Origin of the sequence: Streptomyces sp. CB02980, assembly GCF_014451325.2 — a bacterium.
Classification (GTDB): domain Bacteria; phylum Actinomycetota; class Actinomycetes; order Streptomycetales; family Streptomycetaceae; genus Streptomyces.
Genome location: NZ_JACSCH020000032.1, coordinates 1 through 52,377, shown reverse-complemented (window position 1 = coordinate 52,377; position 52,377 = coordinate 1). Strand labels below are relative to the sequence as shown.

General features: G+C 69.0%; 25 protein-coding genes and 8 pseudogenes. 15 read left to right on the top strand and 18 right to left on the bottom strand.

What is annotated here, in order from left to right; genetic code table 11:
- Positions 1–264 (top strand): hypothetical protein (locus E0F75_RS38610; RefSeq protein WP_229315688.1); only part of this gene is annotated, 264 nt, incomplete at its 5' end.
- Positions 265–763: 499 nt separating this feature from the next.
- Here the strand turns inward: E0F75_RS38610 and E0F75_RS38605 are convergent.
- From E0F75_RS38605 to E0F75_RS38590, 4 genes are all read right to left on the bottom strand, one after another.
- The gene (locus tag E0F75_RS38605; protein ID WP_229315687.1) at positions 764–9,583 is read right to left on the bottom strand and encodes a SpvB/TcaC N-terminal domain-containing protein; all 8,820 of its coding nucleotides are present in this window, start codon (positions 9,581–9,583) and stop codon (positions 764–766) included.
- Positions 9,584–10,858: 1,275 nt separating this feature from the next.
- Entirely contained in the window at positions 10,859–14,326 is a 3,468-nt protein-coding gene (locus E0F75_RS38600; protein ID WP_229315686.1) for a serine/threonine-protein kinase, read from the bottom strand.
- A 13-nt stretch (positions 14,327–14,339) separates the two neighbouring features.
- Complete coding sequence (locus tag E0F75_RS38595) at positions 14,340–15,215, bottom strand: serine/threonine-protein kinase (protein WP_229315690.1); 876 nt, start codon at positions 15,213–15,215, stop codon at positions 14,340–14,342.
- Positions 15,216–16,651: 1,436 nt separating this feature from the next.
- Positions 16,652–17,341 (bottom strand): hypothetical protein, encoded by a 690-nt coding sequence (locus tag E0F75_RS38590; RefSeq protein ID WP_229315685.1) that lies wholly within the window; start codon positions 17,339–17,341, stop codon positions 16,652–16,654.
- A gap of 107 nt (positions 17,342–17,448) precedes the next feature.
- Here E0F75_RS38590 and E0F75_RS38585 point away from each other — a divergent pair.
- Together E0F75_RS38585 and E0F75_RS38580 are read left to right on the top strand one after the other, a co-directional pair.
- Positions 17,449–17,640 (top strand): annotated as a pseudogene (locus tag E0F75_RS38585) (IS5/IS1182 family transposase); the annotation flags it as partial.
- Positions 17,641–18,156: 516 nt separating this feature from the next.
- Positions 18,157–18,771, top strand: a complete 615-nt coding sequence (locus E0F75_RS38580) for a DNA-binding response regulator (protein WP_267500054.1) — start codon at positions 18,157–18,159, stop codon at positions 18,769–18,771.
- 34 nt (positions 18,772–18,805) lie between these two features.
- Here the strand turns inward: E0F75_RS38580 and E0F75_RS38575 are convergent, their stop codons facing one another.
- From E0F75_RS38575 to E0F75_RS38555, 5 genes are all read right to left on the bottom strand, one after another.
- On the bottom strand, positions 18,806–20,656 hold the full coding sequence (locus tag E0F75_RS38575) for an ATP-binding cassette domain-containing protein (protein WP_374115515.1): 1,851 nt from the start codon (positions 20,654–20,656) through the stop codon (positions 18,806–18,808).
- A 95-nt stretch (positions 20,657–20,751) separates the two neighbouring features.
- Positions 20,752–22,578: an ABC transporter ATP-binding protein gene (locus tag E0F75_RS38570; RefSeq protein WP_229315679.1), complete on the bottom strand. Its 1,827-nt coding sequence runs from the start codon at positions 22,576–22,578 to the stop codon at positions 20,752–20,754.
- Positions 22,579–22,726: 148 nt separating this feature from the next.
- Entirely contained in the window at positions 22,727–22,855 is a 129-nt protein-coding gene (locus E0F75_RS38565) for a SapB/AmfS family lanthipeptide (protein WP_015037662.1), read from the bottom strand.
- 43 nt (positions 22,856–22,898) lie between these two features.
- A complete protein-coding gene (gene lanKC / locus E0F75_RS38560) occupies positions 22,899–25,553 on the bottom strand; it encodes a class III lanthionine synthetase LanKC (RefSeq protein WP_229315678.1) in 2,655 nt (884 codons plus the stop codon).
- A gap of 211 nt (positions 25,554–25,764) precedes the next feature.
- Entirely contained in the window at positions 25,765–26,601 is an 837-nt protein-coding gene (locus E0F75_RS38555) for an SDR family oxidoreductase (RefSeq protein WP_267500053.1), read from the bottom strand.
- Positions 26,602–27,126: 525 nt separating this feature from the next.
- Between E0F75_RS38555 and E0F75_RS38550 the strand changes: the two genes are divergently transcribed.
- The 4 genes and pseudogenes from E0F75_RS38550 (at position 27,127) to E0F75_RS38535 (ending at position 29,783) form a co-directional block, all read left to right on the top strand.
- The gene (locus E0F75_RS38550; RefSeq protein WP_229315676.1) at positions 27,127–28,320 is read left to right on the top strand and encodes a serine/threonine-protein kinase; all 1,194 of its coding nucleotides are present in this window, start codon (positions 27,127–27,129) and stop codon (positions 28,318–28,320) included.
- An 89-nt stretch (positions 28,321–28,409) separates the two neighbouring features.
- Positions 28,410–28,763: a PRC-barrel domain containing protein gene (locus E0F75_RS38545; RefSeq protein WP_229315675.1), complete on the top strand. Its 354-nt coding sequence runs from the start codon at positions 28,410–28,412 to the stop codon at positions 28,761–28,763.
- Positions 28,764–28,962: 199 nt separating this feature from the next.
- Positions 28,963–29,124 (top strand): annotated as a pseudogene (locus E0F75_RS38540) (ADP-ribosylglycohydrolase family protein); the annotation flags it as partial.
- A 155-nt stretch (positions 29,125–29,279) separates the two neighbouring features.
- Positions 29,280–29,783 carry a TspO/MBR family protein gene (locus E0F75_RS38535; RefSeq protein WP_229315673.1) on the top strand — a complete coding sequence of 168 codons (504 nt, stop codon included), beginning with the start codon at positions 29,280–29,282 and terminating at the stop codon, positions 29,781–29,783.
- 411 nt (positions 29,784–30,194) lie between these two features.
- Here the strand turns inward: E0F75_RS38535 and E0F75_RS38530 are convergent, their stop codons facing one another.
- Positions 30,195–31,280, bottom strand: coding sequence for a helix-turn-helix domain-containing protein (locus E0F75_RS38530; RefSeq protein ID WP_229315672.1), 1,086 nt, complete (start codon positions 31,278–31,280; stop codon positions 30,195–30,197).
- A gap of 99 nt (positions 31,281–31,379) precedes the next feature.
- On the opposite strand from E0F75_RS38530, the gene E0F75_RS38525 reads away from it, so the two are divergent.
- Positions 31,380–32,579 carry an MFS transporter gene (locus tag E0F75_RS38525; protein ID WP_229315670.1) on the top strand — a complete coding sequence of 400 codons (1,200 nt, stop codon included), beginning with the start codon at positions 31,380–31,382 and terminating at the stop codon, positions 32,577–32,579.
- Positions 32,580–32,728: 149 nt separating this feature from the next.
- Here E0F75_RS38525 and E0F75_RS38520 read toward each other — a convergent pair whose 3' ends face one another.
- Together E0F75_RS38520 and E0F75_RS38515 are read right to left on the bottom strand one after the other, a co-directional pair.
- Positions 32,729–33,334, bottom strand: coding sequence for a dihydrofolate reductase family protein (locus E0F75_RS38520; RefSeq protein WP_229315669.1), 606 nt, complete (start codon positions 33,332–33,334; stop codon positions 32,729–32,731).
- A 465-nt stretch (positions 33,335–33,799) separates the two neighbouring features.
- A pseudogene (locus E0F75_RS38515) lies at positions 33,800–34,069 on the bottom strand (TetR/AcrR family transcriptional regulator); the annotation flags it as partial.
- A 2,082-nt stretch (positions 34,070–36,151) separates the two neighbouring features.
- Here E0F75_RS38515 and E0F75_RS40545 point away from each other — a divergent pair.
- The 3 genes and pseudogenes from E0F75_RS40545 (at position 36,152) to E0F75_RS38495 (ending at position 38,499) form a co-directional block, all read left to right on the top strand.
- Positions 36,152–37,009: a site-specific integrase gene (locus E0F75_RS40545; RefSeq protein ID WP_374115514.1), complete on the top strand. Its 858-nt coding sequence runs from the start codon at positions 36,152–36,154 to the stop codon at positions 37,007–37,009.
- Positions 36,993–37,172, top strand: a pseudogene (locus E0F75_RS38500) (IS630 family transposase); the annotation flags it as partial. The gene E0F75_RS40545 and the pseudogene E0F75_RS38500, both read left to right, overlap by 17 nt.
- 862 nt (positions 37,173–38,034) lie before the next feature.
- On the top strand, positions 38,035–38,499 hold the full coding sequence (locus tag E0F75_RS38495) for a hypothetical protein (RefSeq protein ID WP_229315668.1): 465 nt from the start codon (positions 38,035–38,037) through the stop codon (positions 38,497–38,499).
- 389 nt (positions 38,500–38,888) lie between these two features.
- Here E0F75_RS38495 and E0F75_RS38490 read toward each other — a convergent pair whose 3' ends face one another.
- The 4 genes and pseudogenes from E0F75_RS38490 to E0F75_RS40835 all read right to left on the bottom strand — a co-directional run.
- On the bottom strand, positions 38,889–40,418 hold the full coding sequence (locus tag E0F75_RS38490) for an FG-GAP-like repeat-containing protein (protein WP_229315666.1): 1,530 nt from the start codon (positions 40,416–40,418) through the stop codon (positions 38,889–38,891).
- Positions 40,419–40,763: 345 nt separating this feature from the next.
- Positions 40,764–41,324 carry an SUKH-4 family immunity protein gene (locus E0F75_RS38485; RefSeq protein WP_229315689.1) on the bottom strand — a complete coding sequence of 187 codons (561 nt, stop codon included), beginning with the start codon at positions 41,322–41,324 and terminating at the stop codon, positions 40,764–40,766.
- Positions 41,324–45,103: a polymorphic toxin-type HINT domain-containing protein gene (locus E0F75_RS38480; protein WP_229315665.1), complete on the bottom strand. Its 3,780-nt coding sequence runs from the start codon at positions 45,101–45,103 to the stop codon at positions 41,324–41,326. Before E0F75_RS38480 ends, E0F75_RS38485 begins: the two co-directional genes overlap by 1 nt.
- Positions 45,104–45,211, bottom strand: a pseudogene (locus tag E0F75_RS40835) (ALF repeat-containing protein); the annotation flags it as partial. It lies immediately after the preceding gene.
- A 484-nt stretch (positions 45,212–45,695) separates the two neighbouring features.
- Between E0F75_RS40835 and E0F75_RS38475 the strand changes: the two are divergent.
- Complete coding sequence (locus tag E0F75_RS38475) at positions 45,696–46,166, top strand: hypothetical protein (RefSeq protein ID WP_229315663.1); 471 nt, start codon at positions 45,696–45,698, stop codon at positions 46,164–46,166.
- Between the two features lie 166 nt (positions 46,167–46,332).
- Entirely contained in the window at positions 46,333–47,919 is a 1,587-nt protein-coding gene (locus E0F75_RS38470) for a trypsin-like serine protease (protein WP_229315661.1), read from the top strand.
- A 507-nt stretch (positions 47,920–48,426) separates the two neighbouring features.
- Here E0F75_RS38470 and E0F75_RS38465 read toward each other — a convergent pair.
- Positions 48,427–49,612 (bottom strand): annotated as a pseudogene (locus E0F75_RS38465) (IS701 family transposase).
- A gap of 264 nt (positions 49,613–49,876) precedes the next feature.
- Here E0F75_RS38465 and E0F75_RS38460 point away from each other — a divergent pair.
- Positions 49,877–50,395, top strand: coding sequence for a hypothetical protein (locus tag E0F75_RS38460; RefSeq protein ID WP_229315659.1), 519 nt, complete (start codon positions 49,877–49,879; stop codon positions 50,393–50,395).
- 1,029 nt (positions 50,396–51,424) lie between these two features.
- Here E0F75_RS38460 and E0F75_RS38455 read toward each other — a convergent pair.
- Positions 51,425–51,968, bottom strand: a pseudogene (locus E0F75_RS38455) (GNAT family N-acetyltransferase).
- 41 nt (positions 51,969–52,009) lie between these two features.
- Between E0F75_RS38455 and E0F75_RS38450 the strand changes: the two are divergent.
- Positions 52,010–52,279 (top strand): annotated as a pseudogene (locus E0F75_RS38450) (transposase); the annotation flags it as partial.
- Positions 52,280–52,377 lie beyond the last annotated feature (98 nt).

The window sequence follows — 52,377 nt, the reverse complement described above, 5'->3', positions numbered from 1 at the left end:
TCCTCCCTGCCGGGCGCGGGCACGGGCGTGCGGGGCGCGCGCCGGGTCGCGGGGAGTATGCCCGTTCGAGGCACCGGCATCACACGGCGACTGGGCAAGGAAATCCTCGGCACCGCGCTCGGAAGCAGCCCGACCCAAGCCGAGTCAGGCGCTGGCGACGGCTACGGGCCACCATCACCAACGATCTACGTCGCCGTCAACTCCTGTGGTCAAACGCCCCTGAAGCCCCACCAGTCGCATCTGGTGGGGCTTCAGATCTTCTGATGAAGCAATGGCTTCGAGACGCGTTCAGGGATGATCAATCCCGTTTTGGTGGCCCTTCGGGTTCCGGTCCGCTCACCTGCCAGCGCCCCGAGCTTGATCCCGCAGTTCTGGCGGCAGCGCCTCCGAATCAGCTATGTCAAGGAGGAGTGTCCGAACGGCCTCTTGGTCAAAATCCCGTCGCTGAGCCATCTCGGTAGCCCACATTGCGGCTAGCTCCATCCAGTATGGCCGGCCGGACTTCCACGCCGTCTCCACTGTCATTTCGATGAGCTTCTCAGGGGTTGGAACGCCACCCTGACCGAGATGATCCCACGATCGGGAAAAATCGGCCAAGCACGCAGAGAGGTCACGCTCCAAATACGGCCACATGGGAACGAATCCTGATCCCTCAAGCGAGGACCGACCTTCTGACTCCACGCCTACGCCGATCCGGCCATCGGGCATGACCCCAATCCACGCCCCGTCCCCCCGGTACACCACTGGAGTCCAGTTTCCCATCTCAACCCCATGGCCTGTAGTCGAATTCAATCCCGTGATCGCCCATGAACTTCTGGAACTGCTGGCGTGCAGCATCCGTCCATCTGTGACCATAGTGACCACTGTTTTCCGTGAACACCAGGAGGCCGTTATCTCGGAAGAGTGTGCCACCCAGCACTGTCCCTCTGTCCATCCCCGCGTGTTCTGCCAGTTGCTCGTGGGGACTGAGGCCTCCGGGAATTCGTTCACGATCTCCCGCCAGAAACCTTCCGGCGTCGGAGTCGAAGACGAACTCAGTCTCCGGCTTCGGTGAGGTGAAAGACTTCAAGGCGTCAGCAGATCCTTCGCCCGACCCCAGACCGACGTCGCCACAGCTGCTGTTGTGAACCAGGACCTGGGTAGCCCCCGCCAGCACGTAGTAGGTGTGCAGGTCGTCGACCGTGAGGTTGTGGACCCGCTTGTGCTGGGTCCACGCACGCACGGCGCTCACCTGGGTGTAGGAGCCGTTGCCGGTCTGTAGGAGTGTGCCGGGGAGTATTTCCTTGGCGTAGAGCCATTTGCCGAGTTCGGGTGCCCAGAACGGGTGGTTGTCCGTCGCGACGACCTTGCCCGGATGTCTGCCGGGGTTGGTGACGGTGATCTCGACCAGATTCTTCTCGCCCTCACCGGTGATGAGCGCGGTGACCGTGCGCGGCCCGGTTTCGCCGGTCACCGGGTCGGTGGCGGTGACCTTGTCGCCGACGCGCACCTGTTCTATGGCCTTGTGGTTGCCGTCGGCCATCATGACCCCGGTGCCCGGGGTGAAGCTGTTGCCGGTGCCGCAGCTCCCCGCCCCGTTGTCGGCGGCCTTGGGGGCGGGTCCGCTGTCGGCCGGTTTTGGTGCGGGAGGGCTGTCTGCCGCCTTCGGTACGGGTGCGGTGTCGGCCGCTTTGGCCGTCGTTGCCGCATCGGCGGCGTTGTTGGCGGTCTTGGCGGCCTGTGTGGCGTCGAGTGCCTTGTTGCCGTACTTGGCGGCGTTCGCCGCGTAGCCCGCGCCCGGGATGGCCGAGGCGGCTGAGAGGCCGGCGTTGACGTAGTCGCCTTCCGCGGCGTACCAGCCCGCATTGCCCAGGTCGGCGACCTCACCGACGACCGGGACCATGCCGACGACGTCGAGGGTGGTGTGGCCGATCGTCTTCCAGGACGGCATCTTCGGCCACTTGCCGGTCGGGTCGGTGAGCTTGACCGGATTGTTGTGGGTGTAGGTGTAGGCGGCGAGGTTGCGCGGCTCGGCGATGCCGCCCGCCATGCCCCCGTCGAGGTAGTCGGGAAGCGCCGGGTCGGTGCTCGCCCAGAGCTGGGTCCGTGGGTTGTAGTAGCGGGCTCCGTAGTAGTAGAGCCCGGTCTCTACGTCGAGTTCCTTGCCGGTGAACTGGTAGGGCGTGTCCGCCTGTCCGGTCCGTTCCTCCACCCAGGTCTCCCCGTACGGGAAGTACTCCAGGTGCTCGGTGACCTTGCCCTGCCTGTCGGTGACGTAGCCGGAGGAGCCGATGTGGTCGGCGTGGAAGAACTGCTGAGTGTCCTCGGCACCGGTGGTCGCGACGGTCTTGGTCGTCACCCGGCTGTCGCCGACGAAGACGTGCTTGTAGCCGGTGGTGTCGCGTTCGCTGTAGTACCGGTTCGGGTAGAGCGAGAGCCCGTCGTCGCTCCGCTTGACGAGGCGGTCGCCCTTGTCGTCGTAGACGTAGGAGACGGTGGCGCCGGCGCAGCCGCTCGGATCCTGAGTGAGGGTGCCGGTCGCTGTGTCCTGGTTGCAGACGAGGCGGTTCTCCTCGTCCCACACGTACTGCCGGCGCTTGTCGGCGACGGCCGTGTTGACCGTGCTCGTCAGGTTGCCGTTGGCGTCGTAGGCATGGTCGATCGGACCGACCTTGGTCGGGGCATGCGGCCTGGCTCCGTCATAGGCGTATGTGTAGTCGTACGTCGTCCGGTCCTGGACGTCGCCCGGGTTGGACGGGTCCTCGACCGGTTCGATCGGCCCGGCTCCGCCGCCTCCGACCGGGAAGGCCGGAGTGCCGCCGGTGACCTCGTGGGTCTGCGACTTGCTCGTGGTGTTGTGGATCGAGTCGTAGCCCAGGCTCAGCGTGTACGTGTTGACCGCGTTGTTCTTGTCCGTGTACTGGCCGGATGCGGAGGTGAGCCGGTACTGGTCGTCGTATCCGTAGGTCTGGCTGCTCGGACCGCCGATGTCCCCGCCTTGCGGCGCGTTGTTGGCCAGCGAGGTGATGTTGCCGATCTTGTCGTACGTGTAGCCCAGGTTCTGGAACGCGGTTCCGCCCGGGGCCACGGACTTCAGTGCTCCGAGTCGGCGGTCCTCGGTGTCGTAGCTGTAGGTGGTGCGGACCCCGTTCCCGGTCTGCTGGAGAATCTTCTGCCCGAATTTGTCGTAGTCGAGCCGGTCCAGGTACGTGTAGCTGGTGCCGTTTTTGGATCCGGTGGCCCGGCTGACCTGGCCGCCCGAGTCGTAGTCGTAGGTCAGGACCTCGCCGTCGGGATAGGTCATCTGCAGCGCGCGGTTGAAGGCGTCGTAGCGCCATGCGGTGGTGTAGGTGCGCGGGGCGTCGCGGACCGCAGTGATCGTGCGGGTCTCCTTGATCACCTCGCCCAGCGCCCCGTACGCGCGCTGCACCGTTCCCGCCGCGTCGTGGACCTCGGTGACGCGCGAGGCCGCGTTGTCCGGCGCGCCGGGGGCTCCGTACTCATAGGAGATGTTGTTGTCCGGGAATGTCGGGTAGCGGATGGCCTTCAGCCGCGAGTACTCGTAGTCGTACTCGACGGCCTTGTCCGCTGCCCGCAGGTTCGCGGTGATCTTCGACGTGACGTTCCCAGCGAGGTCGTAGCGGGTCTCGGAACGCCCGGCGTCCGGGCTGTCGAACGAAATGCGGCGTCCCAGTGCGTCGTAGCCGGCGCGCGTGACGTTGTTCTTGTCGTCGGTGATCGTCGTGACCTGACCTGTGGGGTCGTACGCGTAGCTGGTCCAGATCTCCGAGGAGCCGTTGAACTCCTTCACCGAGGTAGTGGCACCCCAGACGTCGGTGTAGGTGCGGCGCTCCTTGCCGTTGCCGTCGGTCACTGTCCGCTCGAAGCGGGTCGTGCCCGCCCGGTCCTCGCCGAAGCCGTAGACGGTGCTGGTGGTGACGCCGTCCGGTTGCACCGTCCTGACCGACCGGTCCAGGACGTCGAAGGTGTCCTTAGTGGGTGTCACGGAGTCGAAGGAGGCGTTGAACGTGCTGTTTGCGGCTCCCTTGTCCTCGGTCACCGGGTAGTACTTCTCCACGGCGCGGCCGAAGGAGTCGAACTTCAGCCGCCCGGAGACCGTCATCACCTGGGACGGGGTGGCCCCGGGCGAGGCGGACACCGAGGCGTCCTTCTTGGTCTGCAGGACACGCCCCAGGCCGTCGCTGAACGTGACGGTGTCGATGGTGTCGTCGCGCACACCTGAGGCGGCACGGTCGAGGTGCTTGGTCGTGGCGTACGGGACGGTCGCCTCGGGGTGGTAGCCGAAGGTGATCGTGGCCTGGTCGCCGTCCTTCTCATACGGCCCGGTCACCTTGTCGAGCCGGCCGACGCTGTCGTAGGACATCTGGAGCGGCTGGCCGTTGTGGTCGGTGTTCCGCTCGGGCTGGCCGTACTTGAGGTTGTACGCCGTGGACGAGCGGTAGCCGAAGCTGTCCTCGACGGACTCGACGTGTACGCCGACGGTGCTGTCGTAGCCGTACTCCAGCCTGTACCGCTGCCCCTTCGCGTTGGCCGGACCGGTCACCGATTTCAGGTTCCCGTCCGGGTGGTACGTCAGGTCGGAGACGGCCGGGGTGTCGTCGTCGAGGTACTCGCGTACCTGATGCACGGTGCCGGTCGCGCAGTCGACGGCGGATTCGCGGTGGCGGAGGAGCGTGCCGGTGGCCGCGGCCTTCTGCCGTATCGCGTTGGCGGTGCCGACGAGGTTCCGGCCGCGGCACTGTGTGTCGGAGCCGCTGTACGCGTACGTGGTCTCCAGGTCGTCCGCAGTGCCCTCGTCGCCCGTGGCGAAGGTGCGGGTGACGTTGCCGTACTCGTCGTAGGAAAGGTCGGTGAATGTGGACTTCCCTGCGGCGGCCGTGCCTTCGTAGTGCTTTTCCTCGATGTGGGTGAGCTGCGGGAAGACGGTGGCGGTGCGGCTCTTCGGGTCGGCTGCCTCGCCCGTGGAGGTGTCGAGCAGCCGGTAGGTGTTGAGTGTCTCGCGGTACGGGCGGCCGGCGCCGTCCTCGGTCAGCGTGCGGGTGAGCAGGCCGCGGCTCACGTATCCGTCGGTGCGGTACTCGTCGGTCACCGTGCGGAGAATGGCGTTGTCCGTACCGGTGTCGCGGTTCTCGGTCACCACGCGGCCGAAGCCGAGGAACTCACGCTCCAACCGGTCGTAGCGGCCCTGCTCGTAGCGGAAGGTGGTCAGCCGGGTGTCGGCGCCATCTCCCGCGAGCCCGTCGAACACCGACGTGCGGGACAGCACCCAGCGGCTCTCCGGCATGGCGGCGGTGTTGCCCGTTCGGGTGTAGTCCAGGTCGATACGGGCGCCCATCGGCCGGCTGACCGAGCGCAGCAGGTTGGTGCGACCGGTCTTGTTGACCGCGACGAGGAGTTCGTTGTCCCGGGTGGACTTGACGTGGTCGGCGAGGCCGTCGCCGTTGACGTCGCGCAGGCTGGTTTCGGCTCTGCTGATGCCGGTGGACGCGTTGACGCCGGGGTTGAAGACGAAGACGCCGACGGGAGTGGGCAGGCCGACGGTGAAGTAGACGCCCCCGCCGAGACTGGCGTTCTTGTCGATGGCGATCTCGGGGAAGCTGCCGCGGAAGGGGGCGGGCGCGGCGAAACTGGTGCCGGTGTTGACCGCGACCTTGATCGGGTTGGCTCCGTCGGTGAAGACCCGGTCGGTGAGGCCGTCGCCGTTGACGTCCATCATGCTCGCGTTGGTGAACGAGGTTCCCAGCTCGGCGGAGACGCCGCCCGCGAAACCGTAGCGGTCGACGTTGAACCCGAGGTTGACTCCGACGTTGCGGGTGGACGCGTCGTTGATCGGTCCGGCCGACCAGGGTTCGCGGGCCGCGAAGGAGTAGCCGAGGTTCAACTGGGCGTCGCCGTTGCCGAACACCTTGTCCGGCAGCCCGTCCCCGTTGATGTCGAGCAGGTCGACGCGGACGTCGGACTCGCCGCCGCCGAGGCTGCCGCCGATGCCGAGCGACGGTTGGACCGCGCCGGTGGTGGCGGTGTTGGCGCTGGTGCCCGCGTCGGGCGCGGCCATGCCCAGGGCGCTGGCGATGGTGGCGGACTCGCTGCCCGCGGAGTACGACACGTTGCCGGAGACGTTGTCCGCCTCGCGGACGTTGCCGCCGAGGGTGCCACGCGTGGCGCCGAGCGCGCCGGTCATGTCGGAGAACTGGATCTCCTTGGCGCCCACGACGTCGGGGTAGCTGTCGCCGTTGAGGTCGAGGTAGTCGACCGAACCCGCGGTGATCCCGCCGACTACGGTGCCGCCGAACGGGCCGGCCGCGAGGGTGGCCGACACCTGGCCGGTGACACCGCGGCGCATCACCGCCCGGTCGCCCGCCACGTCGGCGTCGGTGACGATGTCGATGGTGTCCGCGCCGAGGCGGGAACTGGTCGCCATCGCGGGGGTGACCCAGGAGGACTCGTCCTGAGCGGCCCAGCCGCCCATGGCGGGAACGGGGGCGAACACCGCAAGGCGTGGCATGGTGAGCCGGGGATTCGCGGCGAAAGGCGCGACGTCTGCTTCCTTGGGCTCCTTGGGAAGCGCGTTCTTGAAGCTCTGATCCAGCGTGAGTTCGGCCTGCTTGAGCGGTTGGGTGGCGCGGTCGCGGTTGCCCTGGTAGCCGATCACACCCCAGCCGCGGTAGGGCTGGGCGAATGCGCCCTGCCCGACGGAGGCGTGCATGGCGCTGGGCGCCGGGGTGAAGGTCGGCCAGCTCGAGGTCACGTCATAGGTGACCGACGCGGACTGCTCGACGAGCAGGCCGAGCAGTCCGGTCTCCGTCGTGGAGTAGTCGATGTAGAGATCGTCGCCGGCGGTGACCGGCACGGTCAGGTCCAGGTTCGGGCCACCGAAGGGGGAGGTGTCCTTGGCTTGGAAGACGCGTTTGCCGAGCAGCTGTCCGCCGCGCTTCTTCACCGTGAGCGCGATCTTGGCGTCACCGAGGAGGTTGAAGTTGAAGGAGACCTTCGGCCGCACCTTCAACTGGCCGGTCTTGGTCGCCTTGTAGGACTGCTGCGGCGCGGTGAGGGTGTCCGCCGGGAACATGTTCATGTCGTACGGCGGGGTGATCACCAGCGTGGGTTCGCCTGCGGCGTCGACGACCGATTCGACCCCCTGCGCGGCCGTGTAGTGCGCCTTGGGCTCCCAGCTCACCGCGGAGGCGTCGATCGGGGAGTCGGTCTTCAGCTTCCACGACATCTTCTCGAACGTCTTGACCGGAATGCTCACGTCGATTGCGGAGGTGCCGGTCGACGCGGCGGGCAGGACCTTGCGGAACACCTCCGTGCCGGGGTGGACGCCGTTGCCCTTCTCGATCACGACGGTCACGTCGTCCGAGGTCGCCTTGTTCTTGACCACGTCACCGGTCAGCCGCAACGTGCCGTTCACCGGCACGGTCACCAAGGACGGCCGGCCGCCGAAGGTGAAGTCGGACGACGCGCGGAACACGGTGTTCGCCAACCCGTTCGCGTCCGCGCCGGCCGGCAGGTTGGTGTAGGTGATCGCCGGGTCCCACGCCACGGTGTCGTACTTGCCGTCCAGAATGGACTGTGTGCGGAAGTAGAGCGCGTCGCCCTTCTTCACCGGGATCGACGCCACGTTGCCCGGCGTGAACTCGGTGTGGTCGTCGGGGCCGATCCGCTGCGCCCAGAGCTCGGCGTCCTTGTGCTGGATGGTGACCCGCACGCCGTCGGCCTTGGTGTAGGCCGCCCGAGCCGGGGAGGGGTCCTGCGTCAGCTGCACGCCGCCGTCCACGCGGACGTTGCCGTCGAACGGCGCGACCCAGCGGCGCACCGTGTCAAGGAGTGGCGAATTGTCCACCTGCTGGTTGAACTGCGCTGTCTGATCGCCGACGATCTCGCCGGTCACCGCGCCGCCCTCGATCGGCACCGGGGTGCGGGTGGAGTCCGCGCTGTACGCGGGTTGCCCATTCGCATCCAGGTAGCCGAAGAGCACACCGCCGTTGTTCACCAGGTCGGCTATGCCGTCGCCGTTGACGTCGCTGAAGAACCGGTCCGAGGTGGTCGTGGTGCCCACGAAGTCCAGCTGGGCCGAGGTGGTGAGGACGTACGACTCGACGCCGATGGTGCCGGACAGCGTGCGCTCGGTCGAGATTCCCGGGAGGTGGGGGAGCTTGATCGGAGTGTCGCCGAACTTCGGCTCACCGCCCGGTGTGGCCAGATTGGGACGGTAGAACACGTCCTTGTTCTTGCGGAACACCTTGTCCGGCAGGTTGTCGCCGTTCACATCGGCCAGCGCCGACAGGCCGTCGGACTGGCCCGCGCTGAACCCGACCTTCAACCCGACGGAGCCCTCCTTGGTCGGCAGCCCCTGCACGTTGTAGCCCGCGAACAGGTGCGCGCCGAAGCCGGCCGATGTGTTCGCCGAGATCGCGCTGGCCTCGCCCTCGCGGATGTTCACCCCGAGGTCGTCGTCCGGCACCGACCAACCCGCCGCGTCGGCGAAGGCGTTGTAGTTGCCCGACTGGTCGCGTACCTCGTCGAAGTAGTCGAACGTGTGGGTGTTGAACAGCTTGTTGCTCTCGCTGAACTGCGACACCGAGGTGAGCAGCGTCTTGGCGAACGCGCCGGTCCGGTAGTTCAGCTCGTAGGCGCGGATCAGCTGGTCGTCCAGCTTGACCTCGACGCGCCGCAGCAGGTCGGCGGTGACCTTCTTGAACCCGTACCTGGCGTCGATCCGTACGTCCGCCCGGCGGGGCTCGCCGCGCTCACGGTCCCGGACGAACGTCACCGAGTACCTGCCGTCGGTGTCGCCGTGGCCGGTGTAGGTGATCTTCTGCGGGTACAGCTCGCTGCCCGGCACCGTGGAGCCCGCCGTGCCGCCGTCAGCCACCTTGACGTACCGGTAGCGCAGGACGTTGTCGTTGCCGTCGCGGATCTCCCGCGCCGCCCAGGTGGCGACGCGACCCGAGCCGTCGGCCAGCGTGCTGTCGGCCGTGCCGCCGAAGAGCGTCCGGACACCCTGCTTGTCGGTGACCTCCCACCAGTAGTTCGTGGGGCTGTCGCCGTGGCGCACGATCCGGTCGAACGAGCCCTCCACTCGGGAGTGGAACACCTTCTCCGCAGTGCGCGCCTGCAACGCGCTCCGGTGCGCCACTGGGGTCAGCTGCTCGCCGTTGAGCAGGTAGGTCTCGGTCTCCAGTCCGGCGTCGTAGCGCGGCACGCCCCACCGTGTGTCGACCGTGACCATCGGGGTGGCTAGGTCCCAGCCGACGCCGAGCCACCCGTTCGTCCCCGAGGAGTTGTAGGTGACGGCCAGACTCGGCTCCAGGCCCGCGCGGCCCTTCGGCACCTCCAGCGGGTACGACAACCGCGCGTCACCGCTGTTGTTCGCCGAGGGCGCCTCGACCAGGTTCACCCCGGAACCGGGGTCGGCCGCCTTGATGTCCTTGATCTGGTTCGGGTTGAACGACGTGCCCTCCGGCCCCTCCGGCCCGGTGACGGCCGACCCGGCGTCCGGCACCGTCGCGGCGGCGCTGGGTAACAGTCCGGGCGAGGTCAGCCCGGACATGGTGAGCACCATGGCCAGGAGGATGGTCACACCCGTCCGCCTGCGGACTACGTGCTGGACAGTCATCAAAGAGCCCCCGTACCGCCGGACGTCCCCGAAGCACGGGTCGTCCGACGACCCCCGCCCCCTGTATTACCGAACGGTAGATTGCGAGCCGGGTCGTTCGTACAGGCTTTCTGGACAAGGGCGGCCCATGGGGTAACGATCCGGCTACGGGGGTCTGGTCCGTCCGGCGGGCGGCGGTCGAGTCGATGCTCGGGCGGAATGAGTACGACTACTCAGGCGGCCGGTGTCCGCCGGCCCGCAGAGCGCCTACGCCGCCACCACCCACGCCTCCGCGCCCGCTGTCACCTCCGTCGTCTCGGCTCGCAGCCCTGGCGTCCACGTAGCCCCCCGCATCGTCGCCGTGCGAACTGCCCGGGCGGTCACCGTCGTGGCGAGAACCCCCGAAGCCGAGGCACAGTTCCTGGAGTTGGCCGCCCTCATCGCGCAGAGCTGCGAACCGAAAGTCCTCAACTCCGCAGGCCACGTCACATCGGCACCGGCCCCCGACACCACCATGCCTGTCCTGGTGGGCCCCCTGCCGCTGACCCCGACGGAGGAGTGCGCCGCCCAGAGGCACCAGGTTCGGATCGGCAAGGCGTTCTCCAGAATGGAGACGGGCACGTATGAGCAGATGTGGCAAGGAACGGCAGGACGAATCCGGCTCGCTGGTGGTCGGCAGCATGGCGGCACGCCGCAGCTTCGATCCTCCTGGAGAAGGTCCGCGTGCCTCGCGTCTGTTCGGACGGGCCGGCCGCGCGTCCGTTCCGACCGCACCCATGCGGACGAGGCGTACACCGCGCCCTGTGCCGGCTCAAGGGAGGCAGGCGGTGGCCGGCAACGGCCCCGGCAGGGCGTTGCGTTCGTCGTCGGTGAGCTGGGGAGTCGGCATTGCCTTCTCTGACGACAAGTCACATGGCTTCACGGGCCGTGGGAAGCCGTCGGTCGGTTGCGCTGGAGTGACGACATTGCCTGGTGCAGGAAGGGGCCAGGTGCATGCCCACCTTCCTCGGCCGGCAGCCGCGTCGCACCGGAGTGGACCCGGGCTGGGTGGGCTATGCGCCCTGCGGGTGATGCGTGCGCCGCACTGAGTGGCCACGGAGCTTCCCGCCGCCGACCGCGCGGCTGATTCGGCGGGCGGAGGGCGGGGAGTGGTCAGCGCGGCTGGATGTCGGCGGGGGCGGCGTGGGGCTCGGTGAGGCGCAGTGCCGGAGCGATGGTCCATGCTCGTTCGGGCCGGCGGCCGCGGTCATGGAAGGGGGACTACGAAGACGGTCCGGTGCCTGCGTCCGCTGCTGCTTCCCAGGCACTGGCCGTGTACAGGTTCCACTCCTCGGCCCGGTCGGGGCAGACCTCCCCTGCCGCGCTCATCAACTCTTCTCGGACGCGCTGGGCGGCCGATCGGTCGCCGGCACGGAGGTGCGTGTCCATGAGGTAGAGCAGCGCGGAGAGCCATCTGTCGACGTAGAGCACACCGGAAGTGTCGGTCTTCTCCGGCTCGGCCAGGGCCGTGTCACTCCACGCGCCTGCCGCCGTGCGGTAGCCGCGTGCGGCGGCGCCGAGCCGATCGTGCGAGGTGAGCATGCCCAGCAGGTATCCGGCGCCGGCGAGGAGATGACGCACTGAGGTCCCACCGTGCTCCTGCGCCAGCCAGTCGAGTAGGCCCACGGACCAGGCGACCTCCTTCCAGGCCCTGGAGTCCTTGCCTTCGCGCTCCGCGCGGTTCATCGACCGGCTCAGTAGCCATCGCTGCTCGGCCAGGTACGTCTCGATGTCAGCTGCCGACAGCTGCCGGGCTGTCCGGATTCGGGGCAGCCGTTCGACGATGAACTCGACGTAGGCCGAACGGGAGTCACCGCCTATCGCGCGCAGCACGCTGTCCGTCTCGCCCGTACGGTCCGCCTCCGCGAACTCCTGCAGCGCCAAGCTGAATTGCTCCTCCGCCTCGGGAAGTCTCCCGAGGTGGACGAGGTTCATGCCGAGCCCCCAGCAGGCCAGGCCGGCGGCATCACGGAGTGGGCGGCCCGAGTGGGCAAGTCGGAGGTAGGTGCGTGCGGCGGCCTCTCCGGCCTCGACGGCACACATCGAGTCCCCCCAATCCGTAGCCGCCTGGCTGACCCGGTAGGCCGCGAAGGCGAGGCGCTCCTGGTCCAGCACGCCTCGGTTCACGGCGGCTTCGACCTCGGCGAGGTTCTCCCTTTCGGCGCCCAGTAGTTGCTGCCAACGGCCCTCGTCGTGGAGCAGGCCGGACAGGGTGTTACGCGTGACCATGCGAAGTTCTGCTTGCTGGGCGTGGTCCGGTTCGTTCAGGAGGGCCAGGGTCTCTGTGCACAATCGGCGCGCCTCACTTCGCTCACCGGCGCGGCGGCGAAGAATCGCCACTTCCCTCAGCAGGGTGGCCGCCACCATGGAGCCGGTCGGAGAGTGGGGGTAGTCGGGATGCTGGGTCACTGCCAGGCCGTTCGCATAGCATTCTGCGGCGAGTTGCGGATGTCCGGCCTTGAGATGAGAGACTCCGACCTTGCGGTGCCCTTCGGCCAGCTGAACCCCCCATGAGGCCGTCCCCTCGCTCTGCACCAGTCGGGTCCAGAGGACCAGGGCCGCCTCGGCTGCTTCGAGTGCCGCTGCCGGGGAGCTGTCCCAGAGCGTCGCGGCCGCGTGGTCGCGGGCTCGCGCGAGCTCATGAAGTGGTTGGCCATGCCCGTCCAGGGTCGCGTGGCTCAGGTGCTTCTGGGCCGCGGAGGCAGAGGTGGCCGCGGCGGCGTGGGCGTCGAGAGGCTCGTGAAGCTCGACGAGGCGCGATTCCGCCCTGCCCAGGGCGCCGAGCAGATCCGTCTCCCCGCGCTCGACGAGTTCCGCCAGGAGATCGCGGGCCCGCGTCATACAGCGCAGAGCGGCGGGGATGTCGTCCGCGTGGTGCTCCGCCAGGGCGGACCATGTCTGGGCCCGTGTGACCACGTCGAGTCCCCAGATCGGACTCGGGTCGGAGAGCCTTTCCTCGACGCGGCGAAAGCATTCCGTTGCTGCTTTCTCGCTGCCCATGGCGCGCAGCACTATCCCCTGGTTCGTGAGCGTCACCAGCGCCGCAGCCTGCAGCCCCGCGGCCTGCGCGATGTCGTGGGCCTTCCGCAGCAGCTCCAGCTGGTCGCGAGGCTCCTCGGTGTGGTGCGCACTTGACACGAGCGCGGCCACGACGGCTTCCGCAGCCTCGGTGGAGTCTCCTCCGTCGGGCAACTCCCGCGCGGTGGTGTAGGCGCGTTCGGCGACCTGGGACGACTCCTCCCATTGGCCCTGGCGACGCAGGTGGTTGGCGAGCCTCGACAAGGCGTCCACCAGATCAGTCGAGGGCTCGTCGCCCGTTGCCGCAACGCAGGAGCGGAACTTCTCGGTGGCTGCGGGCCCGTCGCCCAGCCGGTCCAGAACGGCCGCAGCGGACATGAGGGCCTGCCGGGCCAGGTCCGTCCGCTCCGGGGTGGGATCGCCCGGGGCCTCGAGCACCATACGGTGAGCCTCGTTTATCGCGTTGAGTTCCTGGAGTAGCCAGGACCTCATGGTGCCCACGCCACTGGGCCAGAGCGAGAGGGTGTGTTCGTAGGGGCGCGCGGTGAGCATGCTGGCCTGGATCAGTAGTGTCCGTCCGCCTTTCCAGGTGCCTCCGCCGGTCATCCGCCGGTCGCCCAGCCGGAAGTGCACCGTCTCCAGGACGGGCCGTGGGGACGGTGTGCAGGGCAGAGGTGTGCCGGTCTCGTTCTCGGCGATCTCCAGCAGTTCCTCGGCGAGTTGGCGCAGGGACTGCGGTCGGTGGTTCGGCTCGGAGTGGAAGCACCTCTCCAGCAGGTTCGAGAGAGGTGCTGGAATGGTGAGGGAGCGTGGGCCCGGGCGGGCGAGGGCGGCTTCGAGGACGTACGGGGCGATGCTGCCGGACGGCCAGGTGCATTCGCCCAACAGCATCTCCAGCAGGGTCACGGCCCAGCTCCATACGTCGGAGGCTGCGCCGGCCGAGCCTCCTTCGGCCTGCTCGGGGGAGGCGTAGGGCAGCGTGTGGGGCGCAGGGGGTCGGTCCTCGGGGAAGACGCCCAGGAACAGGTTGCGCCGGGCATTGGCCAGCATGGCCTGGAAGACTTCGGGGTTCTCCGCCGCATCGATCGGGCCGACGGATTCCTCCAGCCAGACTCTGAGCATGCGGTCCTGTGTCTCGCGGAGGGACCAGGCATGGGCGGATACGCCGAAGTCGGTGAGCTTCGCGGTGCCGTCGGCGGTGAGGAGGATGTTGGAGGGCTTCACGTCGAGATGCAGCGTTCCGCAGGCATGGGCGGCGTCGAGCGCCCATGCGGTCTGTGCCGCGATGGTGAGAACGGTGCGCAGTTCAGCGGTGGGGTCGTTCGGACGCGCCGGCCGCCGGGCGATCCGGTCGGCGAGGGTGCCGTTCGGCACGTACTCTGCGAAGAGAGCGAGGCTGCGTAACCCGAGCCGGGTGAAGTGGCAGGCCGCGATGTGGGGGTGGTCCGGCAGGCCGATCCAGCGCTGTGCCTCCTGGAAGGCGGATGCCGACTGTTCGGGCGTTTCCATGTGGATGCGCTTGACCGCATAGTGGTGGCCGGTCTGGAGGTTGCGCACGAGATCGACCGTCGCTCTGCTCTGCCCGAGTCGGCGTTCGACGGTGAAGCCTTCCAAGAGCTCGTCACTGGACGGGACGTGGTCGGAGTACTGGGGGGACTGTCCGTCGGGCATGGGGCCGCCCCTCTCAGAGAACGGTCAGGAGAGCGTCGCGTAGTTGCGCCGCGGACATGTCGGGCAGTGTGCGGTCGGCCCTGAGTGTGTCGTCCACCAGCTCGGCGAGTGCCGAGGGCACGGGGACGCCGCGCTGTTCCACGGGTATGACGGGAGACCGAAGTAGCGCTCTCCATACGTCTCCCACTCGGGGGAGATCGCGGGGCGCGCGACCGGTGAGTGCGAAGTACAGCGAGGCGGTGGCCGACCAGACATCGGCTCCGGGTCCCACGTGCTTGTAGTCGAGAGCCTGGGCCTGCGGCATGAAGCTGGGCGTCCCCTGCTTGTCCCCGGTGACGGTGATGACGGCCAGGCCGACCGCCTCGTAGGCCTTGGCGAGCCCGAAGTCCGCGATCTTGGCGCAGCTGGCGCCGTCTGGCCCGGGGGTGAGGAGAATGTTCGGCGGTTTCAGGTCGCGGTGCACTATGCCGTGTGCGGTGACTTCCTCGCCCAGTGCGTCGCGTGTGGTGAGTGGAGCCTGGTGAGCGTAGGCCAAACCGTCCAGTACGCCTATGGACATGGCGACGGCCTCCTTTGCGGGCAGGGGGCCGTCGCGGATCACCCGTTCGGCCAGGCTCCCCTGGCTGCAGTACTCCATGACCAGATACGGGCGCCCGTGCTGCTCGCCCACGCGGTAGGCACGTACCACGTGGGGATGGTCGAGGGCCTGTGCGATCTCCAGTTCGCGACGGAACAACTTGCCGCTCTGCGCGTCCGCATCGTCGAAGGGGCCCTTCGTGATCTTCACGGCCCGGAGCTCACCGCTTTCCGGATCAAGGCCCGCGTACACCTCCCCCCAACCGCCCGCACCCAGCTTCCGAAATTCTCGCCATGCTCTGAAATCTGCCATATCGGGCAACTCTGACGGGTGTTCGGCCATGCCCCCCGCTCTCCGCGTACGGACTTTCCTCCACCCCTATCATCCCCTGATGGTCGTAAATACTCCATAACGAGACGAGACGAGGCGAGGCGTACCCCCGTCGGCAACCCGTCTCACCCTCGGGTACATCCCCCGAGGAGGCTTCGGCCTCCTGCGTTCCGGCCTGATCGACACTCACACCGGCGCCTACGGCCGAGAGGCAGATTCCCTCGCGCGCCTCGCCGCCGACACCCACCACGACCGCGTCGTCGACGACCCCGGTACCACCCGCGAGCGGCTGTCCGCCCTCGGCTCCAACGCCGTCGCCGTCGCGGCCGTCGCCGTCCTCGACCTGGCCGGGCGCACACCCGCGCCACCACGGCAGGCTGGTCCCTCGACAACGCCCGCTACTCCTGCCTCACTCACGGCGACCGCTACCTTGCCCGCACCTGGTCCTCGCCCTCGCCCTCGCCCTGGCCGTGCTGGCGCTCACCGCCTGTACCGAGGGAGCCGCCGCTGGCAACTCACCCGATGCCGCCCCTGCCAAGGCAGGACCGGTCACCGTGCTATCCGGACTCACCGTCGAGGCGGACCCCGCGCTGCACTGAGCGAGAAGGCGAGTCGCGGTACGGCGATGTGCACGCCCGCGGCGACGTGATGAGAGGTCTCGGTGTCGAGCGGGATACGGGGACGGCCCGGCCGAGGAGGCTCGGGTGGTTGCCAGACCGGCCCCATCGCGAGCAGTTCGGCCGCGTGCCGCGACACGGCGGCTGCGCTGACACCCGTCTCCCGGATGATCGCGGTACGAGCCAGTGGACCTCTGGGCAGAACAGCCCGCAGGATGGCGGCGGCGCCGTCGAGCCGGTCAACGATCCGGCGTTACGGCGCAAATGACGTTTCTGCGAAGCCGTCGCGGACGGACGTGCTGAGTCCCGCAGGTACGAGTGCTCCTCGTCGGGACAGGCTCAGTGCCGGGTGAGCGGGATGGCGCGCGATGCGGGGGAGTGCGGGATCAACCGCATCGAGCGGCATCGCGTGCAGTCGCAGCCCGGCACGACGAACTGGCCGTCCGGCGTGAGGCGACCGTGCTGGCCGCGGTCATCGACGGAGCGGCACGGGGCCACCCCGTCGTAGCCGCGTCTCCTGGGCCGCCGCGAGGACAACCGGACAGTCGGCACCGACGATGTCTCTGGCAGGCCGCTCCGGCCAAGGGCACAGGACGCGGGTGGGGTGGACACCGGGCGCGGTGGGACGTCCGAGCATGCCTGTCCGACGGTGCCGGGCGGGGCGACCCCGTGGTGGAACGGGTGTGGAACGTGCACTGCTTCCGGAGCCCCCAACCGCCTGGGCGCGTACCCCGAAGCCCGGGCACGCTTTCCCCACCCGTCCCCTCCGGCACGGGGGCCGACGGCATGGATTCCCGGGCCTCAGCCGGGCTCGTCCGACGCGGCCGGAGTGCCGGAACCGGGGGCAGCCAGCGCCGCGAGCTCCAGGGACCGCAACAGCGCTTCCCGGTCCGCCGGCACGTACTCGTCCGCGGCGGCAGCCGCGTCCAGCACCTCCCGGATCTGAGCAGCCGTCAGGCTACGCGCCTCCGCCGCGGCCACAAGACCGTCAGCCCGGCCGCGGGGCAGGCCGCGCTCCGACGCGATCAAGTCGCGCAGCAGTTCATCGCGCACCGCGAAACGGCTCATTCCGCAGTCGAGGCCGTCATCGTCCAAGTCGCCCGGGTAGGGCGCACGAGCCCAGGCACCGTTCTCGTACCAGTACACACAGCCCAGCTCCCAGCCCTCCAACAACTCGCGAAGGTGCTCGTACGGCAGCCAGTCCGGCGCCTGCGCCAGCATGTCGATCGAGGGTTCGTGCCACTTCACGGCACTCGACTCGTCCTCGCCGTACAGCAGGTAGCGGCCTTCTCCCATCTGCTGGAACGTCCACCAGGTGCAGCCGCGATCATCGAGGTGCAGACCTCTGCCGTCAATCCATGTGCCGCCGCGGCGAACGCCTTGGACTTCCGCCTTCGCCGTGGCCTCCAGCACGGCGACCAGGGCCCAGCGCGCCCACAACACTTCGGCTGCCGGCAGGTTCTCCGGCCGGCCAGGCCTGTCGATCGCCATTCCGTCCCCCAGTCCGTCCCGTACTTGTACAGCGCCGCATGACGGCAGGACCATGATCGTAGAACAGCGCCGGTACGGCTCCTGTACCGGTGACGGCAGCCAGGCCCCGCAAGGGTGTCGAGTCCTCGCAGCGGCTGGGCCCGCATCGGCGGGTGGTCGAGAGAACGGCGTTCTGGCTTGCCGGTTGTCGAAGACTCCATCACCGCTACGAACGGAAGGCTGAGCACTTCCCCGCCCTCGTCGGCATAGCCGCGGCCCTGATCGGCTACCGCCGCTTGGCCGGCCTTCTCATGGCCTGAGCCGGTTCTGCTGTGCGTCGAAGCAGATCAGGCCCATGGACTCCGCGACGGCCGCCGCGTGGGCCGACGCCTCCTCGGCCATGCTCCACCGCATGGGGAAAGGTCGTAGCTCATGCCGGGAGGCTCTCATGCTGCTCTGACAGTCGTAGGAAACGACGTTCTAGCGGGGGTCTTGTGAGGTGGTCGGGGTTCCCGGCGCTCGGATCGAGGTCGGTGCCGTGTCGGGTTGTCGCCTGTCCGGGGCTCCTGCCCGGACGGGTGGACTCCCGGGGCGCACTCCCGCGCCCGCGCGCCGTACGGGTTCGATCTGGACATTCCTGGTTCGGCGCGGCCGGCATCACACGCCGTCGGCCTGCTTCGCCTTCGGAGGGACGAACCGGATCCGGCCGAGGCGCTCCGGAGTGCGCCCCCTGTGCACCCGGTGCGGTGTTCCGCCTGGTGCGGCAAGGGCAGAGGGGTGGGGGTGATTGCTCGCGTCGTGCCGTCCTGGCGCGACGGAGGACCGAAGGGGTGGGAATGATACGAGTGACGGTGGTCTACGAGGCGCAGCTCCTGCGGACCGCGCTGGTCGAACTGCTGAGGTCGGGCGGGGTCGCAGTGGTCTTGTCGCTGCCCCGATGGCCGCACGGCCCGGCGACGGGGATGTCCGAACCGGACGTGTACGTGGCGGACGCCGAGTGTCTGCCGCCCTCGGCGATGCGGCCCGTGGCCGCTTCCGCACCGCCCTCGGGGGAGGGCTCGGGTGTCCGTCCGGCTCTGCTGGCCCTCGTCGCCGGGCAGCGGCCGGGGGTTCTGCGGCGGGCCCATGCCGCGGGGGCGAGCGGCTTCGTCGACCAGAACGCCCCGAAGTATCGATTACTGGAGGCCGTGCACCGTCTGGCCAAAGGGGAGCGCTACATCGACGACACGCTCGCGCTCGGGTTCCTCCAGGCCGCGGAGATGCCCCTGACCCGGCGTGAGCTGAGCGTCCTCTCGCTGGCCGCCGACGGAGCGCCGGTCGCTGAGATCGCCGCGACGTTGTTCCTGACCAAGGGCACGGTCCGCAACTACATGGCGAGCGTCATCCGCAAGGTCGGCGCACGGAACCGCGTGGATGCCATCCGGATCGCCCAGGGCGCCGGCTGGACCTGAGCACTGCCGCGGCGTCGGCGCGGGCGCGGTCCGCTCACTCCTGGACCTGGTTCCAGTGCCCCACGAGATCGCGGTAGAGAGCGGAACGCCCGAGCAGCTCGTCGTGCGTTCCGTGCTGGGCCCGGGTGCCGTCGAGGACGAGGATCCTGTCGGCTCGGAGTGCCGACGACAACCGGTGGGCGACCACGACCAGGGTTCCCGGCCGGGCGCTGAGGGCCCGCTCGGCCGTGGACTCCGCGACGGGGTCCAGGTGACAGGTCGCCTCGTCGAGCAGCAGCAGCGGGGCGGGGGCCAGATGGGCGCGCCCCAGCGCGATCAGCTGGCGTTCGCCGAGGGACAGGGCGTCGGGCGTCAGCGTACGGTCGAGCCCGCCCACCCGGTCGACGAGCGGTTCCAGGGCGAGCGCGTCCACGGCCCGGTCGACGGCGGCCCGGTCGGCGTCGGGCCGCAGGTACCGCAGGTTGTCCCGCAGGGTGCCCGTGAAGACGTACGCCTCCTGGGGGGCCAGCACGCGCAGTGCGATGAGCTCCGGGGGCGGGCAGGCCGCGACGGCACGACCGAAGAGCCGTACGTCGCCCCGATCGGGGGTGAGCATGCCCGCCGAGATGTGCAGCAGGGTCGACTTGCCGATGCCGCTCGGGCCGACCACGGCGAGGTGTTCCCCCTGCTCGACGGTCAGTTCCAGCGCGTCCAGTACGGGGCGTGCCCCGGGGCCGTACGCGGCGCGTACGTGGCGCAGCTGCAGCGCCGTGGCGGCCCGGCCCGTACGGCGCGGGCCCGGCGGTGCGGCGGCGGGGACTGGGGGAGGCGTCGGGGTCGGGGGCACCGGCTGGGTGAGCCGGTCGAGGACGACGAAAAGCCGCGCGCCCGCCGCGCCCAGGACGGTCATCAGTGTGTGCAGTGCGGGGAGCAGCGACTGGAGGACGTAGGTGAGCGCACCCACCACGGACCCGGCCGTGACGCCCTGGCGGAGAAGCCACGGCGTCGTGACGAGCAGCAGGAGGACCGGCAGTTGTCCGGCCGTCGCCACCGAGAACGTGCGGACGGACGCCCAGCGGGCCAGGGCGCGCTGGGCGGCGGACGCCTCGTCGACGGCACGGCGGTTCTGCGCGGCGGTCGCCTCTTGGGCCCCGCAGGCCACGGTGTCCCGCAGTGCGGTGCGGGTGATCTCGGCGCGCAGGCCGACAGCCTCGTCCGCGTCGAGGTACCGGTGCTGGGCCCGCGCCATGGGCCGCAGGGAGGCCGTGAACAGAGCGAGGCCCAGAACCAGGGGCGGAAGTACGACGAGGAGGAACTGCGGCGCGAGCGACAGCAGGCCGACGAGGGCCCCCACGGCGACGAAGACGAAGGAGCGGGTGGCGAGCACCAGTCCGGCGAAACTGTCCCGGGCGATCTCGGTCTGACTCGTCAGCCGGGACACCGCCGTGGCGTTCACGCCCCCGCCCCCGCCCCCGCCCGCGGTCGTGGCGGTGCGCAGGGCGCGTACCACCGACCCCCGTACGAGCTGGTCGCGCAGTGGTTCCGTGAGGTGGGGGAGCTGGGCGAAGACGCCCCGGACGACGGGGGCGCCGAACAGGATGGCCACGGCGGCCCCCGCCAGCCAGAGGAGCCCGGTCGAGGGTGCGGCCCTCAGGAATCCGTCGTCGAGGGAGCGGGCCACGCAGTAGCCGCCGAGGAACGTCTGCGCGGATTCGGCGGCCGACCAGGCCGCCAGCTTCGCCAGGACGCCTTTGCGGCGGCTGAGGAGGGACCGGAGCGAGGCCGTGACGCGCCGGGTCGAGTCCGCTTCGCCGGAGGCGGCAGCCGGTGCAGGACAGGTGACGTTCCCGGGCGCGTCCGTTTCGCCGCGGGCGGCAGCCGGTGTCGGACGGGTGATGTGCTGCACCGTGTCCGTTTCGCCGGAGGCGGCAGCCGGTGCCGGACGGTCCGCCGCCTTCGGTGTGGTCGGTTCCTTCGGCCGCCCTGGGCTCGGAGCGGGCGTCACTCGTCCGCTCCGAGCCCAGGGACGGCCGACGACGGCAGAGCGCCGGAGCCGGCGGTCTCCAGGGAAGCGTCCGGCCCGGTGGACCAGCGCGGGGCGTCCGCACGCCGGGCCTCCGCGGTGAACACCGCGCGGTACTCCGGCTCCTCCCAGAGCAGGCTGTGCGGTCCGGACCTCCGGACGCGGCCCGCCTCCATCCAGACGACCAGGTCCGCCCGGGCGGCCGTGGACACCCGGTGGGCCACGATCAGCCTGGTGCACGCCCGTGACGGTGTGGCGAGGGCGGTCTCCACCTGACGTTCGGTGGCCGTGTCGAGGCTCGACGTCGCGTCGTCGAGGATCATGAGACGGCCCCGGCCGATGAACGCCCGTGCCAGACCGAGGCGTTGGGCCTCGCCGCCGGAGAGCGGGGCGTCGTCCACCGGGGTCTCGTAGCCCAGTGGCAGCAGTCGGACGAAGGTGTCGGCGCAGGCGGCCGTCGCGGCGTCCCGGATGCCCGTCGCTGTGGCCGGGCTCCGGGCGGGCCCGGCCCCGGCGGCCAGCGCGGCGCCGATGGTGGGGGTGGCCCCGCCGTCGAAGACGGGACGCGCGAAGGCGTACGCGGTCGCCCCGCGCAGCTCCGATCGGGACAGTTCCGCCAGGTCCACTCCGTCCAGGCGGACGCTCCCGGCGTCGGGGTCGGTCAGCCGGCCCGCGACGGCGGCCAGGGTCGATTTGCCCGCTCCGGACCGGCCCACGACGGCGACCGTCGACCCGCCGCCGATCGTGAGCGTCACGTCCGCGATCAGGGGGACGTCGCCGCGCGTCACCCGTACTCCCCGCAGTTCCAGGTCCCCGGGCGCGTCGGGTGGCAGGACCGCGGAGCCGTGCGACATCGGCGCCAGATCGGCGAGTTCGGCGGTGCGGCGTGCCGCGCTGCGGGCTCGGACCAGGGTCCCGAGTGGTGCCGCGATGCCTCCGATCCCGGCGGCGAGCGCCGCGTACCGCGAGGCGGCGAGCAGCCCGCCCACGCTGACCTCGCCGGCGGCGAGAGCGACTCCCGCGACCGCGACGACGGCCGTGGTGAGCAGGGGCAGGAGGACGCCGCTGCGGGCCACGGCGCGGCCGTGGACGAGCCACATGCGGGTGCCGTGCCGTGTCATGTCCGGCAGCGGGGCGAGGATGCGCTCCTCCTCGTGCCGTGCCGTGTCGGCGGCGGCGATGGTACGGGCGCCGCCGAGTGCTTCGGCCAGTCGGGCGGCGACGGCGCCCTGCGCCCGCTGGTAGTGACCGACCGAGTCGGAGGACTGGGTGGCGAACGCGCGGAGCAGCAGCAGGAGCAGGGGCAGACCGGCCACGAAGACGGCGGCGGTCCAGGGGTGGATGAGCGCCAAGGCGACGAGTGCGCCGATCGGCACGAGCACCGACGACACCGAGGTCGCGAGGGCCGCCGGGGCGGTACCGCTGTCGGTGGAGTTGACGCACAGCCGGGCGGCGACGTCGCCACCCGAGTGGGGTGCTGCCCGGTGGGGCGCGGTGCCGAGGAGACCGCCCAGGGCGCGCAGCCGGATCCAGGCGGTGGCGCGGGCGTTGGCGAGCTGCGTCAGAAGCACCGAGCCGGTCTCCAGGAGCACTTCGGCCGCGAGCAGCACGGCGGTCCACAGCAGCCACCTTCCCGCCCCGGGCTGGTCACGTAGCAGCACGTCAAGGGTCCTGCCGGCGAGCGCGGGGACGGCGAGCGAGCAGGCCGCGCCGGCGACCGAGCAGAGCAGCAGCGCCGCTGTGGTGCCCGCGGTGTGCCGTACGGAGCCGCGGAGCAGCCGGTCGGAACCGGTCGGCGAGGCCATCCGACCTCCTCTCTTCCCCTCCGGGATCGACGTTCCCGTCGGGGCCGCCGGTGTCCGGCCCAGACGGCCGGGGCCCCGGGAGCAGCGCTCCCGGGGCCCCGTGACTCCTCACCGGCGCTCGGGGTGCCGTGCGGGAAGCCGGATCGGGTCAGTTACAGGTCGTGACGCTGAGGCTGCTGTCACCGCAGAGGAGGAGGCTCGCGCGGCTGCCGGTCTCGACATCGCCGATGGCCTCGTCCTTGGGGGTCTCCAGCGACTGAAGGTCGAAGAGGTTCATGATCGTTTCCTTTCGTAGGGGACGGTGGTGCGGGGCGACCCCGTCACGGGGCCGGTTCGTGGGGCCGCGGGAGCGGCGGAAGGAACGGCAGGTGGGCCGGGCGGTCGCCCAGGGCCGAGGAGAGGGCGAGCAGGACGCCCGCCGTACCGGTGGAGAGGTCCATGGAGAGGCGCATCATCTGCTCGCCGGGGAAGGCGAGTCGGCCCTGGTAGGACATGGCGTGCCAGCTCAGGCAGCCGATCTGGCGGCGTACGTCCTCCGGTGTCGTGCCGGGCCCGCCGACGTTCGTACGGGCGAGGTGGAGCACCATTCCGGCGACGCCCCGGAAGAGACCGGGCTGGGCGTAGAAGGTGGCCTGCGCCGCCCGCACGATCTCGCGGCGCGCCCGGTCCAGGGCGTCGTCGTGCCGGTGGAGCAGGTAGTCGTCGATCACCATGCCGATGCCCACGCTGCCCGCGCCGAGGTACGGCATCGTGCGCCAGCCCTCGTCGACCTGCAGGGTCCCGGAGGCACCGCGCACGCAGCGGCTCAGGTCGTCGTGGAGCGCCTCGGCGGCGCGGTCGAGGAGTGCGGAGTCCCGGGTGCGCTCGTAGAGCCGTACGAACAGCAGGGCCCGTCCGGCGGAGCCGTGCAGAAGTCCCGTGCGCACCTTGCCTGCCGCTCCTGCCGCTCCTGCCGCTCCTGCCGTTCCCGCCGGTCGCGCGGGCGACCGGAGCGGGCGGGCGGACAGCTCGGCGCAGCGCAGGGCCGCCGCGTGGAGGCCGCTCTCACCGGTGGCGGTGGCCAGGGCGTCCAGGGCGAGGCCGATACCGGCCGTCCCTCCGTACAGGTCGGGCGCGAGGCCCTCGTGGTCCTGTTCGGCGACGAGTGAGGCCAGTTCGAGCGCGGCAGCCGTGTGCCCGAGCCGTTCGAGGGTCCACGCGACACCGGTGAGCCCGTCGTAGAAGCCGAGCGGTGTGCCGGAGTCGGGCTGCTTGGCGTGCCGCAGGAGCCTGTCCTCGGCCTCCGGACATCGGGGTGCCCCGCTCTCGTGCAGGGCGTGGAGCACTCCGGCGGTGCCGTGTCCGAAGGTCATGCCCCCGCCGACGGTGGCGAACTGCGCGATGTCCCCGGGGAAGAAACGATCCTCCCTTTCGGGAGTCGCCGACGCCAGGATCGCGCCCACCATGGAGTCACGGCTGTTCGGCCAGTCGCCCGGCTCCGTGGGCAGGAACCGGGAGCGGTCCGCCGGACGGTCGGGTGCCCGCGAGCTCCCGCCGGACCGGCCGCCGGCCGGGTCGCGCGTGATCTCCCGAACCGCCTCGTCCAGGAAACCGGGGGGCAGCGGGAACCGCGCCGCGGCGGTCTCCGCCAGGTGCGCGGCCTTGCCCCGGTCCACCGCGAGCAGACTCGTGAGCGGGATGAACAGCGCGATCCGGAGGCACGCGAGGGCGTACCGGTCCACATCGAACCCCCGCCGGTCGGCGGGCGCCACGAACGCCGGGTTGGCGACGGTCTGGCGACCGCCCTCCGAGGCGGGCTGGGCCGCCTCGAAGTCCAGCAGCACCACCGAGGACTCGTCCTCGGCCACCATGATGTTGAACAGATGCAGGTCGTTGAAGACGATCCCGCGTGCGTGCACCGCGGCCACGGCCCGCTCGACGAGCCCGTGGATCCGCAGCGCCCACTCCGTGTACTCGGCGAGCCGCTCCGCCGACGGATCGGCCTCCATCAGCGGATGCCTCCGCGCGAAGAAGGTGTTGAGCGGCTTGCCCTCCACGAACTCCAGCGCCAGGAAGTGGTGGTCGCCCACCGTGAAGCTGTCGAGGACCTCCGGCGTGCAGGCGAGCCCCGAGAGCCGTTCCAGCGCCTCGCGTTCGCGGTGCAGCCGCGTCACTGCGTCCGCGCCGTCGGCGGCGAGGCCGGCGTACGGCCGCGCCTCCTTCAGGACGACCCGCCGCCCGGTCCGCCGGTCCCGGGCCTCGTACACTCCGCCGCCGTTGGAGAAGTGCAGGGCCTTCTCGATGTCGTACGGCATGTCCTGGACGGTCACCGAGGCCCTGGCCTCCAGGTGCGGACGCAGGAAGGCGGGGGGAGTCACCCATGCGGGCACGTGGAAGACGGGATCGCGCCGGTCGGGTACGAGCGTGCCGGACCCGTCCTCGACGGCCGGCCGCAGCTCCCCGTGCTCGTCGTAGCAGTGGCGGAGGGTGAAGCTGCCGTACCGCAGGTGCACGGGGCCCCAGCCCCAGCGCAGATCGCTGAGGATGTACGGACCGGGCCGGCCCTCCAGCAGCCCCGCCAGATCGGTGGCCACGCGCTCGCACTGCTCGTCGTCGGCCGGATACACGGTGATGAACTTGCCGCTCGCCGAGCGGTCCGCGTACTTGGCGTTGCGCTGGTGCAGCAGGTACCGGCTGGGGACGAACTTGAAGGCCACGTCCTGTCCCAGACAGTACTCGCGGACCGTGGCGAGGATCGCCTCCGCGTTGTCGAGACAGGCAGAGACGTGGATCTTCCAGCCCTGCGACGGGAGCGAGTGGTCCAGGGGGCGCAGGGCGAGCCAGTCGCCCGTACGGTGGGACGTCCAGCCCTCGGGTACGGGGAGGGTGGCCGCCCGGTAGAGCGAGTCGCCCGCTCCCTCGGCGAAGACCAGACGGTGCGGCGCGTCGTAGAAGTGACGGTCGGCGTCGCAGAACACCGCGTACCCCTTGTTCACTGCGCACTCCCTCGGTCGGTGACGGACACGACGCTGTCACGTCCCCCGAGGGCCCCGACAGTCGCCGCTGTCACCTTCCACCTATGCGGAACGCACAGGTAACAACAGCCCCGCGCATGCCTCCGGTCCGCACGACCGGCGCCGCTCCTGGCGACCGCCGGCGGTGGCGGGCCCGTGGGCCTCGCGGTGCGGGGTGCGGTGCGACGGTCCGTCAGACCCCGGGCGGTGGCCCGTCAACCAGGGCCCGCGCCGCGGCGTACTCCTCTCGGGCGGCCTGCTCCGCGACGCCCAGATAGCCGTACGCGTCGGCGCCGACCGGGATGCGCAGGGGCGTGGGGCCCTCGGTGTGGACGATGGCCAGGACCCGTGCCGCGTAGTCCTCGGGACGTCCGGTCTCGGGGCTGTCGGCGAGCCCGCGCGCGCCTTCGAGCATCTCGCGGTTGGTCACGTCGTAGGCGGGGACCCGGTGGGCGGCTTCCGTCATGGCGGTGCCGTAGCGGGTGGCGAACATGCCGGGTTCGACGACCGTGACACGGATGCCGTGCGGGGCCGCCTCCACCGCGAGAGCCTCGCTCATGCCTTCCAGCGCGTGCTTCGCGGCCACGTAGGCGCCGAGGCCCGGGAAGGCCATCCGGCCGACGACGGAGGAGACGTTGAGGATGTGGCCGTGCCCCTGGGCCCGCATCAGGGGCAGGGCGAGCCGCGTGAGCCTCCAGGGCCCGACGACCAGGATCTCCAGCTGCTCCCGGAGTTCGTGGTCGGAGACCTCCTCGACCGCGCCGAACAGACCGACGCCGGCGTTGTTGACGAGGACGTCGATGCCTCCGAGGCGGTCCACGGCCGTCCGGACGGCCTCCTGGCAGGAGGCCGGGTCCCGCAGCTCCAGCGGCACCGGGACGATCCGTCCGGGCCAGGCGGCGGCGAGGTCCTCCAGGTCCGCGGTCTTGCGGGCGGTGACCACGAGTTCGTGCCCCGCCCGTGCCGCCGCGGCGGCCAATGCCCTTCCGAGACCTGAAGAGCACCCCGTGATCAACCAGCGCCTGCCCATGGATCCCCCCGTACGAATCGCCGAAGTGGTGACGCGCGAACGGTCCTGCCCTCTGGCGCCGCCGGACACGCACCGTCCCGTCCGCGGCGGGCGGGACGGGACGCGGTTCATCGTGGAGGCGAGATCCGGCCACGGCCATCCCTCACGCAGGGGCGCGCGGACGCACGGACGGGCGCAGTGGCGCCCGTTCCCCGACCCCTCCGATACGGCGAACCACCCGCGACGGGGCAGAGAGCTCACGCCGCCTCGCCCGGGAAGACCCGGAAGGTGTCCTCCACCGCCCGAACGCGGACGCCCGATAGCGACCAGCTGCCCGCGTCGGCCGAATACGCGACGTCACAGGGATGTCCCGGGGCATCGGGGGCAGCCGTACCCCGAGGTCCGCACGCGGCGGCCGCACGGCCGCGACGTTCGGAGGCGACCAGCGCCCCAGACCGGAGGATCCGCACTGGGCGGGGCGGCACACCGCTCGTCGACGAGAAGGCGGACGGCACAAGGCGGCAACGGAACACAGGGAGAACCGAGATGCAGGTCCGTCCGTGGCGCGTCCAACCCGACACCCGGCTGACGGCTCACGCAGTCGCCGGCCGGTATCGGCTCGACGGCCTCCTGGGGAGAGGGGGAGCAGCCGACGTCTACGAAGCCGTGGACCTCCGGCTGCGCAGGCCCGTTGCGGTGAAGGTCTTCCGCCGCGGCGACACCCGGACGGAGGAGCACTCCGACAACGAGGGACGTCTCCTGGCCCAGCTGCAGCATCCCGGTCTGGTGACCCTCTTCGACTCCGGTCGCGACGAAGGCCGTCCCTTCCTGGTGATGGAGCTCGTCAGAGGGACGACCCTGCGCCGGCGCCTCGCCCGCTCCGCGCTCTCGGTGACCGAGACCCGCCGCATGGGGGTCGCGCTGTCCTCCGCACTCGCCCATGTGCACGGAACAGGAATAGTCCACCGTGACGTCAAGCCGTCGAACATCCTCCTGGACCGGACCGACGCCCCGCGCCTGACGGACTTCGGGATCTCCTGCCGCTTCGCCACCGCCGCCGACCCCACGGCCGCGCCCGACGACGCCGCGAGCAGCGCGGCCGCCCCGGCCACCGAGGGCGAGGACGTCCTCATGGGGACGGCTTGCTACATGGCACCGGAACAGGCACTCGGCCGGACCACGGGGCCGCGGGCCGACGTCTACAGCCTCGGACTCGTACTCCTGGAGGCCCTCAAGGGCGAACGGGAGTACGGCGGCCCGCCCCTGGAGGCGGCGCTCGCACGGCTGCACCGTCCGCCGGAGCTACCCGACGGACTCCCCCCAGGACTCGGCAGGCTGTTGACGGCCATGACAGCGCACGAGGCCTCCAACCGACCCGACGCCCGCACCTGCCAGAAGGCCCTGGCCGCGCTGCCGATCCCCGGCGCGTGCGACGCCCCGCACGCCGCACAGCCGGCGACGGCGCCCGGGGACCCCGGCAACCCCTCCGGAGTCCGCCGCTCGCCCGGTACGCCCCCGAGCGGCCGGACCACGCCCACGAAGGCGGAGCCGAGGACCAGGTCGCCCCACCGCCCGGGACGACTGCTCGCCAAGAGCGCGGCCCTGGCCGCCCTCGGCGTCACGCTGACGGGCTCCATCGACGCCGCCCCCGCCGGGAGCCGGAGCGCCGTGGACCCGCTGTCTCACCGCGTGACCGCCCAACAGATACCGGACGCGGCGCAGGCGGTGGAGATCGACTGACTCGAGCCGTGTGAGGTGGCACTTTCCGAGCACACGCAACGGCAGGAGAACACGACGGCCACCGGCCGCACGGGAGGAAGGAAGCGGACATGACTCGTGATGTCTGGACCTATGCCGAGACCGCGACCCACGCGACAGAGGTGGATGTGACGGGATACAAGGTCGAGTGCTCCGACGGAGGTATCGGAAAGGTGGACAAGCACTCGGCGGAGGTCGGCAGCAGCCACCTGGTCGTGGACACCGGCCCGTGGATCATCGGCCGCCAGGTCGTCATCCCGGGCGGATTCGTCACCGCCGTCGACCTCGCGACGGAGACCGTCTTCGTCAGCTGCACCAAGGAACAGATCAAGAACGCCCCCGAGTTCGTCCCCGGCCAGAACGACGACGCGGCCGGACAGCACAAGATGAAGTTCGTCGACTACTACCTGGCGTTCTTCCGGTAGGACCCTGGCACCCGCCTCTGGTGGACATGTGCCGACCGGTCCGGCACCAGGCCGGTCGGGACTGCGGGTTCGTGGCTCTGACTGCGTGCCCGGCCGGTCGGCTCGTCGGCGCCGTGCGTGATGCGCGCGTTCCAGGGGAGGCGCCAGGGTGCGAAGCGATGGGCATGGGACGGAGGACGAGAGGACCGCATGAGCGAGAACGACGGCCGCGGTGACCGGAGGCCTCGCCGGGGCGTACTACGGCCTAGAAGCCATCCCCGCCCGCTGGACCGACCCACTCCACGTCCCCCTGCCAGGATTCGAAGGGCGGGTCCCGAGACTGCCGGACCTGCACGACCTTGCCATCCGCCTTGAGAGCTGAACCGCCGCCAGGGTACGGCGGCCCCCATGCGACTGAGCTCGCCACTCCCGCACGCTTCGGTTCGCGAAGCGCCGGCCGGGGAGGAGTGCATCCGAGCAGGGCTGGAGGGCGGAAGCTCAGGTGTCCGAACGCCGCGATCGTCGCAGGGAGCCCTGGTGTCTGAAGTGGCCAACCGAGTGACCGCACATGGCGCGAGAGCATGGGCCGCCCTGATCGGCTTCTTGCTGGCGGCGTACGCCGCTGCTGCGGTGGGTGCCCTCGCCTCCGCGGATGCGGCGACGGTCTACACGTCACTGGACTTGCCGGTCTGGGCTCCTCCCGCCTGGCTCTTCGGCCCTGTCTGGACCGTCCTCTACGCCACTATCGGTGCTGCCGCATGGTTGGTTTGGCGGCGGCAGGCCGCACCGGACAGGAAGCCGGCGATCGCGTGGTGGGTTGTGCAACTGGCCCTCAACCTCGGCTGGACCCCTCTCTTCTTCGGACTGGGCGAATACGGCGCCGCCCTCATCGAAATCCTCCTCCTGGTGGCCGCGACGAGCGTCACGATCCTGTTCTTCAGCCGCGTGTCCAAAGCCGCTGCGCTCCTGCTCGTTCCCTACCTGGGCTGGGTGTGCTTCGCCACGGCCCTCAACGCGGCGATCTGGACGGCGAATGGCTGACGGGCGCCGGCCGCCCCAGCTGAAGGCGCCCGCCGGGGCATCCCGCCCCAGCAAGGCGGGTCGCCCCGAGCTGGAAGCGGTGCCGCGAGTGCGACCATCTGTATCCAGGCAGCTGGTCCTCGAGATCACGAGCGCCGCACTCGAACCCGCCGATCTTGAGAGGCCCCCGATGCCCGGCGTATCCAGCCCTGATCGACCTTGACCCTGCCGGACGCATGCTCCAGCTCGACCTGAGCCGGGGGCAGATCGAAGACGCCCCGCAGTATCTGCCCGCCCAGCACCGTGCAGACCCGGAGTACCGCGCGGAGATCGCCGAGTACTAGGGGAAGACCGGGCCCTGTGAGGGAGCCATGGGGCCGGCGGTCGAGTCGTGGCTGGACTGTGCCGATGGCGCCGCCAGCCTGCTGCTGTTCAGCGCAGGAGGGCGGTGAGGAGGTCTGTGCCGAGTGTCGCAATGTGTGTGTGGTCGAGGGTGTAGTGGACGTAGCGTCCGTGCCGCCGGGCGCTGAGGAGGCCCGCGTGGCGTAGGACGGTGAGGTGGCGGGAGACTTCCGGGGGAGAGAGTTTCCAGGCATGGGCGAGTTCGCTGTTGGTGTGCGGGCCGCGGGCGAGGGTGCGGAGCAGCCGCAGCCGTACGGGGTGTGCCAGTGCTTCGAGTCGAAGAGCGACGGTCTCCTGCGGCACGGGCTGTGACGGGCTGCGTTCGGTCGCCGGGTACTGCACGACCGGCCGCCGTCCTGGTGCGTGGATGACCACCAGGTGCGGGCGGCCGTAGGCGCTGGGGATGAAGGTGACGCCTTGGTCGTGGGCGGTGGTTGTGTTGTCCTGCAGTTGGTCCACGATGATGCTGTCGCCGTCCGGTGCCAGGGTGACCGCGCTGGAGACGGAGCCGAGAGCTGCCTCGATCCCGTGTCGTTTCAGCAGGTCGTTCTTCAGCCGCAGGTCGGTGGCGAGTTCCGTGGCGACGGCGGTCCAGGCGGTGGTGAAGAATGCCTCGGCGCACTGTTCGAGGGTGCGGCGTACCTGCGCTCGTACGGCGGTCGGGTCTGCGAGGAGCCGCTCCGCGAAGGCTTCTTGGAGTGCCCCTCGGGCTTGGGCGAGGTCCAGGGCGTGCTCGCGTGCGGCTCGGTTGGCGAGTGGTGACGGTGCTGGAAAGTGGATGCGGTTGTTGCCGCATGTGGTGGTGAGTGCGGTGGCGACGTAGGTCTCGTCGTCGATCCGGTCCAGGTCGTCGAGCTCTGCTGTGAGGGTGCGTCGGGGTCGGGCGGGGACGAGGAAGTCGGCTCGTGAGGAGCGCCAGAGGAACTGCGCTTCTCTCAGTTGCCGGGCCAGTTCGGACGGCATTGCGGCCCAGACGCCGTCGGCCCAGTCGGCCAGCTGCGGGTGGTGTGCGGGTTCGGCCAGGACGTGCAGCATCGCCGTCAGCTCGGCCAGCGGGGAGGCGGCGAACCGCAGCCGTCCGGCGGGCAGTCCAGTGATGTCGATGCGCAGCGTCATCCCTCCATCATCGAGGGCCGGGTGGCCGATGACGCCGCCGGTTGACGATGTGCGTCAACCGGCGTGCCGCATCGCCGGCCCGGCTTCAGCTTGGGCGCCATGTCAACCACCACCCGGATCCGTCCCCGCGCTCTCCTGCATGCGTCCGGAGGCCCCCGCTACGCCGTCGCTCTCGCCGTGGACGCGCTCGGCACGGGCTTGTTGCGGCCGTTCCTGCTGCTGTACGGGGTGATGGTCCTCGGACTGTCCGCCTCGGCGACCGGCATCGCGATGACAGTCGGCATCGTCGCGGGCCTCATGTGTATGCCCGCGGTGGGGCGATGGCTGGACCGGGGCGCACGCAGCACGGTCGTGGCGGCGGCGATGCTCGTGCGGGTGCTGGGCGTGGTGCTGCTGCTGGCCACCCCGACGGGCAACGCGGGGCTGTTCACTACGGCCGCGCTCTTCCTCGGGATCGGCAACCAGGCATGGCCGGCCGCCCACGCCGCCCTCGTGGCCACCATCGCCCAGGGGCGGGAACGCGACGCCGCCCTCGCAGGAGGCCGCGCCCTGCGCAACGCCGGACTGGGTGCCGGGGCCCTCCTTGCCACCGCATGCCTGACGGGCGGCACCACCGCCTTGCATGCTCTGGCAGTCGTCACCGCCCTCGCCTACCTCGCCGCGGCGGCCCTGACATGGTCCGTCCACGTGCACGCCCACTCGACCGCTCCCGCTGCGGTCGCGGTCGTGGCCAAGGACGAGGGCGGCGAGCCTGCACCCCGGATGCGTACGCTGCTGGCCGCCAACGTGATCTACGCCTTCTGTCTCAATGTCCCGGAGATTGCGCTCCCCCTGGTTCTGGTGACGCAGATGCACGCTTCCCCGATGTGGCCTGCGGTCATCTTCGTGGCCAACACGGTGCTGGTGGTCACCTTGCAGGTCCCCGTCACCGTCCTGCTGTCCCGCTTCCCCCGCCGGTCCGTGCTGGCGGTCGCCGGTGTGGTGCTGACCGCCTCCTACCTCGGCTTCCTCGCGGCCGCATCCCTGGGACACGGCTGGGCTGCCCCGACCATCACGGCGGTGTCCGTGGTCTGCACCCTCGGCGAGATCATCTATGCGGGCAGCGCCACCGCCCTCGTTACCGCCCTCGCCCCGGCGCATGCGCTCGGACGAGTCCTCGCCCGCTTCCAGCTCTCCACGGGTCTCGGGCTCGCCGTCTCCCCGGCGGCCATCACCGCTCTCGCACCCCACGGTCCGGCTGCCCTCTGGGGCGCCCTTGCCGCCGCGACGCTCCTGGCTGCCTCCGCTGTCGCCGGCTGAGCATGCTCGCCTGCGAGGCACCACACGTCGTAGGGTCGGCGGTGCGCGCAGCCGGGGGAGTGGGCCCGGCCCTGCATACGGCCGTCGTTCGGAGAACGCTGATCCGGGGGCGTGAGGTGGCTCGGCCGAGACCAACGGACGAGGTGACGTCACGCAGGGACGGCGAGCGGCGGGTGGTCGAGCACGCGCGGTTTGTATTCGACGAGCTGGATGCTGTTGTCGAAGGTGCGGTGCTCGATCATCTCGAGAGCAACGTCAGGGTAACCGTCGTAGATGCGTTCCTCGCCCGTGGCGCCCGTGATCACTGGGAACATCACGACGCGGAAGCGGTCGACGAGTCCGGCTCGTAGCAGGGAGCGGGACAGGCTGAGGCTGCCGATCGTGCTGAGGAGCCCCGAGCCGCTTGATTTCATGGCGCTGACCGCTTCGACGGCGTCGTCGCGGACGAGGGTGGAGTTGGCCCAGGTCAGCGGCTCCTCGAGTGAGGAGGAGAACACCAGCTTCGGCGCTCGTGTGAGATCGTCGACGGACGCTTCCTCTTCGGGCCGGAACTCGTCCTGGCCCTGTGGGACCGCGCCTGCGGCGAAGCCCGACATCAGGCGGTAGGTGTTCGCTCCCATGAGGTAGGTGGCCTGGGGCTGTTTGCCGAGCCATGCGAGGTACTCCGGGCCTTCGAGGCCCCAGAACCCGGGCCATCCCTCTCCTGACGCGTAGCCGTCGAGGGAGGTGATGAAGTCGACGAGAAGCTCCGACATGGCGGTGTCCTTTCCTGGGCTGTCACGAGCTTGGACCGTCCGGGAGCGGCAAACTCATCGGCCGCGCCGCAGAGCAGGAGGGATCGACCCGGGCGAGCCGAGCCGTCATGATCGGCTCGGCTCGGTCATGCAGTCGGGCCATCAGACCTCGCCGTCGTCGGCGAGCTGTCCGTCCGTCGAGGACGCCGCGAGGGCCGTGCGGGGGTCTCCCGAGGCCCGCGGGTGGGGGTCCCGATGGGGGTGATCCGGGTTCGTCGACGTCAGGGATCACTCTGGGCGTCGTGTTCTTCCGGCGGTCCCCGCCGTTCCCGCCTCAGCCCGACCCCTTCCGCAGGTGGAGACCGGTTGCTGTGTACGGGGCCGGGCTCTGCCGGCTGCATGCCTGGCCCGGATACCGCAGTGTCACCTGGCGTGTGTACGTGCCCCCGGCCGGTTGTGGGTGGCTGGGGGTGGGGGAGTGGGGGGCTAGAGGCCGGCTTGGTGGCGGAGGCCGGTGAGGTCGAGGGCGGAGCGGAATTGGTCGGTGTCGTCGTGGCCGTCGAATTCGTCGACGATGTCGTGGATGAAGGGGAATTTCTGGGGGGTGAGTTCTCGCCAGGTCTGGGCGAAGCGGCCGAGGTACTCGTCTCGATCGTCTCGGTTGGTTGCGCCGTCGAGGATTTCCTGGGGTGGTTCTTGGCCCATGTCGATGGCGGAGCCGACGACGACGCCGATGACTGCTGAGACGGCGGGAAAGCTCGTGTATCCATAGAAAACAGCAAGGGCCAGTGGCATTACGATCTCACGGGGAAGGCGCACTACGCTAAGGGGTGCAACGTTCCTACACCCCACAAGATGTGGCAGCCAATGAACTCCAGAGCATCCCACGGATGGGGCAAACCTGAGCGGAAGAACACCTCCGCAATGGGCTGGGGCGATCTCTTCAAAGTTTGGTGGCATGTGCGACGACGATGAATGAATCTACAGAATTCCACGGAATGCGCCCCTGGCGCGTCGGAAGCGAGATCATTGACTGAGAGGACACGCCTCTCGGGTACGTAGACGTTCACAACTTTGCAGGCTTTCTCGGAGTCGTTGAAAATCCGGGCGAAATCTCGCTCAATTTTCGACGGACCGAGAGAGAAAGTTCGATTTCGGATCCGCTGTATGGAAATCCAAGAAGCAGTGATCCATCCGGTCTCGCTGGAGTTCCCGGAGAATCAAGAGTACTTCTATGCGTTCGAAAGCCCGGGGGGTTGCGTCTTTGAATTTGAACTGCAACGCTTTCAGGCAAGGTGACCGCAAGGAGGATTTCCTTTGAAGTCGTGAATTAGTTCACGATGGAGTAGCCCCCTTTCATGCTGAGTGAAAGAGGCTGTTCGGGTACATGGTGCCGAGACAGGGCCTCTTCGTCCTTGGAGTGGTGACTCACGCCGGCGACGAAGAGGCCGAATTGCTTGACCGTCGGCAGGCTCCCCCCGGAGCGCCGGCATGGGCCGGGCGCAGGCCGATCGTGCAGGCGATCGTCTCCCTGCTGCCGACACCGAGTCCTGGGGCCACCGCCACCACCGCCGCTGACCCCAGCTACCGGTGCCCCGTCTTCCGCGTGTCCACAGCGGAAGGCGGGGCATCAGCCTGCGCCCGACCGGGTACGCCCGCAGCGTTTCGAGACCAGGGGGAGAAGCTGGTGTTGGCCGGGGCGATGGTCGCCTGTGTCTGGTCTAGCAGGTCGGCTTCAGCGAAAGCGAGGAGGCGGCGGCCGCTTCGCGGTTGGTTCTACTTCTCGGATCCGCATCCTTCAATGTCGACGGTCTTCAACCCTTGCCAGGCGGACCCTGCGTTCATCCCTCCCCACGCTCCATTGAAAGGCAGCTCCTGCACCGGATGGATCGTGCCGTCCGATCGGCGCTCCCATGCTTTGCCGTTCCTGTCGAGAATGACCAGTCCAACAAGCTCTGCGATGCGGCTGTCCTGAAGAGGGTGGTCTATCGGGATCTCGAGCCGCCTGCAGGGAGGCAGGGTGCCGACAGGCCTATAGCTGGGGGTGCTGGCATCCTTCATTCGCGCGAAGAGCCATAGACGTACTGGGTCAGTCGACCGATTGGCCACCACGGCCGTGAAGTGCCCTTCTCCCCAGAAGGTGACCCGGGCTACCTGCTGCCGTTCCTCTTCGTCCTTCTGGTCCTGGGCTTGGTCGAGTTGAACATCGGCGAGTGCTACCGCCTTGACGGTCGCCCAGGCGGAGACGGACAGGCCGATGGCTGCGATGAGCGCTGCAAGGACCGCGGTGTGTTTTGTCCAGTCCGAGCGCTGATACCACCCACGAACGGCGTCGAAGAATCGCCGGATGCGTCCAGAGGCTCGGGCAGTGACGTCAGGTGCTGGCTCCAGCGGGGCTGCGAGCTCCTGAGACCGAATCGGTGGTCGCGGGGGAAGCTGACGTATGCGCAGCCGTGGAGGGCGGGGACGGGGCAAGAGAGGGGCCTCGCATTCACGAACGGATCCTGCCCTCCTAGACGCATGCCTGGAGGCCCGAGTTCCCTGAGCGTGACGAGACGGCGACGGCAGGTTACTGGCCGGGCTTCACCGGGACGATCTCGACAGCGCTGACCCTCGTCTCGGGCGGACGAGATGGACGCCGACACCGTCAACCGGCCGCTGTCCATCGCGCGCAAGGCGATCGGCTGGTGGCAGCGCTAAGGCTGGATCGAGGGCGATGCGACGATCGGCATCGAGGGGCGGCCTGCGCCGCCGGACCGCACCAAGGCCCTCGCGGAGAACCAGATCGCCGCCCTGTGGCGCCTCGACGTTGCGCTGCGGGAGAAGACGCAGTGGAAGATGCTCTACGAGTCCGCCGCACGGGCCGACGAGGTGCTGTGCCTCAACGTGGAAGACCTCTACCCGCAGGACAAGCGCGGCAGGATCACCGCCAAGGGCGGGGCGACGGAGTGGATCCACTGGCAGTCCGGCACCGCCCAGATCCTGCCCCGCCTCATCGCCCGCCGTACCCGCGGCCCGCTGTTGCTCACCGACCGCAAGGCACCGACCGGAACATCCACGCTCGACGTGTGCCCGGAGACCGGCCGGGCCCGGTTCTCCTACCGCCTCGCTGAGGAGATCTTCGAGGAGAACACCCGGCTGCTGGCCAACCCCCTCGCCTCAGCCGACGACATCGAGGACCTGGACGGCTGGACCGTGCACCGGCTCCGCCACAGTGCCCTCACCCACGACGCCGAGGACGGCACCTCCCCCCGATGCTGCTGGCCCGCTCCCGCCACGTCTCCGTCCGCTCCCTGGAGCGATACGCCCGCTCCGGCGTCGATGCGGTCGCTCGGCACGTCGCCAAGCGCGACCCTGCCGCACGTCGCCGGACGTGACACCCATGTCGGCTGGTGCCGGCGTTCATGCCTGCCCCCTTCCATCGTTTGCCTGGACTCAACGCATCCCGGGCAGACAACGGAGCTCGTTGATCTTCAGCAACCGGGCAAGAAGGAGATACACCAGGGCTGTCGCGAGTGCCCCGGCAGCCAAGACGACAGCAGTGGGCCACGTCCCCTCTCCCAGGCCGGCGCACACACGCGCTGCGGCCCAGCCCGGCCCAGCAGCCGGGCACGCGGCGCACAGCAGCTTCGCGTAGGTGCTGCGCAGACCTCAGACGTCCGTCGTCGATCCGGCCCTCTTCAAGCTGTCCACTGATCCGCAGTTTGTCGACAAGGTCGTCGACGTCGTCGGGCCCTACCACAATCCGCCGCAACGGGCAGTGGTGTTATGCGTGGATGAGAAGAGCCAGATCCAGGCTCTGGACCGCTCGCAGCCGGTGTTGCCGATGATGCCGGGCATGCCCGAGCCGGCGGCGCATGGATCCCCCCCATCCTCCTCGCGGCCGACGTGCCGGACGGAACCAAGACCGACGAGCTCTTCGACCTGATGACAGCCGAACCCCGAGTGGCCAGCGCGGTGGTGACGTCCAACAACGACGGCGTCGCCCCAGCAGAGGGCTGGACACTCCACTGCCCAGGACCAGACGAGACCATCGTCCTCCCCGGCTCCGGCCTGCCCATCAAGCTCCAAGGCCTGACCGACAACCACTTCGCCGACGCCATCGAGCTGCTCACGCTGTCCGCCAGCGCTACTGACGTACCTGCCCACGACGTCTGGCTGGACGACCTACTCGATTCCGATGAGGAACCGGAGGAACAACAGGAGCAAGATCCGGAAGACATCTCAGACCCCGAAGAGAAGAGCGACAACCAGGAAGAAGCGTCCAAACAATCGGCCGCCACGGGGCCGACTGCCGAGCCTGACGAGGACGGCATGCCCGCCGAATACGCGGACGTCGAACGGGAAGAGCTGGACACCCCATACAGCGACTACACCGTCCGCCCCCGCGAAGCCAGCGCGACGCCAGACCAACCTGCTTTCCACCAGGCTGACCCATCCACCAGCCCCCGCGAGCCTCCCTCCAGGGACCACCTCCGTAGCGTCCCAGGCCATCCCGGCGCACCAGGCAGAACCGGACCCCGCCGTGGCAACGCCAGCAGCCATCAGCACGCTCCCGGTTCCGGCTCAGCTCCCCGCTGCCGGCCCATTCCACGACGCCCCCACAGCGGCGAAGCCGACACCGGCCCTGCAGACTTCTCTCCTACCTCGCCCTCAACCCCGGCGTCGATCACCACGCCATCGACGACGCACTCTGGCCGGGCCGCCTGGTCAACAAGCAGATGCGCAACTCCGTCATCAGCCGCACACGATCCTGGCTCGGCAAGAACGTGGACGGCGACGCCCTATTCCCGCGTGTCCAGGACACCGGCGACAGCCGCTACTGCCCCTCCCGAGCTGTCACCTGCGACTGGCACCAGTTCCAGGCCCTTGCCCGCACAGGCCTCGGCCGCTACGACGAAGACGGGGACCTCGCCCTGGGTAGAGCCCTCGCGATCGTCCGCGGCCGGCCCTTCGCTGCAATCGACCCCCAGCGCTACGCCTGGGCCGAGCCGACTGTCCAGGAAATGGTCTCGGCTATCGCCGACGTCGTCTACGAGCTGTCCACCCGGCGCCGGGAGGCCGCCGACTACGGTGGCGCGCTCTGGGCCGGGCACAGGGCCTTCTCGCCGCGGAGGAGAACGAGCTGCTGCACCGCCAGGTCTTCCTCGCCACCACGGAGCCGGAGACATGGGCGCCCTCCGTGAAGCCGCCGCGCGGCTGGCCCGCATAAACGACGGCCTCGGCGGTGGTGTTGATATGGAGGCGGAGACTGCGCAGCTGCTGAGCACACTGCTACCGAGGTCGGTCAGCCTGCGCTGACATGCAGGGTCCGCAGTGTCGTGAGCAATTCCGCGTGGTCGAGGTACCCTCCAGGTTCTCGATCTTCGTCGCCGACGACATAGCCGCCCGCCCTGGGCGTGGGCGCTGCGGACCAGCAGCACCCCGTGTACGGGGGCGAGGCACAGCTCCTACTCCGCAGCACGCTGAGGACGCCTGACATGAGCGGCGTCCTCAGCGTTGCAGTGAGGATTTGCGTCCCGCTGGGTTTATGTTGGAATCCCAACGTCAGAATCCGCTGCGGGTCAGTCCAGGGTTACGCGATGTGCCTGACGCCACCCCAGGTAGTACCGCCCCACACATCGACGCCCTCGATGATGTCGCCCTGGCCGTTGCCCTTGTACAGATGCAGGGAGCCTTCGGCCCAGACTGCCATCAGGTCAGCTACGCCGTCGCCGCTGTAGTCATCGCCAGCCATGAGTCTGACAGTGGACCAGGTGGCCTTGCCCCAGGCGCTGAGGTGGCCGTTGAAGTGGCCGTCGCCCTTGCTCTTGTAGAAGTGCAGGGTTCCGTCGTTCCACACGGCCATGAGGTCGGCGATGCCATCTCGGTCGAAGTCGCCGCCGACGAACTGGGTGATGGTGCCCCAGATGCTTCCGGCGTTGCCGCCCATCGCGGCGGGGGTGCTCTTGGCGATGTTGCCGTTCCCGTCGCCCCTGTACAGGTGGAGGGTGCCGGTGTCCCAGACGGCGAGGATGTCGGTCCGGCCGTCGCCGTCGAAGTCGCCGGTGGTCATCTGCTTGACGGTGGCCCAGGTGTTTTCTCCGTACAGCGCGGGACTCGGGCCGCCGATGCTGCCCTGACCGTCACCCTTGTAGAGGTGAAGGGTTCCCTCGGGCCAGACGGTCAGCACGTCCGCGATGCCGTCGTTCGTGAAGTCGCCCTTGACCAGCTGCTTGCTGTCCTTCCACGACAAGTCACCGAACTGCTTCGTCTGGTAACCGGTCAGGCCCTGCGTGCTGCCCGTATAGACGTGAAGGGATCCCTCGGCCCAGATCGAGGTCAGATCTGCGATCCGGTCGCCGGTCATGTCGCCCTGTGCCGCGAAGGCCGTGTTAGTGATCCAGGTGCCGATGTCGTCGACCCGGGTGTCAATGGCGCTCGTGCGGACCTCGGACGGGTCAGTGCCCAGGCAGCCTCCCTGCCACGAACGGGAATTCACAGCGACAAGCTCCGGCGTACCGTTGACGATGCGTACAGAGGGGCCGCCGCTGTCCCCTTGGCACACGATCGCGGTCTCTGAGCCGTTGAGGTTCAGAGTCGTGTCAGTGGCGGAGGCGACGGAAAAGGCGCCGGTGTGAAGCTTGTTCGGGACCCAATCAGTCTTGGTCCGGCCGAATCCGGCCTTCGTCAGGTTCTCACCGCTGGTGGCGGGGGTCCCGGCGAGGCGTACGGGCTTGACGCTGGTGCCGGGAACCTTCTTGTCCAGCCTGACCATGATGAGGTCACGGTCAGTGTGCGGGACGAGGTAAACAGCCTGCTGGATGCTGCCGCCGGTCTGGGCCAGATCAGTGCGGCCCACGGTGATTGTGGTGGGGACGGTGGGCTTGCCGGCGGTGGGTATGCCGGCAGCAGTGAAACAACTAGCGGCTGTCAGCACCCACTGGGGGGCCACGAGGGAACCGGTGCAGGCTGTCCGCTCCCCGATGTTGACCTTCGCGACGAAGTTGAACTGGGCTGCGGCGTCGGCCCCTGTGAGAGCGGTCGCGGGAGCAGTAGTCAGTGTAGTGGCGAGTATGGCGACAGTACTTGTGGTCCACAGGACGCGTGAATGCTTGGTGGTCATGAGTGTTCCTTGACGATGGGGAGCCGAGCGGGTGCGGTCGTACCCGCGTGGCGAGGCTGACCGTGCTTCAGGGCGTGCCGCTGTGAGTGGAGTGGGCGCGACGGCCAGTCGGTGATTTAGGTGACGAGGAGTACTGGGAGGGGCTCAGCCGGAGATGCGGAGTTTGACCAGGGGCGCGGGCTCGCTTCTGATCCCTGTCGCTTCTCCGTAGCCGGTGAAGCGACAGGCGTCGGTGCGTCGACGACCAGGCTGAACGGCCGGAGTGTCGTCTTCACCGGGTTATCCGTGGTGAGGCTTGGTTCCGGCCGGATCAGCGGCCAGGCTGACGTTCGCGCCGCGACGCTGCTAGCCGCTCATGGACCTCACGATGAACTTCCACAGTGAGCGCTCGTTGGTTCCAACGTTCGCGTCCCGGAGGGTAGCGAACTCAAGGAAATCGTCCAGGACATCGAAGACCTCGATGTACCAGCCCATTTCCTTCGCTTCCAGCCACGTGTGGTACCAGCGCCAGGAGGTCTCCACGAATGCGTTCACCGATGAGTTGACGAACACGTCCGGCCACTCTTCCAGTTGCAGTCCTCGAATGTCTCCCTGGCCGGTCACGCCGATCTTCCATCGCCAGTAGACGCCAATCCGAAGAAAGGGATCGACTGGGCTGCCGGCTTCCTCCACCAGCGTTCCGCCAGCTTCGGGTGCGAAGCCGAGCTCCTCAACGTTCGGGATCCCCCACTGCTCCAGCAGGACAAGGTCCTGCTCCGAGAGGGTGCCGGAAACCAGGCTGCTCGGCGGGCGAAGCCGCATCGCCTTCTCGGGAACCACAAGTTCTGCAAGGTCGGCGGTCAGTGCCCGATGGACGGCCGCGAGATGCGCGGCCAGGATGTCGGGGTCTTGTGGTCTTTCGTTCATCACTTACCTCGATCTCGCATGAACCGGTTCAACGCTGCCCAGTTCTGTCGAGCGTCCCCTTGCAGGCTGAAGGTTACTTCTGCGTTGGGATACTTCTTCACGTAAACCATGCAGACATATGGTTCATCGATGCATGGTGCGCGCTCCGAGTATATTCGCTTGATAGCTTCGGGCTTGATTTTGTTGGCTTCGAGAATCTTGCCGATCACATATTCCGAGTGATCTCCGTTGGGTATGTTCTTGGCTGTGATGGTGGCGAGCCCGGATTCTGTCTCGTACTCGAATACTGCGATGTTTCCCTTGGGGTCCACAGACTTGCTGAGGCGGTATTCGATGGCCATCTCAGCCAGATCACTTCCCCCTAGAGGGATCATCCGGCAGTTCTGATTGTGTACCAGAACGGGGGTCTTTCCCGCCAGGACGTAGAACGTGTGGAGCGAGGAGACCGAGAGGTTGTACGTTCGGGCGTTCTCGTCGAACGCACGGTTGCCGGTGATCGTCACGCTCGCGCCGGTGTCGGTGCGCAGGGTCTGCCCGGTCTTGAGGTGCCCCGCCTTCACCCAGCCGGCCGCGGAAGGCGACCAGAAGGGGTGCTCGCGGGTCGCGGTGATCTTTTCCGTCCTGCCGCCGGAGTCGAGACTGATCTCGTTGAACCGCTTGTCGTGTTCAGTGACGATCAGATCGATTACGGGGCTGGCCTCGCTTTGGCCCGTGCTGGGGTCAGTTGCCAGGACCTGGTCACCGGGCCGGATCGACTCGATGTTCCGCGCGGACCCGTCGGCCATGAGCACCTTGGTGCCCGGAAGGAAGCACTGGAAGCACTTCGCCACCTTCGTGCTCAGCCTGTACGCGTCCCTCAGGCCGTCGACATTGTCGATCGTGTCCAAGGCCTTCTTCCCCTTGCCGGGGGGAAGTACCGCGATGGCCGCCATGACACAGGACACGAGCGTCGGGTTCTCGATGCAGGCCTTGATGTCATTCGCGCCGGAGAACTCCCAGACCACCTCCTTAAGGAAGGGGTCGATCGGCGGCATCTCGATGACGAACTCACCGGGGGCGAGGACGCACGCGGCAAGGCCCGCGACCTCGTGGTTGACCCGCGGCACGCACGTGCGCTTGGGCTTCTGTCGCAGCTCGACCTGAACCGCTTCCTCGTACTGGCGGCGCTTCTCGGCCTCCTCGGCCTGACGCTTCTTCAGCACATCCTCCCAAGCGGTGGACGCGGCAGCCTTCGCCTCCTCGGAGGACTGACCGGCTGCGAGTGCCTGGCGTTGGGCGTCCTCGGAGTACTGCCGGGCGATGGCTGCCGAGCCGCGCGCGTAGCTCGCCGAGAACTCCGCGTTCGCGGCCGAAAGGGCGGCATCGTTCGCGTCCTTCGCGGCGCTGTCCGCAGCCGTGCGTGCCACGGCGGCCGACTCGTGCGCCTCGCCGGCAGAGCCCTCGGCGTCCGTGGCGTGCCTGATCGCGTCGAGCGCGTGGTTCTCAGCCTGCTGCGCTGATGCCGATGCTGCGGTGGCCGCTGCGGTGGCCTCGTCCCGCGCGTCCCTGGCGTCTGCCGCAAGCTTTGCCGCATCCCACGCCGCCTGGTGCGCCCGAGCTGCGGCGCCGGCGGCGTTGGCGATGAGCTGGCGCATCTGCGACACGTGGGTGGCGGTGAGGTGGTCTCGCTCTGCGGCGCTGTACTGACCGACCTTTATGAAGGAGTGAAGGCTCTCGCGTGAGCCGGTGAGGGCGGCTTGTGCCGCGGCCTTGACCTCGGCGCCCCCGTCGCTGGCGAGCTGGGTGGCCTGGACTCGCTCGTCGATGCTGCGAGCCACGTGCTGACCGCTCTGCAGGAACTGCAGAAGGACCTTGGGTGAGCCGCTGGTGAGTGCCTCCTGCGCTTTCTTCCGGACGGTCGGACCCCCCGTGCTGTACAGCTGGTTCGCCTGCACTCTGTATTCGATCTCCGCGGCCTGGTACTGACCGTCGGCGAGGAACGCCTTGTACTGCTCGGGCGGGCCCTGCAGTGCCGTGGACGCGGCGGTGCGCACCGCCGCGTACGGGCTGGTTGCGATGAGGTCCTCGATGCGCTGGCGGTGGTCATCGTGGACGGCCTGCTTCAGTCCGGTCCTCAGGTACGCAAGCATGTCCGCGTTGGTTCCGCCGAGCGCCCGTTCTGCGGCCTCCTGGCTCCAGGGGCCTTTCTGACGGGTGATCTGCACAGCCAGCTTGCGTCCGGCGAGCGCGAGAGCGGCTGCGTCGGCGTCGGGCAACGCGGCTTGTGCGGTGAGGCGGGTGATCTCGGCTTCGAGAGCCTGGTCCTCCTTGAAGACGTCGCTGACGCCGAGGGTGAGCTGTTCCTCGGCGGCTGCTTCATCCGCGGCGCGCGCGAGACCGGCGGCGGTGCGGGACCGCACGTCCTCTGCCTCGCCATCCCGGGCGAGCTTGAAGATTTTGTCAGCCGTGGTCACGGCGGTGGCGGCAGTGGAGGCCGCTTCCTTGGCGGCGACGGCGTGCTTCTGGGCGTCTGCCGCTGCTGTCGCAGACTCGCCGGCGTGGGCGGCGGCTTCCTCGGCTGCCTCGGCGGAGTTGAGGGCGTGGGTGACAGCGGAGTTGGCGCGTGCGGCTGCCTCGTCGGCAGCAGCGGCGGCGTCGCGGGCCAGTCGCTCCGATGCGTCGGCGGCCCTATCGGCCTCCTCGGCGTGGCGGCGCGCGGAGGCAGCGGCGGAGCGTGCTTGCGCGGAGGAGGCGCCGGCGGCCGCGGCGAGGTCACCGGCCCGGGTCGCTGCCGCAGCGGCAGCGAGTGCGTTGGCTGTGGCGGAGCGGGCAGCACCAGCCGCGGCAGCAGCTTGCAGGGATGCCTGACCGGCGTACTTGGCGGCGTCGGCCGCGCGCTTCGCGCCCTTGGCCGCGTCCCTGGCCTTGGCTGCGGCGGACCGGGCTTCCTCGGCCTTGCCCGCGTCCGTCGTGGCGGCAGCGGCAGCCCGCTGCGCCCGGGACGCGGCATCTGCGGCACCGATCGCTGCGGCTGCGGCCGCGGCGGCAGCGTCGGCGGCGATGCGGGCTGCGCTGTTCGCCGCCGAGGCAGAGGCAATCGCCTGCTGTGCGGCGGCGGCCGCGCCGCGCGCCGCCTCCGCCGCGTTCTTGGCGGCCTCGCCAGCTCGTTTCGCGTCGGTGCCAGCGTTCCTGGCTTCCTGCTCGGCCGTGGCCGCGGCCGTCTTGGCGGCGTCAGATGCGGTGACGGCCTGGTCGGCGGCGACCTTGGCAGCGCTCTTGGAAGCCTCCGCCTGCGCGCCTGCGAGCTCGGCCTGCTGGGCCAGCTGGGCGATGCTCGCCGCCTCGTTGTCGCGGGCCCGCGCGATGTGCTGGCCCGCGTCGAGGAAGTCGTGGAGATCTTGTGCCGTTCCCGTCAGCGCGGCCTTCGCTGCTGCCTTGAGATTGGTCCCGCCCACGCTGTAGAGCTGGATGGCCTGGACACGTTCGTCGATCTCTCGCTGAACGTACTGTTCGTCTTCGAGGAAGCGGGTGAGGTCCTCGGCATCCCCTTTGAGTAGCACCTCCTGCGCCTTCTTCTTGACGCCAGGCCCACCGGAGCTGGAAATCTGCGTCACTCTGACGCGGTCGTCGATCTCCTGGTAGGTCTGCCAGCCGTCGCGCAGGAAAGTGCTCAGCTGATCAGGTGTACCGAGGAGTGCCTCCTTCGCGGCCTTCTGCAGCGACGGGCCGCCGAAGCTCATGATGCGGTACCCGGAGGCCCTGTCGTCCTTCTGGACCTCGACCTCCAGCGCGGTGGTCAAGAACTTCTTGACGTCCTCGTCGGAACCGAGGAGTGCAGCCTCTGCTGCCGCCCTGACACCAGGGCCTCCGGCTGTCATGGCGGAGACGGCCCTGGTGCGGTCCGTCATCGAGGGTGCCGACACCGCCGACGGCGCCTCGCCGGCGAGCGCGGGGGACGACCCCAGAAGTCCGGCTATGAGAGCCGCCGACAAGGGCGCCGCCAACCTGGCCTGGAAGCCAGTCTTTGCTCTCGCACCTCCCTTGGTCCGTCTGGCTGCGGAAAGCAGCCGCTGCGACCTCAGCACAACTGATCCTCCTGGCGTTGCATTACACGCTGATCAACCGAAAGATCCAGTTTGTCCGCTTCGCAGGGCCTTGTGATCTTTAGTGATGATCTTAGTGTGGCAAAAAAGAAAAAAGATGATCTAATGTCCGTTTTCACTCCAACCTGCAGGCCTATAGCAGAGGTTGGCGATCCATCACCGGGACTTTACCGTGTCATCACATGTGTAAAAATTCGGTGCCCGTACGCAGTTCGCACCTGCGACAGAGATTGGACGTGTACAGACAATGCGCACCCCGAGAGTCCTTCTGATCGGCCTCGCGGCATCAGTGACCGCAGCGATCGGCCTCGCCACTGTGGCCAGCGCTCAGCCGCAGGCACAGTCCCTGGCCACCGTCGTCACGGCGGATGAGCCGACCCCGACACCCCCGATAGCGGTCGAGAATCTCACCCACCCGAACGGCGACGCGCTCGCCGGCAACGGCATCCGGCTGAAGCGTGGTGACGGTCGCATCGTGCTGACCGAGTGCACGAGCTCCTACGACATCTGGATCGACACCCGCGCCATCCTCCGCGGCATCTGCTTCAACGTCACGTCGACCTCGGGCTATCTGGAGCTCGAAGTTCCCGATGCCATCAACATCGCCACCGGAAACCATTCCCTCAAGGCCAGCCTGACCACCAACGGCACCGAGAAGACCGTCGTCGTCCCCAAGAACGGGTGGCAGCCGGTCGGCGAGGGCGACAACAACACTGGCAACAAGCCCGCCGTGCTCGTGGAGCTCAGGGTCACAGGCTGACCCCCGGCGTCCGGCGAGCCTTCACTCCACGGCGTCCCGGAATATCGAGGCCAACATCGAGACCCCCACGCACAGCACGGGAACGACCAAGGCTGGCCTCCACCGCAGTCATCCTGGGCCGCGCATCCGCCGCCTGGTAGATCACCAATCCATTCGAGGTATCCCCATGTCAACCGCCCGGTTGTGCACCGCGGCTGCAACCAGCCTCGTCGCTCTGGCCCTGGCCGTCGGCGTCAGCTCCATCCCCGCTGGCGCAATAAGCGGCGCCACCGCGCCCAGCACCTCTTACACTTTCACCGCGAAGCTGGAGATCGGCAGCAGCGAGGCCACCAGGCGCAACTGCACCGGCGTCCTGGTCAACCCTCGCTGGGTGCTCACGGCGTCCACCTGCTTCACCCGAGGGCTCACCCCACTCGAAGCCGGCCCCGTGCCGGAGAAGGCGGTCGTCACGGTAGGACGGAACAACCTGACCACGGCGACCGGTCTGATTACCGAGGTGACCGAGGTGGTCCCCTACCAGGGCCGCGATCTGGTCCTGGCCCGACTGAAGAAGCCCGCCTTCGGAGTCACCCCCGCCACGCCGACCGCCACGGCGGTCACGGCGGGCGAAACGCTGAAGAGCGCAGGCTTCGGACAGACGACAGCGGACTGGGTCCCTTACAACCTGCACACCGGAAACTTCACCGTCGACGCCGCCAACGGCCCCACCCTGGACATCACCGGCCAGAGCGGCGCGGCTGTCTGCGACGGCGACGCCGGCGGCCCCCTGCTGCGCGAGAAGGACGGCAAGACCGAGCTGGTCGGCGTCAACAGCAGATCCTGGAAGGGTGGCTGCTTCGGTACAGCAGCCACGGAAACCCGCACGGGCGCCCAGTCCGTCAACGTCTCCGACACCTCCGCCCGGACCTGGCTCAAGGCGGAACGCGAGTTTGTTCAGATGGCCGACGCCAACGCCGACGGCCTGGACGACATGATCATCCAGAACCTGAACGGCGACATCACCGTACGTCTTGCTGTCAAGGGCGTGCTGGGTTCCGGCAATCCCCTGTACCGCTTCCACGAGGGCAACCTCTGGAGCAGCGGCTGGGCGAACTTCATCGGCCAGGAGGGCAAGGGCCGCCTCTATTTCGCGGACATCAACGCCGATAACAAGGCCGAGATGATCGTCCATGCCCTCGACGGCTCGATCGCCGTGCGCCCGAACCTCGGCGACGGCTGGGGCAGCAGCGTCACCTGGAGCAGCGGCTGGGCCAACTTCCTTGGCCACGAGGGCCAGGGCCGCCTCTACTTCGCGGACGCCAACGCCGACAACAAGGCCGACATGATCGTCCACTCCGCTGCTGACGGAACTGTCGCGGTCCGCCCGAACCTGGGCACCGGCTTCGGCAGCAGCGTCACCTGGAGCAGCGGCTGGGCCAACCTCCTCGGCCACGAGGGCCAGGGCCGCCTCTCCTTCGCCGACATGAACGGCGACAAGAAGGCCGACATGGTCGTCCAGGCCGCTGACGGAACTGTCGCGGTCCGCCCGAACCTGGGCGCCGGCTGGGGCAGCAGCGTCACCTGGAGCAGCGGCTGGGCCAACTTCCTCGGCCACGCCGGCCAGGGACACCTCTACTTCGCCGACTCCGTGAACAACGGGGGCACCTCCGACGGCAAGGCCGACCTAATCGTGCACAGCACCGATGGCAAGCTTGCACTCCGCGAGAACACCGGCGCCGCCTTCGCCATCGTCACGGGGGACGACTGGGTCTGACCTCCAACCTCGTAGTTGAGGAGACGCCGCTGTCCGGGGGACTCGTTGTCACACGAGTCCCCCTTCGGTACGGGCCACGGTGAGCTGGAGGTGCGCACCGCGGGGTGGCAGTGTCGGTGGGCGAGGCAGCCACTGCGACAGGAGCGAGGACGGCAGCGAGGAGACCAGTCACTTCGCTCGATCAGATCACCGCGAAGCAGGTTGTCACCACGCCCCACGATTGCCGATGGCTACGCTCTCCGCGGCACTGAGCGCCACCACCACCTGCGCCTGCCCCTCCTCGACGCCAAGAGCGCCCGTGGCGAGCGCTTCGGCCACACGCGTCGCGTGCCCGAGCGGCCTAGTACTGCAACGGTCTTTGGCTTGACGGTTGGGCAGTTTCCGGTGGTGTGTGGCCGCGTTGTTTGTAGTGGCTGAGGCGGGCTTGGTGTTGGCGTCTGCGTCGCCAGTTCGACCAGTGCAGGACGTGGTCGATGGGTGCCGGTTGTCGGTAGGTGAGGCGGTGGATCAGGCGTCTGAGCTCGGGAAGGCTGAGGGGGACGAGGCCGGAGGATCCGTTTCTGCTTTCCCGGTGTCGAGTTCGCGGGCTCGCAGGACAGTGAGGCAGGCGTGGGCGGCCATGGCGAGAGTCATGTGGCGGTGCCAGCCGGGGTAGCGGCAGACCTGGTAGTCGTCCAGGCCGCACTCTTGTTTCGCGGTCTGGAAGCACTCCTCGACCGCCCATCGGCTGCCGGCGACGCGGATCAGCTGGTCGAGGGTGGTGCCGTCGGAACAGTAGGCGATGTAGTACGAGATCTCCTGGGGTCGGCTCACGCTGCGGCGGGCGATCACCCAGTGCCGCCGGTCTTCCCGGTGCCAGGGCCTGACCTCGACCCTCGCCCAGTCGAAAACACGTGGTCCGTGCGAGCCGTTGCCGCAGGCGCGGCGCTTCCACTTCTGCCTCGGCAGGTCGTGGAACAGGTCGTGAACCGGGTGGTCCATGGCCCAGCGGGTGACGACGGTGTCGTGGCGGGTGGTGGCCATGACGTGGAAGACATCGGCAACGCTCGAGCTCGGTCCGCCAGCTTTTCGAGTAGCCGTAGCCGGCGTCCGCGGTCACCCACCCGAACGGGATCTTCTCCGCGATCGCCCGGCGGACCATCGCCCTGGCCATCGCGACCTTGGTCTCGAAGCCGACCGTGTCGTCGATGCCGGCCCGCCGGCACCGTTCACGATCGTCCGTCCAGGACGCCGGCAGGTAAAGACGCCGGTCGATCAGCGTCCGACCCAGCGGAGCCGCATAGGCGAGGAAGACTCCGACCTGGGAGTTCTCCGTCCGCCCGGCTGTTCCCGAGTACTGCCGCTGAACCCCGGCCGACCGGGTCCCCTTCTTCAGGAAACCGGTGTCATCGACGATCAGCACCGCCTCCCGGTCGCCGAGATGCTCCACGACGTACTCGCGAACATCGTCCAGGACCTCCTCCGCGTCCCAGTCGATCCGGTTCAACAGCCGGTGGATCCGGTCCGGCCCTGCATGACCGGCCTCCTCCGCCAGCGTCCACCCGTTCTTGCGCTCGAGCGGGGCTATCAGCCCACGCATATACGCCAACGCGGACTCACGCGGCTCCGACCTGGCAAAACGGTGCACGAACCGATCATGCAGAGCCTTCGACTCACCCGCCCACGACCGGGCATCAACCAATATCCCACCCATGAACAGACCAACGACCAAGCAGTCAAACCGTCACGACAAGAACCGTTGCAGTACTAGGCCAGGCGATGTTCGACCTATTGCACCCAATGGATCTAAGCCCTACGAAACGGGCTAGGCCCGCGCCCCCTCCGCAGGGCGCGGGCGGAGCCCGGTGGCCGGGGGCTGTTCGGTCGGTACCCCATGACACACTCCTACCTTGATCACAGGGCGTCTGGTTCTGTGACCTGGGAGGGGACGACTGTGCGAGTAGCGAAGTGGGCGGCTGTGGCGGTTACGGCCGTCATGCTTGGAGCCGCGGGCTGCAGCTCGGGCGAAGGCGATGGCGGGGATGCGAAGGCGTCGGCGTCGCCGCGGCCTCAGGGCACCGGGCCGCTCACGAAGGGCATCGTGCGCGCGGATCTGGACACGTCGGTCGCGGATGCGGGCGTCCTGGCGAACGCACCGGAGTACGCCCAGAACTTCGAACGATCCCCGACCGGCTCGAAGCCGTCATGCACCGTTGCGTTCAAGGGCTTCGGTACCGATACGAACCCGGTCGATCTTGCCCGCTTTGAGGTGCTGGTGGGCGAACTGCGTGAGCGGGCCTGGCAGCAGCCCGGGGACCGGAAGGAGCGCAAGGACAGGGACGGGGTGATCGGTGTGGCTGAGGTGGTACTTAAGCAGCGCGGCTGGCGCATGGTCGCGGAGTACCAGAGCATCCCGGAGGAGGGCGTGATCACCCTGATGGCCTTCGATGAGGCGTGCATGAAGAAGTACGGCACCAACACCGGGCCGGTCAGCTGACCGGCATCTCCTGCCGCCAGGCCGACTTCTGGCGCCGGACCGGGGCAGACATCGCTGTACGCGGTCGATCCGGCGCGACCACGGTCCGCGAACCATGCCGGGGGACGACACTCAGGTCCTGCTACCGCACCCTGAGTGCGAGGCACACACGGAGCGATCACCCACGAGGTGTGGAGCAAAGCCGTGAACCTTCGCTGCGGCCGCACGCCACGCAGCTACACCCAGGCTCCCCGGCCTGATCTGGTGCGCACCGCCGATGAACTCGGCGCCGCGCTCGCCCGAGTCTGGGAGCAGAACGGCCGCCCTTCCACCAGGGAAATGGAGAGGAGGGCGGAAGGCCGCTACAAGGAGACACGAGCACCTCTCTCTCGCAGCACTGCGGAGAGGGTCTCCCGGCGCAAGTCGCTGCCCGGTTCGGAACGGACTCTGCGCGCCTATCTCGTCGTCTGCGAGGTACCCGAGGCGAAGTTCCCCATGTGGGTCCAGGCGTGGGGACGTGTCCAGGGGCGCCGCCAGGCCGTGCGGGAGAGAGAACGAAGGGAAGCGAATAGGGTCATCCAGAAAAGCAGGCTCCCGAGGCCAAGGCCCGTATGCGGGAGGCAGGGCTTGTTCCACTCGACAAATTCCGCGGACCGGTGGCACCGTGGTCCGCCCGGCACATCCCGTGCGACACGGTCAGCCGATTCCGGTTCCGTTCGGTTCTCGAAGGAACCGCCCACTGCCCCGTCTGTAATGAGCTCCTCCCCGCGGTTGAGGCCGGGACCCCGACTCTGGGACCAACGGTCGTGGGGCGCCTGACGGTCGCCAGCAGAGCCAGCAGAATTGACTGACACCAGAGCCCCCAGGCCTGCCTGGGGGCTCATCTGCGTCACTCGCCATCGACAACGCCCGAGTCGCCGCTTCTCAGGACATGGGCCTGCCCTTGATTCCGATCCCTAGGACTGGCCGACCTACGACTCGCGCCTGTTCGGAATGGCGATCGCGCAGCGGATGACCTGGAACGTTCCCGGTTCCGGTCTGCGAGCGAGGTCAGGAAGAGGACGGGACGCGCAGGTCGCGCAGCATCACCGAGAAGTTCGGGGAATCCGCGAACGGCTGCCGACTGCCGACACGGCGGTATCCCCATTCCTCGTACCGCGTCTGAACCTTGGGATGGCTGGGGTCGACCAGGAGCACGGCCAGCGCCTCGGGCCGGTCCTGCAGGAGCGCGGCGTGCAGCTGCTCGGCGGCCCCGCTCTTCCGCCACCGTGGGCGCACCATCAACTCCGAGACACTGAAGGTCGAGTCGTCCACCGACGGCACCGCCAGGTGCTCGCGCCACCACTCCCGGCCCGGTGTGGCCGGAGCGCCGTACGCGAACCCGACCGGCTTCGGCACCGGCGTAGCCGATGACGCAGGAGAACGCGGGGCTGGAACCCCAGTAGTCCACGAACCAGGGGAAGCGCTGGACGAACTCGTTGTCCATCTCGGCGGCGTAGGCGTCCGCGTGCACGTCGAGGAGGGTCTGCCGTATGACCGGCAGGTCCTCGTGGGTGAATCGGCGGAGGTCGACGGCGGTCATGAGCTGCTCCATTCGGTCCGGTAGCGGTCCATCCACTCGTGCGCGAGGGCGGCGGGGGGCTTCCCGAGTGCTGGCTCCTGGCCGAGTGGCCGGCCGACCAGGCCGAACCCGTCCAGTTCTGGCTCTCCGACCTACCCGCCGACACCCCGCTCACCACACTGGTCCGCCTGGCCAAGCTCCGCTGGCGTATTGAACACGACTACCGCGAGATGAAGCAGGCGTTGGGCCTGGCCCACTTCGAGGGCCGCACCTGGAACGGGTGGCACCACCACGCCACCCTCGTCTCCGTCGCCCACGCCTTCTGCACCCTGCAACGACTGGCCAGAGCCCCCAAAAGACACCAAGCCGGCCTGAGCCTCTACCGCATCGTCCGCGAGCTACAGACCCTCCTCGCGACATGGACCGGCGTATGCCCCACCTG

Coding starts and splice junctions, on each gene's coding strand:
- E0F75_RS38530 (WP_229315672.1), bottom strand. CDS start 31,280: ATGACGCTGCGCATCGACATCACTGGACTGCCCGCCGGACGGCTGCGG.
- E0F75_RS38595 (WP_229315690.1), bottom strand. CDS start 15,215: ATGGCAGATTTCAGAGCATGGCGAGAATTTCGGAAGCTGGGTGCGGGC.
- E0F75_RS40545 (WP_374115514.1), top strand. CDS start 36,152: ATGCTCTACGAGTCCGCCGCACGGGCCGACGAGGTGCTGTGCCTCAAC.
- E0F75_RS38495 (WP_229315668.1), top strand. CDS start 38,035: ATGCGCAACTCCGTCATCAGCCGCACACGATCCTGGCTCGGCAAGAAC.
- E0F75_RS38565 (WP_015037662.1), bottom strand. CDS start 22,855: ATGAACCTCTTCGACCTTCAGTCGCTGGAGACCCCCAAGGACGAGGCC.
- E0F75_RS38590 (WP_229315685.1), bottom strand. CDS start 17,341: ATGGCGATCGACAGGCCTGGCCGGCCGGAGAACCTGCCGGCAGCCGAA.
- E0F75_RS38525 (WP_229315670.1), top strand. CDS start 31,380: ATGTCAACCACCACCCGGATCCGTCCCCGCGCTCTCCTGCATGCGTCC.
- E0F75_RS38520 (WP_229315669.1), bottom strand. CDS start 33,334: ATGTCGGAGCTTCTCGTCGACTTCATCACCTCCCTCGACGGCTACGCG.
- E0F75_RS38470 (WP_229315661.1), top strand. CDS start 46,333: ATGTCAACCGCCCGGTTGTGCACCGCGGCTGCAACCAGCCTCGTCGCT.
- E0F75_RS38570 (WP_229315679.1), bottom strand. CDS start 22,578: ATGGCCTCGCCGACCGGTTCCGACCGGCTGCTCCGCGGCTCCGTACGG.
- E0F75_RS38490 (WP_229315666.1), bottom strand. CDS start 40,418: ATGACCACCAAGCATTCACGCGTCCTGTGGACCACAAGTACTGTCGCC.
- E0F75_RS38545 (WP_229315675.1), top strand. CDS start 28,410: ATGACTCGTGATGTCTGGACCTATGCCGAGACCGCGACCCACGCGACA.
- E0F75_RS38485 (WP_229315689.1), bottom strand. CDS start 41,324: ATGAACGAAAGACCACAAGACCCCGACATCCTGGCCGCGCATCTCGCG.
- E0F75_RS38555 (WP_267500053.1), bottom strand. CDS start 26,601: ATGGGCAGGCGCTGGTTGATCACGGGGTGCTCTTCAGGTCTCGGAAGG.
- E0F75_RS38600 (WP_229315686.1), bottom strand. CDS start 14,326: ATGCCCGACGGACAGTCCCCCCAGTACTCCGACCACGTCCCGTCCAGT.
- E0F75_RS38580 (WP_267500054.1), top strand. CDS start 18,157: ATGATACGAGTGACGGTGGTCTACGAGGCGCAGCTCCTGCGGACCGCG.
- E0F75_RS38550 (WP_229315676.1), top strand. CDS start 27,127: ATGCAGGTCCGTCCGTGGCGCGTCCAACCCGACACCCGGCTGACGGCT.